General features: G+C 71.9%; 52 protein-coding genes and 1 tRNA gene. 27 read left to right on the forward strand and 26 right to left on the reverse strand.

What is annotated here, in order from left to right; all coding sequences use genetic code 11:
• Positions 1-1,523 (reverse strand): SUKH-4 family immunity protein (locus ABT300_RS13305; RefSeq protein ID WP_502977930.1); only part of this gene is annotated, 1,523 nt, incomplete at its 3' end.
• A gap of 8 nt (positions 1,524-1,531) precedes the next feature.
• The gene (locus ABT300_RS13310) at positions 1,532-2,560 is read right to left on the reverse strand and encodes an SMI1/KNR4 family protein (protein ID WP_351674576.1); all 1,029 of its coding nucleotides are present in this window, start codon (positions 2,558-2,560) and stop codon (positions 1,532-1,534) included.
• A 306-nt stretch (positions 2,561-2,866) separates the two neighbouring features.
• Here ABT300_RS13310 and ABT300_RS13315 point away from each other — a divergent pair, with 306 nt between their 5' ends.
• Positions 2,867-3,403: a YwqJ-related putative deaminase gene (locus ABT300_RS13315; protein ID WP_319276346.1), complete on the forward strand. Its 537-nt coding sequence runs from the start codon at positions 2,867-2,869 to the stop codon at positions 3,401-3,403.
• Between the two features lie 76 nt (positions 3,404-3,479).
• Positions 3,480-3,974, forward strand: a complete 495-nt coding sequence (locus ABT300_RS13320) for an SUKH-3 domain-containing protein (protein ID WP_351674577.1) — start codon at positions 3,480-3,482, stop codon at positions 3,972-3,974.
• An 87-nt stretch (positions 3,975-4,061) separates the two neighbouring features.
• On the opposite strand, the gene ABT300_RS13325 is transcribed toward ABT300_RS13320, so the two are convergent.
• Positions 4,062-5,339 (reverse strand): sensor histidine kinase, encoded by a 1,278-nt coding sequence (locus ABT300_RS13325; protein ID WP_351674579.1) that lies wholly within the window; start codon positions 5,337-5,339, stop codon positions 4,062-4,064.
• Positions 5,340-5,505: 166 nt separating this feature from the next.
• Between ABT300_RS13325 and ABT300_RS13330 the strand changes: the two genes are divergently transcribed.
• From ABT300_RS13330 to ABT300_RS13360, 7 genes are all read left to right on the forward strand, one after another.
• Positions 5,506-6,378, forward strand: coding sequence for a hypothetical protein (locus ABT300_RS13330; RefSeq protein WP_351674581.1), 873 nt, complete (start codon positions 5,506-5,508; stop codon positions 6,376-6,378).
• A gap of 11 nt (positions 6,379-6,389) precedes the next feature.
• Positions 6,390-6,460: transfer RNA gene (locus tag ABT300_RS13335), tRNA-Gln, on the forward strand.
• 128 nt (positions 6,461-6,588) lie between these two features.
• Positions 6,589-8,037, forward strand: coding sequence for a bifunctional UDP-N-acetylglucosamine diphosphorylase/glucosamine-1-phosphate N-acetyltransferase GlmU (gene glmU / locus ABT300_RS13340; RefSeq protein ID WP_351674583.1), 1,449 nt, complete (start codon positions 6,589-6,591; stop codon positions 8,035-8,037).
• A 133-nt stretch (positions 8,038-8,170) separates the two neighbouring features.
• Complete coding sequence (locus ABT300_RS13345; RefSeq protein WP_306951727.1) at positions 8,171-9,145, forward strand: ribose-phosphate diphosphokinase; 975 nt, start codon at positions 8,171-8,173, stop codon at positions 9,143-9,145.
• A 199-nt stretch (positions 9,146-9,344) separates the two neighbouring features.
• The gene (locus tag ABT300_RS13350) at positions 9,345-9,929 is read left to right on the forward strand and encodes a 50S ribosomal protein L25/general stress protein Ctc (RefSeq protein ID WP_351674585.1); all 585 of its coding nucleotides are present in this window, start codon (positions 9,345-9,347) and stop codon (positions 9,927-9,929) included.
• 72 nt (positions 9,930-10,001) lie between these two features.
• Entirely contained in the window at positions 10,002-10,604 is a 603-nt protein-coding gene (gene pth / locus ABT300_RS13355) for an aminoacyl-tRNA hydrolase (RefSeq protein WP_351674587.1), read from the forward strand.
• 251 nt (positions 10,605-10,855) lie between these two features.
• Entirely contained in the window at positions 10,856-11,278 is a 423-nt protein-coding gene (locus tag ABT300_RS13360) for a hypothetical protein (protein WP_452992656.1), read from the forward strand.
• Positions 11,279-11,400: 122 nt separating this feature from the next.
• Here the strand turns inward: ABT300_RS13360 and ppc are convergent, their stop codons facing one another.
• Complete coding sequence (gene ppc, locus ABT300_RS13365; RefSeq protein ID WP_351674589.1) at positions 11,401-14,148, reverse strand: phosphoenolpyruvate carboxylase; 2,748 nt, start codon at positions 14,146-14,148, stop codon at positions 11,401-11,403.
• Between the two features lie 291 nt (positions 14,149-14,439).
• On the opposite strand from ppc, the gene ABT300_RS13370 reads away from it, so the two are divergent.
• Positions 14,440-15,450: an acyl-CoA desaturase gene (locus ABT300_RS13370; protein ID WP_351674591.1), complete on the forward strand. Its 1,011-nt coding sequence runs from the start codon at positions 14,440-14,442 to the stop codon at positions 15,448-15,450.
• Positions 15,447-16,133 (forward strand): TetR family transcriptional regulator, encoded by a 687-nt coding sequence (locus ABT300_RS13375; protein WP_351674593.1) that lies wholly within the window; start codon positions 15,447-15,449, stop codon positions 16,131-16,133. The genes ABT300_RS13370 and ABT300_RS13375 overlap by 4 nt, the downstream gene beginning before the upstream one ends.
• Before the next feature lie 109 nt (positions 16,134-16,242).
• Here the strand turns inward: ABT300_RS13375 and ABT300_RS13380 are convergent, their stop codons facing one another.
• Positions 16,243-16,416, reverse strand: coding sequence for a CsbD family protein (locus tag ABT300_RS13380; protein ID WP_069768604.1), 174 nt, complete (start codon positions 16,414-16,416; stop codon positions 16,243-16,245).
• A 107-nt stretch (positions 16,417-16,523) separates the two neighbouring features.
• Here ABT300_RS13380 and ABT300_RS13385 point away from each other — a divergent pair, with 107 nt between their 5' ends.
• Entirely contained in the window at positions 16,524-16,775 is a 252-nt protein-coding gene (locus ABT300_RS13385) for a type II toxin-antitoxin system Phd/YefM family antitoxin (protein ID WP_351674595.1), read from the forward strand.
• Positions 16,772-17,023, forward strand: a complete 252-nt coding sequence (locus ABT300_RS13390) for a type II toxin-antitoxin system RelE family toxin (protein ID WP_351674597.1) — start codon at positions 16,772-16,774, stop codon at positions 17,021-17,023. Before ABT300_RS13385 ends, ABT300_RS13390 begins: the two co-directional genes overlap by 4 nt.
• Positions 17,024-17,025: 2 nt before the next feature.
• Here the strand turns inward: ABT300_RS13390 and ABT300_RS13395 are convergent, their stop codons facing one another.
• Positions 17,026-17,823, reverse strand: coding sequence for a trans-aconitate 2-methyltransferase (locus tag ABT300_RS13395; protein WP_351674598.1), 798 nt, complete (start codon positions 17,821-17,823; stop codon positions 17,026-17,028).
• 88 nt (positions 17,824-17,911) lie between these two features.
• On the opposite strand from ABT300_RS13395, the gene ABT300_RS13400 reads away from it, so the two are divergent.
• Complete coding sequence (locus tag ABT300_RS13400; protein WP_107443563.1) at positions 17,912-18,409, forward strand: MarR family winged helix-turn-helix transcriptional regulator; 498 nt, start codon at positions 17,912-17,914, stop codon at positions 18,407-18,409.
• On the opposite strand, the gene ABT300_RS13405 is transcribed toward ABT300_RS13400, so the two are convergent.
• Positions 18,368-19,141 carry a LuxR C-terminal-related transcriptional regulator gene (locus ABT300_RS13405; protein WP_351674601.1) on the reverse strand — a complete coding sequence of 258 codons (774 nt, stop codon included), beginning with the start codon at positions 19,139-19,141 and terminating at the stop codon, positions 18,368-18,370. The two genes, ABT300_RS13400 and ABT300_RS13405, sit on opposite strands and share 42 nt — an antisense overlap.
• A 271-nt stretch (positions 19,142-19,412) precedes the next feature.
• On the opposite strand from ABT300_RS13405, the gene ABT300_RS13410 reads away from it, so the two are divergent.
• Positions 19,413-19,880: a GNAT family N-acetyltransferase gene (locus ABT300_RS13410; protein ID WP_351674602.1), complete on the forward strand. Its 468-nt coding sequence runs from the start codon at positions 19,413-19,415 to the stop codon at positions 19,878-19,880.
• 58 nt (positions 19,881-19,938) lie between these two features.
• Here the strand turns inward: ABT300_RS13410 and galK are convergent, their stop codons facing one another.
• Genes galK through galT form a run of 3 tightly spaced genes read right to left on the reverse strand, consistent with a single transcriptional unit; the run spans position 19,939 to position 23,134 of the window.
• Positions 19,939-21,093, reverse strand: coding sequence for a galactokinase (gene galK / locus ABT300_RS13415; RefSeq protein WP_351674604.1), 1,155 nt, complete (start codon positions 21,091-21,093; stop codon positions 19,939-19,941).
• Complete coding sequence (gene galE, locus ABT300_RS13420) at positions 21,093-22,079, reverse strand: UDP-glucose 4-epimerase GalE (protein ID WP_351674606.1); 987 nt, start codon at positions 22,077-22,079, stop codon at positions 21,093-21,095. The genes galK and galE overlap by 1 nt, the downstream gene beginning before the upstream one ends.
• Positions 22,076-23,134, reverse strand: coding sequence for a galactose-1-phosphate uridylyltransferase (gene galT / locus ABT300_RS13425; RefSeq protein ID WP_351674607.1), 1,059 nt, complete (start codon positions 23,132-23,134; stop codon positions 22,076-22,078). The genes galE and galT overlap by 4 nt, the downstream gene beginning before the upstream one ends.
• A 149-nt stretch (positions 23,135-23,283) precedes the next feature.
• On the opposite strand from galT, the gene ABT300_RS13430 reads away from it, so the two are divergent.
• Positions 23,284-24,963, forward strand: coding sequence for a sodium:solute symporter family protein (locus ABT300_RS13430; protein WP_351674609.1), 1,680 nt, complete (start codon positions 23,284-23,286; stop codon positions 24,961-24,963).
• A 34-nt stretch (positions 24,964-24,997) separates the two neighbouring features.
• Positions 24,998-25,378: a hypothetical protein gene (locus ABT300_RS13435; protein ID WP_351674611.1), complete on the forward strand. Its 381-nt coding sequence runs from the start codon at positions 24,998-25,000 to the stop codon at positions 25,376-25,378.
• Positions 25,379-25,496: 118 nt separating this feature from the next.
• Here ABT300_RS13435 and ABT300_RS13440 read toward each other — a convergent pair whose 3' ends face one another.
• The 7 genes from ABT300_RS13440 to ABT300_RS13470 form a co-directional block, all read right to left on the reverse strand.
• Entirely contained in the window at positions 25,497-25,760 is a 264-nt protein-coding gene (locus ABT300_RS13440) for a hypothetical protein (RefSeq protein WP_351674613.1), read from the reverse strand.
• A gap of 128 nt (positions 25,761-25,888) precedes the next feature.
• On the reverse strand, positions 25,889-26,656 hold the full coding sequence (locus ABT300_RS13445) for a GNAT family N-acetyltransferase (protein ID WP_351674614.1): 768 nt from the start codon (positions 26,654-26,656) through the stop codon (positions 25,889-25,891).
• A gap of 300 nt (positions 26,657-26,956) precedes the next feature.
• Complete coding sequence (locus tag ABT300_RS13450; protein WP_351674615.1) at positions 26,957-27,487, reverse strand: hypothetical protein; 531 nt, start codon at positions 27,485-27,487, stop codon at positions 26,957-26,959.
• A 4-nt stretch (positions 27,488-27,491) separates the two neighbouring features.
• Positions 27,492-28,196 (reverse strand): helix-turn-helix transcriptional regulator, encoded by a 705-nt coding sequence (locus ABT300_RS13455; RefSeq protein WP_319276324.1) that lies wholly within the window; start codon positions 28,194-28,196, stop codon positions 27,492-27,494.
• Positions 28,197-28,479: 283 nt separating this feature from the next.
• On the reverse strand, positions 28,480-30,513 hold the full coding sequence (locus ABT300_RS13460; RefSeq protein ID WP_351674617.1) for an outer membrane protein assembly factor BamB family protein: 2,034 nt from the start codon (positions 30,511-30,513) through the stop codon (positions 28,480-28,482).
• 89 nt (positions 30,514-30,602) lie between these two features.
• The gene (locus ABT300_RS13465; RefSeq protein ID WP_351674619.1) at positions 30,603-32,414 is read right to left on the reverse strand and encodes an outer membrane protein assembly factor BamB family protein; all 1,812 of its coding nucleotides are present in this window, start codon (positions 32,412-32,414) and stop codon (positions 30,603-30,605) included.
• Between the two features lie 189 nt (positions 32,415-32,603).
• Complete coding sequence (locus ABT300_RS13470) at positions 32,604-34,412, reverse strand: ABC-F family ATP-binding cassette domain-containing protein (RefSeq protein ID WP_351674621.1); 1,809 nt, start codon at positions 34,410-34,412, stop codon at positions 32,604-32,606.
• A 157-nt stretch (positions 34,413-34,569) separates the two neighbouring features.
• On the opposite strand from ABT300_RS13470, the gene ABT300_RS13475 reads away from it, so the two are divergent.
• Positions 34,570-35,163, forward strand: a complete 594-nt coding sequence (locus ABT300_RS13475) for a Uma2 family endonuclease (RefSeq protein WP_452987350.1) — start codon at positions 34,570-34,572, stop codon at positions 35,161-35,163.
• A 19-nt stretch (positions 35,164-35,182) separates the two neighbouring features.
• Here ABT300_RS13475 and ABT300_RS13480 read toward each other — a convergent pair whose 3' ends face one another.
• From ABT300_RS13480 to rsmI, 6 genes are all read right to left on the reverse strand, one after another.
• Positions 35,183-36,082: a 4-(cytidine 5'-diphospho)-2-C-methyl-D-erythritol kinase gene (locus ABT300_RS13480; RefSeq protein ID WP_351674625.1), complete on the reverse strand. Its 900-nt coding sequence runs from the start codon at positions 36,080-36,082 to the stop codon at positions 35,183-35,185.
• Complete coding sequence (gene rsmA / locus ABT300_RS13485) at positions 36,079-36,954, reverse strand: 16S rRNA (adenine(1518)-N(6)/adenine(1519)-N(6))-dimethyltransferase RsmA (RefSeq protein WP_351674627.1); 876 nt, start codon at positions 36,952-36,954, stop codon at positions 36,079-36,081. The genes ABT300_RS13480 and rsmA overlap by 4 nt, the downstream gene beginning before the upstream one ends.
• 58 nt (positions 36,955-37,012) lie before the next feature.
• Positions 37,013-38,455, reverse strand: a complete 1,443-nt coding sequence (locus ABT300_RS13490) for a resuscitation-promoting factor (RefSeq protein ID WP_351674629.1) — start codon at positions 38,453-38,455, stop codon at positions 37,013-37,015.
• A gap of 112 nt (positions 38,456-38,567) precedes the next feature.
• A complete protein-coding gene (locus tag ABT300_RS13495) occupies positions 38,568-39,461 on the reverse strand; it encodes a TatD family hydrolase (RefSeq protein ID WP_351674631.1) in 894 nt (297 codons plus the stop codon).
• A gap of 46 nt (positions 39,462-39,507) precedes the next feature.
• Positions 39,508-39,939, reverse strand: coding sequence for a hypothetical protein (locus tag ABT300_RS13500; RefSeq protein WP_351674633.1), 432 nt, complete (start codon positions 39,937-39,939; stop codon positions 39,508-39,510).
• A 245-nt stretch (positions 39,940-40,184) separates the two neighbouring features.
• Positions 40,185-41,057, reverse strand: coding sequence for a 16S rRNA (cytidine(1402)-2'-O)-methyltransferase (gene rsmI, locus ABT300_RS13505; RefSeq protein ID WP_351674634.1), 873 nt, complete (start codon positions 41,055-41,057; stop codon positions 40,185-40,187).
• 63 nt (positions 41,058-41,120) lie between these two features.
• On the opposite strand from rsmI, the gene ABT300_RS13510 reads away from it, so the two are divergent.
• The 3 genes from ABT300_RS13510 (at position 41,121) to ABT300_RS13520 (ending at position 46,453) form a co-directional block, all read left to right on the forward strand.
• On the forward strand, positions 41,121-42,872 hold the full coding sequence (locus ABT300_RS13510; protein ID WP_351674635.1) for a dolichyl-phosphate-mannose--protein mannosyltransferase: 1,752 nt from the start codon (positions 41,121-41,123) through the stop codon (positions 42,870-42,872).
• A 126-nt stretch (positions 42,873-42,998) separates the two neighbouring features.
• Positions 42,999-44,633 carry a penicillin-binding transpeptidase domain-containing protein gene (locus ABT300_RS13515; protein WP_351674636.1) on the forward strand — a complete coding sequence of 545 codons (1,635 nt, stop codon included), beginning with the start codon at positions 42,999-43,001 and terminating at the stop codon, positions 44,631-44,633.
• A 143-nt stretch (positions 44,634-44,776) separates the two neighbouring features.
• Positions 44,777-46,453, forward strand: coding sequence for a penicillin-binding transpeptidase domain-containing protein (locus ABT300_RS13520; RefSeq protein WP_351674637.1), 1,677 nt, complete (start codon positions 44,777-44,779; stop codon positions 46,451-46,453).
• 51 nt (positions 46,454-46,504) lie between these two features.
• Here the strand turns inward: ABT300_RS13520 and ABT300_RS13525 are convergent, their stop codons facing one another.
• Positions 46,505-46,876, reverse strand: coding sequence for an SsgA family sporulation/cell division regulator (locus tag ABT300_RS13525; protein ID WP_351674638.1), 372 nt, complete (start codon positions 46,874-46,876; stop codon positions 46,505-46,507).
• Positions 46,877-47,085: 209 nt separating this feature from the next.
• Between ABT300_RS13525 and ABT300_RS13530 the strand changes: the two genes are divergently transcribed.
• From ABT300_RS13530 to ABT300_RS13555, 6 genes are all read left to right on the forward strand, one after another.
• On the forward strand, positions 47,086-48,153 hold the full coding sequence (locus ABT300_RS13530) for an energy-coupling factor ABC transporter permease (protein WP_351674639.1): 1,068 nt from the start codon (positions 47,086-47,088) through the stop codon (positions 48,151-48,153).
• Positions 48,154-48,158: 5 nt separating this feature from the next.
• The gene (gene cbiQ / locus ABT300_RS13535; protein WP_351674640.1) at positions 48,159-48,920 is read left to right on the forward strand and encodes a cobalt ECF transporter T component CbiQ; all 762 of its coding nucleotides are present in this window, start codon (positions 48,159-48,161) and stop codon (positions 48,918-48,920) included.
• Complete coding sequence (locus tag ABT300_RS13540) at positions 48,917-49,711, forward strand: energy-coupling factor ABC transporter ATP-binding protein (protein ID WP_351674641.1); 795 nt, start codon at positions 48,917-48,919, stop codon at positions 49,709-49,711. Before cbiQ ends, ABT300_RS13540 begins: the two co-directional genes overlap by 4 nt.
• Positions 49,708-50,178, forward strand: coding sequence for a MarR family winged helix-turn-helix transcriptional regulator (locus ABT300_RS13545; RefSeq protein WP_351674642.1), 471 nt, complete (start codon positions 49,708-49,710; stop codon positions 50,176-50,178). Before ABT300_RS13540 ends, ABT300_RS13545 begins: the two co-directional genes overlap by 4 nt.
• A gap of 159 nt (positions 50,179-50,337) precedes the next feature.
• Positions 50,338-50,820, forward strand: a complete 483-nt coding sequence (locus ABT300_RS13550; protein WP_452987341.1) for an organic hydroperoxide resistance protein — start codon at positions 50,338-50,340, stop codon at positions 50,818-50,820.
• Between the two features lie 76 nt (positions 50,821-50,896).
• Positions 50,897-52,066: a serine hydrolase domain-containing protein gene (locus tag ABT300_RS13555; protein WP_351674643.1), complete on the forward strand. Its 1,170-nt coding sequence runs from the start codon at positions 50,897-50,899 to the stop codon at positions 52,064-52,066.
• A 100-nt stretch (positions 52,067-52,166) separates the two neighbouring features.
• Here ABT300_RS13555 and ABT300_RS13560 read toward each other — a convergent pair whose 3' ends face one another.
• Together ABT300_RS13560 and ABT300_RS13565 are read right to left on the reverse strand one after the other, a co-directional pair.
• Positions 52,167-52,454 carry a DUF1876 domain-containing protein gene (locus ABT300_RS13560; protein ID WP_319276304.1) on the reverse strand — a complete coding sequence of 96 codons (288 nt, stop codon included), beginning with the start codon at positions 52,452-52,454 and terminating at the stop codon, positions 52,167-52,169.
• Between the two features lie 85 nt (positions 52,455-52,539).
• A partial coding sequence (locus tag ABT300_RS13565; protein ID WP_351674644.1) for an EamA family transporter occupies positions 52,540-52,979 on the reverse strand: 440 nt, incomplete at its 5' end.

A 52,979-nucleotide genomic window follows, 5' to 3' on the forward strand; every position in this document is an offset into this window, starting at 1 on the left:
CCCGGGGCGCCGGGTGCGCCGGGGGCTCCCGGCGGAGGAGCAGCGACGCCCGGACCCGGCTGGCCCGGGTCGGCGAACATGGTCGCGGCGTGAGGCGCCGCACCGGGAGGCGTCCCCCCGGGCGGGTTCGGCGCACCGGGCGGGTTCGGCGCACCATGCGCACCAGCAGGGCCGGAACCCGCCGGACCACCCGGAGCACCGGGGCCACCCGGCGCACCCGGACCACCCGGCTCCAGGGCCGAGATCAGCTGCGTCGGCACATAGCCGCCCGCCGGAGCGCCCGGCGCACCCGGGCCGGACGGCGCAGGCGGCGGCGGAGGCGTACCGACCGGTCGCGCGCCCGGCGCCCCGGGCGCCCCCGGCGGAGGCGGCGGCGCCCCCGCACCGCGGTTGCGGCGCGGCGGAGGCGCGGCCTTGCTGGTCGCCGCGTCGGCGATGTCACCGGCGTTCGACGCGAGCGGCCGCGCCGGGGCGCCCGGTCCGGCCGGAGGCTGCGGAGCAGCCGGGGCGCCCGGGGCGCCCGCACCCTGCGGATAGCCGTACGACGACCCGGCCGGACCCGCAGGCGAAGGCGTCGGACCCGCCGGCGGCGGAGGCGTGCTCCCGGACGCCTGCCCCAGGCCCTGCACCCCGGACGTACCCGACGCACCCGGCTCGCCGAGCACGGGAGCGACCGCCGTCGGCGGAAGCTGGCTGCCACCGGACATCAACGCCGTCTTGGCGTCCGGCGCGGCCGTCGGCGGCACTGCATCGTCGTCGTCGGACCCGCTCAGCGGAGGCGCGAACACCGTCGCTGGCAGCGGCACGGAACGGTCGTCACCGCCGTCGGCGTTGGTGTCCGTCCCGGCCCACGGCGTCGCACCCGCCGGAGCCGGAGCGGGAGCTGGAGCGGGAGCGGGAGCCGGAGCGGGAGCACCGGTCGTCGGCGCCGGGCCCGCGGCCGGACCCGTCGGCACCCCGGCCTGCGTCTCGGGCAGCCGGCTCCCCGGCACACCCCCCTGCGTCCGAGGCAGCGACGGATCACCACCGACACCCGCGCCGAACGAGCCTCCCGACGAGGCCCGACCGTCCGCACCCCCGGACGCCGCCCCGGCCGGTGACGCGGGCCCCGCGTCACCGGACCCCGAACCCGACTCCCGCCGGTCGGGAATCCCCAGCCTGTCCGCCGCCTCCTGCAACCACTCCGGCGGCGACAACAGGAACGACGTCTGATTCAGATCCACCCGCGCCGCAGGCGCCGGCGCCGCGTCCGCCGGCTCATCCGGACGGCCGTACTCCTCCTCGTACCGGCGAATCACCTCGCCCACCGGCACCGAAGGCCACAACGTGGCCTCCCCGCTGTCCCGGGCGATCACCAGCCGCTGCGCACCCCCGTCCGACCGCGGCCCCTCCGCACGGTCCTCGGCCCACACCACGAAACCGAGCCCGAACTCCCGCACCCGCACCTCACGATGCTGATACGCCGGCACATCCCCGTTGACCCACTCCTCGGCGCGCTCCTGCGCCTGCGCGAACGTCACCATCGTCCAGCTCACTCCCCCGCCGAAGACGCCGAAGACGCCGGCACCGCGCGCGCGAACCCGCCGTCCACCATCAGATTCGCCACCGTCGCCAACTCCGGCGGACTGCCCGCCAACCGCGACAGGAAGACGTCGAAGTCCTCACCGCACGGCAACAACAACCGCTCCATCCGCTCCGCGGGCGACCACCCGGGATCCACGTCCCGCACATCGTCGTACGAGCAGAACCACGCCGAACCGGCCCGCTCGCCCCGCACCTTCACGGCCAGCAGCCCGCCCTGCACGAAACCGACGCCCAGATAGTCCTTCGTCAGATGGTCCCGCAGACACTTGTTCACATACACGAGGTCATTGACCGCCGCCTCGTCCCGCACCGTGAAGAACGGCTGATCCACCAGCAGACCCAGCTCCGCGTCCAACGCCGCGCCCACCGGCGCACACCCGCCGGCCGCCTTCAGGAACGACCGGTACGCCCCCGGCAGCCGATACCCCAGGTCCTCCTCCACCCCCTGCACCTGCTGCTCCGACACCGCCACACCCGACTTCGGCAGACCGAAATGCGCCGGACGCGTCTCCTGCAACGGCCGCGTCCCCCGCTTCGCCTGGTCCACCGCCGCCGTCGACACCCCGCCGTGATGCCGCAGCAACGCCTTCACCTCGACCGGAACCAGCTCCAGCCGCCGCGAACCCACCACGTGATGCCACGTCCAGCCGTGCGGAGTCGCCACCGAAGGCACCGTGTCCCACAACTCGTGCCCCGAAGCCGCCGACGCCGCGTTCGCCGACACGTAGTCCGTCAACCGCAACTCGTCCACGCCGAACCCCTCCGGCGGATCCGCGATCTCCGCGGCCGCCCGCGCATACGGCGAGAAGTCCGGATAGCCCCGCTCGTCCACCCGCACACCCCTCGGATGCCGCGCAGCCCGGACCGGATCGGGGAAATGCACGACCTGCCCCGCGTAGGCCGCGTTCGGCGGCGTGCCCTGTCCCCCCACCTGGCGGCCGGGAGGCGCCCCCAGCCCGAGCCGACCTGTCGTCATGGCGGTTGCCCCCTGCGGCACTCTGTACGGCCCACGACAGACGGTTCCGCTTCCGGACCCGGCCCGCCACGACCCGTATCGACTGTCTCCAACGATCTCCGACGCGCGTCAACCACGCGCTCACGGTGCGACAGCCTATGCGGTACGACGACAGCGGTCACCGGCCCTCCACTTCCGTGACCAGCCGTCACCCCGCCGTGACGACCCACCCCGCCCCTGGCGTGTCGCACCGCCCCAGCTTCCGCACCCGCCCCGCCATTTGGCACCCTGTGACCTCCGGGGGGATGCACGGGAGGGGAAACGATCATGAACACCACACAGACGGGCCCACACACCGGCAGGCCGGACGACCTGCACACCACCCACACCGGCGACCCCCGCATCGGCTGGTCCGCCACCACCACGCCCCACGCCCCCACCCTCCGCCACCGCCGCGACGGCATACTCCCCACCGTCGCCGCCGCCCTCTCCGTCCGCGGCGCCACCCTCACCGGCACCGCCGCCCGCGGCGACCAGCCCCCACCCCTGCACCACCTCGTCCAGGACTTCCTCGACACCCTCACCAGCGCCCAACGCGACCGCTCCACCGGCCGCTGCGCCGAAGCCCTCCTCATCTCCCGCCACATCACCGCCGCCGACGCCGCCCGCAGCAGACGCGCCGCCCGCCGCCCCATGACCAACGGCGAAGCCCGAAAAACCCTCAAACAAGCCAAACTCACCACCCGCCACATCCGCGAGGACGGCGACCCCCTCCACGGCGGCTTCGCCACCCCCTGCCGCGCCTGCGCCGCCCTCAGCGCCCACTTCGGCGTCCGCGTCGTCGACCCCGCAACCGACTCCTGAACCACCCCCACCAGCACACCCCCACCAGCACACCCGCACACCCGCACCACCCCGACACACCACGGACGAAGGGCAGATGCACCCCGACCGCACCTCCACCACGCGCTTCCCCGTACCCGTCGACGCCGCCCTGCGCGCCGCCGGCTGGCAACCCGGACGCTGGGACATCAAACAAGCCGAAATCTGGGCCGACACCCTCCGCGAGCACACCTCGCCCGCCGGCCACCGCCACGCCGTCTTCCCCGCCGCCGTCGAAGCCTGGGCCGAATTCGGCGGACTCACCATCACCCCCACCGGACCCGGCCGCCAGATCGCCCCCAGCGCCCTCCACCTCGACCCCCTGCACGGCCTCCACCTCGCCCGCACCCTCGCCGACCTCGGCCGCGCCCTCGACACCGAAGTCGCCCCCCTCGGCGCCGAAGCCGACGACCGCGCCCTCCTCGCCATCGACGCCGAAGGCCGCGTCTACGCCCTCGACCACACCGGCGACTGGTACCTCGGCCCCGACATCGACCAGGCCCTCGGCGCCCTCACCTCCGGCATCGAACCCACCCGCCTCACCGCAGGCTGACCCCGGGCCCTGGCCCCCAGCCCCCGGGGCGCGCCCCCGGCGACCCCTCGGCGCACCCCAGCGCCCCACCGCCCCACCGCCACCCGCCTACGCCGCCGGAATCACCGCCGACACCCGGAAACCCCCCGCATCCGTCGGCCCCGACACGAACACCCCGCCGAGCGCCACCACCCGCTCCTTCATCCCCACCAGCCCATTGCCCCCCGACGGCAACCCAGCCGACGACGCGGCCCCGGCCTCCGGCGGCGCCCCGTTCTCCACCTGCATCGCGATCTCCCCCACCCGATGCGCCAACCGCACGCGCGTCTTCGCACCCCCCGCATGCTTGTGCACGTTCGTCAGCGCCTCCTGCACCACCCGGTACGCCGTCTGCTCCACCTCCGGCGCATAGGCCCGCACCTCACCCTCCACCATCAGATCCACCACCATCCCCGCAGCCGCCGACTGCCCCACCAACTCCTCCAACTCCGCCAGACACGGCCCCTCCCCCTCCTCCACCACCACCGCGGCCACCGTCACCGACGCGGCCGCCGCCCGCTCCACCCCGACCCCGCTGCGCAACACCCCGAGCATCTCCCGCAACTCGGTCAACGCCTGCCGCCCCATGTCACCCACCAGCGCCGCGTTGCGCACCGCCTTCTCCGGGTCCTTGCGCGCCACCGCCTGCAACGCCGCCGCATGCACCACCATCAGACTCACCCGATGAGCCACCACATCGTGCATCTCCCGCGCGATCCGCGTCCGCTCCTCGTTACGCGCCCACTCCGCACGCTCCTCCGCCCGCTCCGCCAGCAACTGCAACTCCCGCTCCAGGCTGTCCGCGCGCTCCCGCAGGCTCTCCATCAACCGCCGCCGCGCCCCCACATACAGCCCCAGCAGCAACGGCGGCGCCGTCAACCCCAGCGACGTCGTGATCGCCGCGAACGGGATGAACCAGTCCCCGATCGTCAGACGCCCCTGGTCCAGACTCTGCCGCACCCGCACGAACGTCACGATCAACGTCCCCAGCAGCTGCATCCCCGCCAACGAGGCGATGATCCGCCGCGGCAGCTCCGACGCCGCCAGCGTGTACAGGCCGACGATGCCCATCAGGTAGCCCATCTGCGCCGGCGTGATCGCGATCGCCACCAGCACCACCGCGATCGGCCACCTGCGCCGCACCACCAGCACCGAACCCGCCAGCAGACCGAACACCACCCCCGCCGCCAGCGGGATCCCCGCATCCCGCGCGAACGGCGCCCCCTCCACCGCACACTCCACCGCCGACACGAGCCCCAGGCCCGAGTCGAACACCGCGCTGCGCCGTCTGGCCCACCACAGCGGCCCTCCCCGGACCGCCGTGTCCTCTGCCCCCGTCATGGTCATGCCTCCAGCCTACGGGCGCACCCCCCGCCTTTTCCGGCGACTTTCCGCGCCCGCCCCACACCACGCACCGTAACCGAACAGCATCGAAACCCACCGGTATCCCTCGAACGACTGAACCACCCGCGTTCGACCCCGGAACCTTCCATTCCGCCCGGACGGTATGCGTATGACACATGCGAACGGCAAGTACGCGGACTTCGAGGGACTGCGGGAACGGGCGGTCGCGCTGCGCCGTGCGGGGCTCAGCCTCCGGCAGATCCGCGACGAGCTGAGGATCTACAACAACGACATCCTCAACCGACTCGTGAAGGGTGAACCGCCTCCCGAGTGGACGAAACGGCCCAATGCTAAAGACGACCTCAGGGCCAGGGCGCGGGAGCTGCGGCTTCAGGGCTGGACCTACGACCGGATCGAGGCTGAGCTGGGCTGCTCAAGGAGCTCGGTCTCCCTCTGGGTCCGCGACCTGCCGAAACCGGAACGCAGGCGGACCCCGGAGGAGGCCTCTTCGATCGCCCGACGCGGCTGGGAGGCGAAACTGCGGCTCCGGGACGAAGAGCGACAGCGCACGAAGGAAGCCGCCCGCCGGGCGGTGGGCGACCTCTCCCCGCGGGAGCTGTTCCTGGTGGGCGTGGGCCTCTACTGGGCCGAGGGCGCGAAGGACAAGCCGTACGAGCGTCGCGAGAGCGTCACCTTCGTCAACAGTGACCCCGGCATGATCGAGGTCTATCTCGCCTGGCTGGACCTGCTGGGCGTCGAGCGCGAACGCCTGCGGTACAGCGTCATGATTCACGAGAACGCGGACGTGGCGGGTGCCGAGAGCTATTGGGCCGAACTCGTCGGCGACGACCGCTCCCGGTTCAACAAGACGACCCTCAAGAAGCACAACCCCAAGACCGTTCGGAAGAACACCGGCGAGTCCTACCGAGGCTGCCTGGCGATCAAAGTCCTGCAGGGCGCCGACTTGTACCGTCGCATCGAGGGCTCCTGGTACGGCATAGTGGAGTCCGCGCGCGAAGCCGATCAACGAAATCGGACATAGCGCGAAAACCATCCCGGATCGTCTAAGGGCAGGACAAACGGTTTTGGTCCGTTGAATGAGGGTTCGAATCCTTCTCCGGGAGCCCACAGCACACAGAAGCCAGGTTCGGGTCCCGCCCCAGCAAGGGTCGGGGCCCGCTCTCATGTCCGCCGGAAAACGCCCCGGTATCCTTCGGATGTCCCCACCTCCCACAGCCGAAGGGCAAACTCCGTGAGCGCCATTCGCCCGGCAGCCGTCGTCGTACTCGCAGCGGGTGAGGGCACCCGTATGAAGTCGGCCATACCGAAGGTCCTGCACGAGCTCTGCGGCCGCAGCCTGGTGGGCCATGTGCTGGCCGCCGCCCGTGAGCTGGACCCCGAGAACCTGGTCGTGGTGGTCGGACACGCACGCGAGAAGGTCACCGCGCACCTCGCCGAGGTCGACGCCGCCGTGCGCACCGCCGTGCAGGAGGAGCAGAACGGCACCGGGCACGCCGTGCGGATGGGGCTCGAGCAGCTGGGCGGCGGTGTGGACGGCACGGTGGTGGTCGTGTGCGGCGACACCCCGCTGCTGACGGGTGCGACGCTGGCGGAGCTGGCGGCGACGCATCACGCGGACGGCAACGCGGTCACCGTGCTGACCGCGGAGGTGCCGGACGCGACGGGGTACGGGCGGATCGTCCGGGACGAGGCCTCGGGCGCGGTGACGGCGATCGTCGAGCACAAGGACGCGGACGACGAGGTGCGGGCGATCCGGGAGATCAATTCCGGGGTGTTCGCGTTCGACGGGCTGCTGCTCGCGGACGCGCTGAAGAAGGTGCGCACGGACAACAGTCAGGGCGAGGAGTACCTGACGGACGTCCTGGGGATCCTGCGGGAGGCGGGTCACCGGGTGGGCGCGTCCGTGGCCGCCGATCACCGTGAGATCGCCGGGATCAACAACCGTGTGCAGCTGAGCGAGGCGCGTCGGATCCTGAACGACCGGCTGCTGACCGCGGCGATGCTGTCGGGTGTGACGGTGATCGACCCGGCGAGCACGTGGGTGGACGTCACGGTGACGTTCGAGCGGGACGCGGTGGTGCATCCGGGCACGCAGCTGCACGGGAGCACGCATGTGGGCGAGGGCGCGGAGGTCGGTCCGAACAGCCGGCTGAAGGACACGGTGGTCGGCGCGGGGGCCCGGGTCGACAACACGGTGTCGAACGACTCGGAGATCGGGCCGGGTGCGTCGGTGGGGCCGTTCGCGTATCTGCGTCCGGGGACGCGTCTGGGGACGAAGAGCAAGATCGGTACGTTCGTGGAGGCGAAGAACGCGTCGCTCGGCGAGGGGACGAAGGTTCCGCACCTGTCGTACGTGGGGGACGCGACGATCGGTGAGTACAGCAACATCGGTGCGGCGAGCGTGTTCGTGAACTACGACGGGGAGAGCAAGCACCACACGACCGTCGGCTCGCACTGCAAGACGGGTTCGGACAATATGTTTGTGGCTCCGGTCACGGTCGGGGACGGCGCGTACACCGCGGCCGGGTCCGTGATCACGAAGGATGTGCCGCCCGGTTCGCTGGCCGTGGCCCGTGGTCAGCAGCGGAATATCGAGGGTTGGGTGGCCCGGAAGCGTCCGGGGAGCGCGGCGGCGAAGGCGGCCGAGGCGGCCTCCCGTCGGGGCGAAGACGAAAGCTGACCGGAAACGGGCGCGTCGAACACGGCGTACCGTGATAAGTGCACACCCGCACCTACCAGCTGAGACGTCCTTGTCGCGCCCAGCGGCGAAGGGTCTCGACATCCAGCTGAGACACCTCTGAGGAGACAGTGCTGTGACCGGGATCAAGACGACCGGCGAGAAGAAGATGATGTTCTTCTCCGGCCGCGCCCACCCCGAGCTTGCCGAGGAGGTCGCCCACCAGCTGGGTGTCGGGGTCGTCCCGACGAAGGCCTTCGATTTCGCCAACGGTGAGATCTACGTCCGCTACCAGGAGTCGGCGCGTGGTGCGGACTGCTTTCTGATCCAGAGCCACACGGCTCCGATCAACAAGTGGATCATGGAGCAGTTGATCATGATCGACGCGCTGAAGCGGGCTTCCGCGCGTTCGATCACCGTCATCGTGCCGTTCTACGGTTATGCGCGTCAGGACAAGAAGCACCGTGGGCGTGAGCCGATCTCGGCGCGGCTGATCGCCGATCTGATGAAGACGGCGGGTGCGCACCGGATCCTGACCGTCGATCTGCACACGGACCAGATCCAGGGGTTCTTCGACGGTCCGGTGGACCACCTGTTCGCGCTGCCGCTGCTGGCGGACTACGTGGGTCAGAAGGTGGACCGCGACAAGCTCACGGTGGTGTCGCCGGACGCGGGCCGGGTGCGGGTGGCGGACCGCTGGTGCGACCGTCTGGGCGCGCCGCTGGCGATCGTGCACAAGCGGCGTGACAAGGACGTGGCGAACCAGGTGACGGTCCACGAGGTCGTGGGCGAGGTCAAGGGCCGGGTCTGCGTCCTGGTGGACGACATGATCGACACGGGTGGCACGATCTGTGCGGCGGCGGACGCGTTGTTCGCGCACGGTGCGGAGGACGTCATAGTGACGGCGACGCACGGTGTGCTGTCGGGTCCGGCGGCGGACCGTCTGAAGAACTCGAAGGTGAGCGAGTTCGTGTTCACCAACACGCTTCCGACGCCGGGCGAGCTGGAGGTCGACAAGATCACGGTGCTGTCGATCGCGCCGACGATCGCGAACGCGGTGCGTGAGGTGTTCGAGGACGGTTCGGTGACGAGCCTGTTCGACGAGCAGTGAGGGTCGCCCTCCGGGGCGGGTTCTAGATCGATTTCGTGTACGGCCTTCCCGCTGCGTAAGCTGTCACAGTTGCTCGGCGAGGGAGGCCGTACGCGTGTGTGCAGCACGTGTGCACGGCGGTCCGTTATCGACGCGCTCTTCGTAGCAGGCCGATGGTTGGCCGGGTGACCACCTTTCCCCCGTTCTACGAGGAGTGAACATGGCTGAGCTGAAGCTTGCCGCCGAGTCCCGGACCGAGTTCGGCAAGGGCGCCGCCCGTCGTATCCGTCGTGCCAACAAGGTTCCGGCCGTGGTGTACGGCCACGGCGCCGAGCCGGTGCACATCACCCTTCCGGGCCACGAGCTCCAGCTCGCGCTGCGCACCCCGAACGTGCTGCTCAGCCTGGAGATTGAGGGCAAGACGCAGCTGGCGATCCCGAAGGCCGTGCAGCGTGACGCGATCAAGGGCTTCCTGGACCACGTCGACCTGCTGCTCGTGAAGCGCGGCGAGAAGGTCAACGTCGAGGTCTTCGTGCACACCGAGGGCGACCTGGCGCCGGGCGCCTACCTGCTCGAGCACGTGCTGAGCACGCTGACGGTCGAGGCCGAGGCGACGCACATCCCGGAGTCGGTCACCGTCTCCATCGAGGGTCTCGAGGCCGGCGCCTCCATCCTGGCGAAGGACATCCCGCTGCCCAAGGGCACGACGCTGGCGATCGACGAGGACGCGGTCGTCCTTCAGGTCCTGGCCGCTCAGGCGGAGGAGGCTCCGGCCGAGGCCGAGGCCGAGGCCACCGAGGCCTGATTTTCCCGGTATCTCGTTTCGTCGGCCGCCGCTCCCCTCGGGGGGCGGCGGTCTGCGCGTATGTGAGGAGACATGCAGGTGACGACCGATGCGAACGCGCCGTGGCTGATCGTGGGTCTCGGCAATCCGGGCCCGGAGTACGCGATGAACCGGCACAACGTGGGTTTCATGGCGGCCGATCTGCTGGCGACGCGGATCGGGGGGCGGTTCAAGCGGGCGGGGAAGGCGCAGGCGCAGGTGGTGGAGGGGCGGATCGGTCCGCCGGGGACGGGGAGCCGGCGGGTGGTGCTGGCGAAGCCGATGTCGTTCATGAACCTGTCGGGCGGTCCGGTGAACGCGCTCCGGGACTTCTACAAGGTGCCGTTGTCGCAGGTCGTCGCGGTGCACGACGAGCTGGACATCGACTACGGCGTGCTGCGGCTGAAGCTGGGCGGCGGGGACAACGGGCACAACGGGCTGAAGTCGATGACGAAGGCGATGGGTGCGGAGTACCACCGGGTGCGGTTCGGGATCGGGCGTCCGCCGGGGCGGATGCAGGTGGCGGACTTCGTGCTGAAGGACTTCTCGTCGGCGGAGCGCAAGGAGCTGGACTACTTCGTGGACCGGGCGGCGGACGCGGTGGAGGCGTTGGTGCTGGAGGGTCTGGAGCGGGCGCAGAGCACGTACAACTCGTGACGTGTCGCCCGTCGAGGTTGACGTTCGTTCAGTGATGGCTGATGATCCCGGCCATGTCTGGCTCTGCAGTCTCGTCGCACCGCCGTGGGGGTCCGTCCCGCAGGCACTCGGCCAAGGGCTCCCCCAAAGGCTCCGCCAAGGGGTCCGCGAAGGCCTCCGCCAAGGCCTCCGTCAACGGCGCCGCCAAGGGGTCGGGCCGGGCTGGGGCCGCCGGGGGATCGGCGGTGCTGCGGTTCGGGCGGTTCGCTGCGATGGGCGTGGTCGCGGTGCTGATCCTGGTGGCGGGGGTGTGGGGTTCCTGGGGCTCGGCGCAGCACGTGATGCTGACGAAGGGGCGGGAGCGGGGCACGGTCGAGGTGACGCGGTGTGCCGGCGGCAGTTGTGCGGGGCCGTACACGCCGTTGTCGGCGGGGTCCCTGGCGCGGGCGCGGGTGGTGCTGGACCAGTCGGTGGCGGTGCGCTCGGGGCGGACGTACACGGTGGTGCTGAAGCCGGGCGGTGATCGTGCGGTGCGTTCGGGGCCGGCGGGGGTGCTGTACGCGTGGGTGCCGTTCGGCGGGGCGTTGTTGTTGGCGTCGGTGGTGGTGGCGGGGGGTCTGGGTCGGGTGCGGGCCGGCTGGGTGCTGGCGGGGTCGGGGGTGGCGTTGTTGACGGCGGCGTTCTTGACGGTGTGAGCGGTGGGGCGGTGCGTGCGGCCGGGACGGTGTGAGCGGGGACGGTGTGAGCGGGGACGGGTGAGGGGCGCCTGCGGGTTCGTGTGGACCCGCGGGCGCCCCTCGTGGTGGTGTGGGGCAGGTCAGCCGGTGTTGCGCAGGCCTGCCGCCACGCCGTTGACGGTGAGGAGGAGGGCGCGGGCCAGGAGCGGGTCGGGTTCGGCGCCGGCGGCCGCCGCGTCGCGCTGGCGCTTGAGCAGGGTGACCTGGAGGTAGGAGATGGGATCCAGGTAGGCGTCGCGGATGGAGAAGGTCTGCCGCAGGGCGGGGGCGGCGTCGAGCAGTTCGCGTTCGCCGGTGATCTTGAGGACTTCGGCGACGGTGAGGGCGTGTTCGGCCTTGATGGCGTCGAAGACGTGGCGGAGCTCGTCGGGGACGAGGGTGTCGACGTAGTGCTGGGCGATGCGCAGGTCGGTCTTGGCGAGGGTCATCTCGACGTTGGAGATGAAGTTGCGGAAGAAGTGCCAGTGTTCGTGCATCTCGTCGAGCACGCCCTCTCCTCCCAGTGTCGCGGTCAGGCCGGCCTCGCGCAGTGCCTTGAGTCCGGAGCCGACGCCGTACCAGCCGGGGACGATCTGGCGGGACTGGGTCCAGCCGAACACCCAGGGGATGGCGCGCAGGCCGTCGAGTGAGACGCCGGAGCCGGGGCGGCGGGAGGGCCGGGAGCCGAGGTGCAGGTCGGCGAGCTGGTCCACCGGCGTCGAGGCGAGGAAGTACGTCGGCAGGTCCGGGTCCTCGACGAGGGTGCGGTAGGCGGCGTGGGCGGCGTCGGAGACGACGTCCATGGCGGCGTCCCAGCGGGCGAGGGCCTCGTCGGACTGGCGGGGGGCGGTGTGCAGGGCGGAGGCCTGCAGGGTGGCGGCGACGGTCAGTTCCAGGTTCTCCCTGGCGAGGGAGGGGATGAGGTACTTGTCGGAGATGACCTCGCCCTGTTCGGTGACCTTGATCTCGCCTTCGAGGGTGCCCCAGGGCTGGGCGAGGATGGCGTTGTGGGAGGGGCCGCCGCCGCGGCCGACGGTGCCGCCGCGGCCGTGGAAGAGGCGCAGGCGGACGCCGTAGCGGTGGGCGACGTCGCGCAGGCGGCGCTGGGCGCGGTGGATCTCCCACTGGCTGGTGGTGATGCCGCCGAACTTGGAGGAGTCGGAGTAGCCGAGCATGACCTCCTGGACGTCTCCGCGCAGTGCCACCAGTCGGCGGTACGACGGGTCGGAGAGCATGTCCTCGAGGATGGTGTCGGCGGCCTTGAGCTCGTCGGTGGTCTCCAGGAGGGGGACGATGCCGATCCTGGCCCAGCCGGCGTGCAGGTCGACGAGTCCGGCCTCGCGGGCGAGGACGGCGGCGGCGAAGACGTCGTCGGCGCCCTGGCACATGGAGATGATGTAGGACTCGATGACCTCGGGTCCGAAGACCTCCAGGGCGCGCTTGACGGTGAGGAAGACGCCGAGGGTCTTCTCGCCGGCGGCGTCGACGGGGGCCGGGGTGGGGGCGAGGGGCCTGCGGGACCTGAGTTCCTTGGCGAGGAGCTTGGTGCGGTACTCGCGGGGCATGTCGGCGTAGCGCCAGGATTCCTCGCCGAGGCGGTCGAAGAGCTGGCCGAGGGCGTGGTGGTGGGCGTCTGCGTGTTCGCGGACGTCCATGGTGGCGAGCTGGAGGCCGAAGGCGGCCAGGGTGCGGATGGTGCGGTTCATGCGGCCGTCGGCGATGAGGCCGCCGCGGTGCGCGCGCAGGGAGGTCTGCAGGAGGGTGAGGTCCTGCAGCAGTTCGCTGGTGCCGAGGTAGTCGCGGCCGGGCTCGTGGGGGGTGCCCTTGGCGAGGCGCTGCTTGGTGTTCTCGAGCTTCTGGCGGATGCAGGTGGCCTTGAGCCGGTAGGGCTCCTCGGCGTTGAGGCGCTTGTAGCGGGGGCTGATCTCGGGGAGTCGTTCGAGGTCGTCGCCGAGGGATTGCAGGAGTTCCTCGGTGGCGCCGGTGTAGCGGATGGAGTTGGAGAGGAAGCCGCGCAGTTCGTCGACGGTCTCCAGGGCGTCGTTGATGCCGTGTTCGTGCTGGAGGATGAGGACGTCCCAGGTGACCTGGGGGGTCACGTTGGGGTTGCCGTCGCGGTCGCCGCCGATCCAGGTGCCGAAGGTGAGGGGGCGCGTGTCGTCGGGGAGCTTCACGCCGACGCGCTCCAGTTCCGCCGTGAGGTCCTCCAGGACGTCGCCCACGGCGCCTGCGTGGAGTTCGTCGAGGTAGTAGACGGCGTTGCGGGCCTCGTCGGCGGGCTCGGGGCGGACGACGCGCAGTTCGTCGGTCTGCCAGACGAGGTCGATGTTCTCGGCGAGGCGGGTGTCGTGGCGCCGGCGGTCGGACTCGATGACGGGGGTCTCCAGAAGCGCGGCGATGCGCCGGAGCTTGTTGAGTACCGACCGGCGCGCGGCTTCGGTGGGGTGCGCCGTGAAGACGGGGCGGACGTTGAGGTTGCGGACCGTCTGCTGGACGTGCTCGGGGTCGGCGTCCTTGAGGCGGTCGGCGGTGCGGGCGAGGAGGCCGCCCTCGGCGGCGCGGCGCTCGCGCAGTTCGCGGCCCCGGTGGACCTGTTCGGTGACGTTGGCCAGGTGGAAGTAGGTGGAGAAGGCGCGGACGAGCTTGGCCGCGGTCTCCAGTTCGATGCCGCGCAGCAGTTCGGCGGCGGCGTCGCCGTCCTCCCGGGTGAGGCGGCGGACCTTCTCGACCAGGTCGAGGAGCTCGGGGCCCTCCTGCCGGACGAGGGTCTCGCCGAGGAGATCGCCGAGCCGGCGGATGTCGGCGCGCAGTTCGGCGCTGGTGGTGGTCTGGTCGTCGGCACTGCTCACAGGTGCGGCTCCTTGCAGTGTTGAAGCTCGTCCAAGAGGGAACTCGGACATCCTCCCCGCGGGCACGCGTCGCATACGGGGTCGGACATCCGGGAAGAAAACTAAGCGGACCGCGCTGTCCGACCGATTCCAAGGATAGGTGTCCACGGGGACGCGCAGGTCGGCGGGCTCTTGCCGCGAGGCGGTGCACTGCCATACTTACGATGCCGTAGGTTACGGGACCGTAGGAAGTACCGGGCGGTTCCGGCGGTACGGCTTCTCCCTCATTCCCATACCCCCCAGGGGACGCGCATGACCACAGGCTCCAACGTGATCGAAGACCCTTCCAAGGCGCCTGACGACAGCGCCGCGCGGCTCGCCACCCTCGGCGGTGAGCAGAAGCGTTCGATCGAGCAGATCACTCTGCTGCTCTTCATCGTCGTCCCGTTCCTGGCCGTGCTGGCGGCGTTGCCGCTGGCCTGGGGATGGGGGGTGAGCTGGCTGGACCTCGGGCTGCTGGTCTTCATGTACTTCCTCGGCTGCCACGGCATCACGATCGGCTTCCACCGCTACTTCACGCACGGCTCGTTCAAGGCGAAGCGGCCGCTGCGGATCGCTCTGGCGATCATGGGTTCGATGGCGGTGGAGGGTCCGCTGGTGCGCTGGGTGGCGGACCATCGCAAGCACCACAAGTTCTCCGACGCGGAGGGCGACCCGCATTCGCCGTGGCGGTTCGGGGAGACCGTCCCGGCGCTGATGAAGGGCCTGTGGTGGGCCCATATCGCCTGGATGTTCGACGAGGAGCAGACCTCGCAGGAGAAGTACGCGCCGGACCTGATCAAGGACCCGGCGATCCGTGCGATCTCGCGCCAGTTCATCGGCTTCACGCTGCTGTCGCTGGCGATCCCGCCGCTGGTGGGAGGGCTGGTGACGATGTCCTGGTGGGGCGCGTTCACGGCGTTCTTCTGGGGCTCTCTGGTGCGGGTGGCGCTGCTGCACCACGTGACGTGGTCGATCAACTCGATCTGTCACGCCGTGGGCAAGCGTCCGTTCAAGTCGCGGGACCGCTCCGGAAACGTGTGGTGGCTGGCGGTCCTGTCCTGCGGCGAGTCCTGGCACAACCTGCACCACGCCGACCCGACGTCGGCGCGGCACGGGGTGATGCGGGGCCAGGTGGACTCCTCGGCCCGGTTCATCCGGTGGTTCGAGATGCTCGGCTGGGCGTACGACGTGCGCTGGCCGTCACGCTCGCGTATCGATTCACGCCGTATCACGGACGGGGACGGCTCCCCACAGGGGAAGGCGGCCGCTGAGGCTGCATGATTGACGGCGTGGCGACCGATCCCAGCAGTACCTCCAGTCCCAGCAGTGATGTGAAGCCGCGGCGCGCACGGCGCACCCGCATGACGGGGGCCGAGCGCCGGCAGCAGTTGCTGGAGATCGGTCGCACCCTGTTCGCGGCGAAGGGCTTCGAGGGCACGTCGGTGGAGGAGATCGCGGCGAAGGCCGGGGTGTCCAAGCCGGTGGTGTACGAGCACTTCGGCGGCAAGGAGGGGCTGTACGCGGTCGTGGTGGACCGGGAGATGCGCCGTCTGCTGGACATGGTGACGTCGTCGTTGACGGCGGGGCATCCGCGGGAGCTTCTCGAGCAGGCGGCGTTCGCGCTGCTCGACTACATCGAGGAGTACACGGACGGTTTCCGCATTCTGGTGCGGGACTCCCCCATCCCCCAGTCGACGGGGTCGTTCGCGTCGCTGATCTCGGACATCGCGACGCAGGTGGAGGACATCCTGGGCCGCGAGTTCAAGAACCGCGGCTTCGATCCGAAGCTGGCGCCTCTCTACGCGCAGGCTCTGGTCGGGATGGTCGCGCTGACCGGTCAGTGGTGGCTGGACGTGCGCCGGCCGAGGAAGGCGGAGGTGGCGGCCCACCTGGTGAACCTGTCCTGGCACGGCCTGGACGGCCTGGAGGCCAAGCCGCGGCTGATCGGGCATCGCAAGAGCTGAGCCGCCGAACGGCACGACCCGCGCATGCGGCGGGCCCCCCGTCCTGAGGACGGGGGGCCCGCCGCATGTGCGTCCGCGACCGTGCGCTGGTGCGTGCGCTGTCTGCGGCTCAGTGCTTGAAGACGTCCTTCGTCTTCTCCTTGGCCTGCCGGGCGTCGCCCTTGGCCTGGTCGGCGCGGCCTTCGGCCTCGAGCCTCTCGTTGCCCACGGCGCGCCCGACCGTCTCCTTCGCCTTGCCCTTGGCCTGTTCCATCTTCGCCTTGGACTTCTGCTCGCCTGCCACTGTCCATCACTCCCAGTCAGGTCTGCGTGTGGTCTCCCCACTGCGAGTGACCCGTCCCGCCTATCGCAAACCTGGCATCAAGATTAACCTTGTGTCATCATGTGCACATGACTGAGATCACGATCAGCGCGGCCCGCGCCCAGCTCGGCAACCTGGTCCGCCGTGCGGCTCACGGCCGCGAGACCATCTCCCTCACCGATCACGGACATGTGGCCGCCCTGCTCGTCTCTCCGCAGGTCATAGAGGATCTCGAAGACGCCTTGGCTGTCGCCGACTACCGGCGACGCAAGGCCGAGGGGACTCTGCAGGCGGGCATCCCCATGTCAGAGGTACGCAAGCAACTGGGACTCGATAGGTGACGTACGAGATCTTCTTCGAGCCCCACGCCCTGGACGCGGCCGCCCGCTTCCTCAAGGACGACCCGGCAGGCCTGACCCGGCTGCTCGACTCCATCGACGAGCTGGCCCACGATCCCCGCCCGGCGGGCTCAGCTCCCTACGGATCTCCCGATCTCCGTCGGCTCCGTGCGGGCGGCTACCGCGTCCTGTACGCGATCGACGACGACGTCGTCCGCATCCTCGTCACTCATCTGGGCCGCACCCCCTGAAGTCAGCCGTCCTTCGTGGCCACGACGAACAGGCGGCGAAAGGGCAGGACGGCGCCGTAGGGCGTGCTCGGGTAGGCCTCGCGGAGCAGGTCGCGGTAGGCGGCGGTGAAGGCGTCGCGGGCGTCGGGGTCGTCGGCGAGGGCGTCGAGGACGGGGCGCAGACCGGTGCCCCTGACCCAGCCGAGGACCGGGTCCTCGCCCCGCAGGACGTGCAGGTAGGTGGTGGTCCAGACGTCGACGGCGCAGCCGAGGCGGGTCAGCCGGTCGAGGTAGACGGCGGGAGCGTGGACGGAGTCCGTGCGGCGCAGGACGTGGCCGAGGCGGTCTTTCCAGCGGGGGGTGTCGCCGAGGTCGCGCATGAGGGCGTGCAGGGGCGCGTCGATGTTGTGCGGGACCTGGAAGGCGAGGGCGCCGCCGGGGGCGAGGCCGTCCAGCCAGCCGGGGAGGGCGTCGAGGTGGCCGGGGACCCATTGGAGGGCGGCGTTCGACACGAGCAGGTCGTAGGTCTCGGTGGGCGTCCAGTCGGCGAGGTCGGCGTGGGCGAAGTCCAGGCGCGGGCCGGCGTGGGCGGCGGCCTCGGCGAGCATCTGCGGGGAGTTGTCGTAGCCGGTGACGCGGGCGGTGGGCCAGCGGTCGGCGAGGACGGCGGTGACGTTGCCGGGGCCGCAGCCGAGGTCGGCGATGCGGGGCGGGTTGCCGGGCAGGTCGGGGACGCGGGCGAGGAGGTCGGCGAAGGGGCGGGCGCGGTGGCCGGCGTGGCGCAGGTACTGGGCGGGGTCCCAGGTGGGGTTGGTCGTCATGCTCGTCAGCGTCCCTCCGCTTTATCTTGATGTCAAGATACTTGATATCAAGAGACTTCATGTCGACAGAACCACTACACTGATCGTCATGGAGGACGAGGTCGATCGGCTGGTCGCAGCGTGGCGCCGGGAGCGCCCGGACCTCGACGTGGAGCCGCTCGAGGTCCTCAGTCGGGTGAGCCGGCTGGCCCGGCACCTGGACCGGGCGCGTCGACTGGCGTTCTCCGAGCACCAGCTCGAGCCCTGGGAGTTCGACGTCCTCACGGCGCTGCGGCGCGCGGGCGCGCCCTACCAGCTCTCGCCGGGGCAGCTGCTGACCCAGACGCTGGTGACGTCGGGCACGATGACCAACCGCATCGACCGGCTCGCGAAAAAGGGCCTGGTGGAGCGGTTGCCGGACCCCAGCGACCGACGCGGGGTGCTGGTCCGCCTCACGGACGACGGCAAGGACCGCGCCGACCAGGCGCTCGCCGGGCTGCTCGACCAGGAGCGGGCGATCCTGGCCGAGCTCTCGCCGTCCCAGCGCGGCGACCTGGCGAGCCTGCTACGCCAGCTGACCGCCCCGTTCGACAACATCCCCGGCTGAGGCCAGGTCCACCGGGCCGACTCCCGCCCGGCGCGCGAGGGCGACCGCGGCGAGGGTGGAGTGCACGCCCAGCTTGCCGAGCACGTTCTGCATATGGGTGCGGACGGTGTGCGGGGACAGGAACAGGCGTTCGGCGACCGCCTTGCGGCCCAGGCCCGCGACCATGCAGCGCAGCACCTCCCGCTCCCTCGGCGTGAGGGACTCCACCAGCCGCTCGCTCTCGGTGCGGTGCTTGCGGGCGGCCGTCAGCTCCCGCAGGACGCCGGTGAGCAGCGCCGCCGGGAGATGCGTCTCGTCGCGCAGCACGCCGCGGATCACCGTCAGCAGCCGCGACAGCGAGCAGTCCTTGGCCACCCAGCCCGACGCGCCGGCCTGGAGGGCGAGGGCCGCACGGCGCGGGTCGTCCTTCTCGGCGAGGACGACGACCCGGATGTGCGGCTGCGCGCCGCGGACGCCCGCGACCAGGGAGATCCCGTCGACGGGGCCGTCGGCCCCCACCTCCTGCACGGGCGCCGCGGACCGTATGGCCGGCAGTTGGCCGCCGAGGTCGGCGTCGACGAGCAGCACGTCGTAGCGGCGGCCCTCGGCGACCGCGCGCTCCAGGCTGCGCAGCGCCGCCGGGCCGCTGCCCGCCGCGGACACCTCGACGTCGGGCTCGGCCGCCAGGGCCGCGGCGAGCGACTCGGCGAAGATACGGTGGTCGTCGACGACCAGTACACGAATGCGAACCACGAAACCCCCTTCCCCGAGCTCCTTGACGGAGCAGGGGATACCCCAAAGGTCCGGAGACGGGAAACGGACGACGGCCGCGGCTGCGACACCCCGGCGAGGAGGCCGGGACCGCTCGGCCACCGCCGCGCAGAGACTGCTACCCCCACCACGAGCGTCGTACCCGACCGTCTCGTCCCCTGATCGACACCGGCCCCCACCGGTGCTGTTCACAGGGTAGGGCTGTGGGCGCAGAGCGGAAGGCAAATGGCGGAACTGGTCGGCCAGCGCGTTTATGGTGTGCCGCATGTTTCGTCTTGAGACAGAAGTCGACAGGACCCGGCGCGATCTTCTCCGTTCGCGGCTGCTGGACACGAACACGGAGCGGTCCCCGGTGCTGCGCGCGCTGCGCGGGGCCCCCGCCGGACGCGAGGCTCCGCTGCACGTGTGGGCCGCGGACCGCGAAGGCGGCCTGGCCGGCGGGCTGGTGGGCCACACCTGGGCGACGTGGCTGCATGTCGCGCAGCTGTGGGTCGACGCCCGGCACCGTGGCGCGGGGCTGGGCTCCCGGCTGCTCGCCGAGGCCGAGCGCGTCGCCCGCGACGAACGGGGCTGCACCCGCGTGCGCCTGGAGACCTGGGACTTCCAGGCGCCGGACTTCTACCGACGGCAGGGCTACGAGGTGGTGTGCGTGATCGAGGACTATCCGCCGGGCGTCACGGAGTTCACGCTGACGAAGCGGCTGACGCAGGAACCCGGCTGAGACGGGACCGGGGTGGGACGGAGGACCGTCGCACCCCGGTGGCGTGAGGCCGAACCGCTCAGCTCAGCCGGCGCGCGCCCGCCGACGGCACCGCCTCGAACACGCGCGGCGCCGCGTACCCGGCGGCCGCGAAGGCCTCCTCGACGGCCTTGGTCAGGGTGTCGACGTCGGCGGCCTCCGCGAGGACGATCGCCGAGCCGCCGAAGCCGCCGCCGGTCATCCGCGCGCCGAGCGCACCGGCCGCGACGGCCGTCTCGACGACCAGGTCCAGCTCGGGGCAGGAGACCTGGAAGTCGTCCCGGAGGGAGGCGTGGCCCTCGGTGAGGACCGGGCCGACGGCCCGGGTGTCGCCCGACTCCAGCAGCCGCACCACGCGTTCGACGCGCTCGTCCTCGGTCACCACGTGCCGGACCAGGCGGCGGACCTCCTCCTCGTCGCCGAGCCGGGCCAGCGCCGCGTCGAGTCCGTCGAACGGGACGTCCCGCAGGGCGTCGACGCCGAGCAGGGCCGCGCCCTTCTCGCAGCCGGCCCGCCGCTTGCCGTACTCGCCGCCGCTGTGCGCGTGCGTGACCTGGGTGTCCACGACCAGCAGGCGCATGCCCTCGGCCGCGAGGTCGAGGGGGATCTGCTTCTGGGAGAGGTCGCGGGTGTCGAGGAACAGCGCGTGGCCGCTCTCGCAGCAGGCGGAGGCGGTCTGGTCCATGATGCCGGTGGGCGCGCCGACGTAGACGTTCTCCGCGCGCTGGCACAGCCGGGCCAGCTTCCAGCCCGGAAGCCCGAGGGCGAACAGGTCGTTCAGCGCGAGCGCGACCACGACCTCCAGGGCCGCCGACGAGGACAGGCCCGCGCCGGTCGGCACCGTGGACGCGAGGTGGACGTCCGCGCCGGCGACGGGGTGGCCCGCGTCGCGCAGCGCCCAGACGACGCCGGCGGGGTAGGAGGCCCAGCCGTCGTCCGATCCGGGCGTCAGGGAGTCCACCTCCAGCTCGACGACGCCGCCCTCGATGTCGGACGAGTGCAGGCGCAGCCGGCCGTCCTCGCGCCGGGAGACCGCGGCGACCGCGGTGTGCGGCAGCGCGAAGGGCATCACGAAGCCGTCGTTGTAGTCGGTGTGCTCGCCGATGAGGTTGACGCGGCCGGGCGCCGCCCAGACGCCGTCGGGCTCCGCGCCGTACAGCTCGACGAAGTCCTCCCGGACCCGCTGCTCCGCCATTACCGCTCCCTCGTCGTGCTGTCGGCGATCTGCTGGGCGAACGCCCAGGCGTCCGCGACGATGCCCGCGAGGTCCGCGCGGGACGGGTTCCAGCCCAGCTGTTCGCGGGCGGCGGCCGCCGAGGCGACCAGGACGGCCGGGTCCCCGCCGCGGCGCGGGGCCACGACCTCGGGGATCGGGTGGCCGGTGACCTTGCGGACCGTCTCGACGACCTCACGGACGGAGAAGCCGTTGCCGTTGCCGAGGTTGCAGATGAGGTGCTCGCCCGGCTTGGCGGCGGCGACGGCGAGGAGATGCGCCTCGGCGAGGTCCGCGACGTGGATGTAGTCGCGCACGCAGGTGCCGTCGGGGGTCGGGTAGTCGTCGCCGTAGACCGAGATGGCCTCGCGGCGGCCCTGGGCGACCTGGAGGACGAGCGGGATGAGGTGCGACTCGGGGTCGTGGCGCTCGCCCTGCGCGCCGTACGCGCCCGCCACGTTGAAGTAGCGCAGCGAGACGGCGCCGAGCCCGTGGGCGGCGGCCTCGCCGCTGATCATGTGGTCGACGGCGAGCTTGGAGGCGCCGTAGGGGTTGGTCGGCCTGGTGGGCGCGGACTCGACGATCGGCACCTGCTCCGGCTCGCCGTAGGTGGCCGCCGTGGAGGAGAAGACGAGCTTGCGCACGCCCGCCTCGCGCATCGCGCCGAGCAGCGCCATGGTGCCGCCGACGTTGTTGTCCCAGTACTTCTCGGGCTTCACGACGGACTCGCCGACCTGCGAGAACGCGGCGAAGTGCAGCACCGCGTCGAAGGAGGCGTCGAGGTGCTCCGCGGCGTCGCGGATGTCGCCCTCGACGAACGCGGCGCCGGCGGGGACGCCCTCGCGGAAGCCGGTGGAGAGGTTGTCCAGGACGACGACCTCGTGTCCGGCCTCCAGCAGGTGCTGGGCGACCACGCCGCCGACGTACCCCGCGCCGCCCGTGACCAGATACTTGCCGCTGCTCGTCAACTCGCTACCTCTCGCAGTCGCTCGGCCGCGCGCTCCGGCGGCACGTCGTTGATGAAGACGTTCATGCCGGACTCGGAGCCCGCGAGGAACTTCAGCTTGCCGGACGTGCGGCGGATGGTGAAAAGCTCCAGGTGCAGCCCGAAGTCGTCCCGGTTGACGCCCTCGAACTCCTCGAGCGTGCCGAACGGCGCCTGGTGCCAGGCGGAGATGTACGGCGTCTGCGACTCACCGTCGCCGAAGATCCGGTCGAAGCGCCTCAAGAGTTCCAGGTACACCTGGGGGAACTCTGTGCGCGCGTCCTCGTCGAGGGCCAGCAGGTCGGGCACCCGGCGCTTGGGGTAGAGGTGCACCTCGTACGGCCAGTGGGCGGCGTACGGCACGAACGCGACCCAGTGTTCACCCTCCAGGACGACCCGGTCCTCGGCGAGTTCACGCTTGAGGACGGCGTCGAAGAGGTTCTCTCCGCCGGTCGCCTCCTTGTGCGCCGCGACCGAGCGCAGCATCAGGGCGGTCCGTGGAGTGGTGAACGGGTAGGCGTAGATCTGCCCGTGCGGGTGACCCAGAGTCACACCGATCTCGGCGCCGCGGTTCTCGAAGCAGAACACCTGTTCCACGGAGGGCAGATGCGACAGCTCGGACGTCCGGTCCGTCCACGCCTCGAGGACCAGTCCCGCCTGCTCCTCGGTGAGGTCGGCGAAGGACGCGTTGTGGTCGGAGGTGAAGCAGACCACCTCGCAGCGGCCGGAGTCGCCGGCGAGGGAGGGGAAGCGGTTCTCGAAGACGACGGCGTCGTACGACGAGTCCGGGATCTCGCTCAGCCGGTCGCCCTCGGAGGGGCAGAGCGGGCACTCGTCGGCCGGCGGGTGGTACGTGCGCCCCTGCCGGTGCGAGGCGACGGCGACGGAATCCCCGAGCAGCGGGTCGCGCCGTACCTCCGAAGTGGTGACCGTGCGCTCGAGCGGACGCTTGTCCACCGCGTCGCGCACCACGTCGTCGCGCCGGTCGTAGTAGATCAGCTCACGACCGTCGGCCAGACGGGTCGAGGTCTTCTTCACCGCGACTCTCCATCCGTACCCCCGGGTCCGCGGACCCGGATCAGTACACCTAGCGAAGCTTCAAACAGAACCGAACACATAAAACCATAAACCCCCACGCGAGTCATCGTCACAACCAAACAAAGAACACCAAGCGAAGCGAGCAGTGCATGCGAACCCCCACCAACCTGGCGGCAGAGCTACGGCTCCCCACGAACTGGCTCGACTACACGATCCTCGGCATCTACTTCGTCGTGGTCCTCGGCATCGGCTTCGCCGCCCGGCGCTCGGTGAAGACCACCCTCGACTTCTTCCTCTCGGGCCGCTCGCTGCCCGCCTGGATCACCGGTCTCGCGTTCATCTCGGCGAACCTGGCCGCCACCGAGATCCTGGGCATGGCCGCGAACAGCGCCCAGTACGGCGCGTACACCGTCCACTGGTACTGGATCGGCGCCATCCCGGCGATGGTGTTCCTCGGCCTGGTGATGATGCCGTTCTACTACGGCAGCAAGGTCCGCTCGGTCCCGGAGATGCTGCTGCTGCGCTTCGACAAGGCGGCCCATCTGCTGAGCTCGATCCTGTTCGCGTTCGCCGCGATCCTGATCGCCGGGGTGAACCTGTACGCGCTGGCCATCGTCGTCGAAGCGCTGCTGGGCTGGCCGCAGTGGGTGGCGATCGTGGTGGCCGGCTTCTTCGTGCTGGCGTACATCACGCTCGGCGGCCTCTCGTCGGCGATCTACAACGAGGTCCTGCAGTTCTTCGTGATCCTGGCGGCCCTCATCCCGCTGTCCGTGCTGGGTCTGAAGAAGGTGGGCGGCTGGGACGGCCTGAGCGACAAGCTGACCGCGACCCACGGGGACGACTTCGTCTCCGCCTGGGGCGGCACCGGCATCGGCAGCGCCAACCCGCTCGGCGCGAACTGGCTGACGATCGTGCTCGGCCTCGGCTTCGTGCTGTCCTTCGGCTACTGGACGACCAACTTCGCGGAGGTGCAGCGCGCCCTGTCGGCGAAGAACCTCTCGGCGGCCCAGCGCACCCCGCTCATCGCGGCCTTCCCGAAGATCTTCATCGTCTTCCTGGTGATGATCCCGGGCCTGGTGGCGGCGGTGCTGGTGCCGAAGATCGGCACCGCCGACTCCGACCTGCAGTACAACGACGCCATCCCGTACCTGATGGAGCAGCTCCTGCCGAACGGCGTGCTGGGCATCGCGGTGACGGGTCTGCTGGCGGCGTTCATGGCCGGCATGGCGGCGAACGTGTCGTCCTTCAACACGGTGTTCACCACCGACATCTGGGCGAAGTACGTGGTGCTGGGCCGGGAGGACGCGTACTACGTGCGCTTCGGCCGGCTGATCACGGCGATCGGCGTGGCGGCCTCGGTGGGCACGGCGTTCCTGGCGTCGACCTTCTCGAACATCATGAGCTACCTGCAGACGCTGTTCAGCTTCTTCAACGTGCCGATGTTCGTGGTCTTCATCGTCGGCATGTTCTGGAAGCGGGCGTCGAAGAAGTCGGGCTTCTGGGGCCTGCTCGCGGGCACCACGGCGGCGATGGTCAACTACTTCGTCCTCTACAAGCAGGACGTCATCGGCATCCCCACCGACCAGGGCGCCAACTTCGTCTCCGCGATCGCGGGCTTCGTGGCGGGCGCGGTCGTGATGGTCGCGGTGTCGCTGTTCACCGCCCCCAAGCCGGACGAGGAGCTGCAGGGCCTGGTCTACGGCACCGTCTCCCCCGGGATGGCCGAGCCGCCCGCGGCGGGCGACGACGCCTGGTACCGCCGGCCCGCGCTGCTGGGCTGGAGCGCGGTGATCCTGGCCGCCCTCTGCTACATCCCGTTCTCGTTCTGAGCCCTCGCGACACCTGCGGAAGGATGGAGACACCATGTCCGAGCAATTCGAACCGTCCGAGCGCGACGACGCCGCCGAGCGGCTGCGGCGGGCGGGCTGGTCCGAGGCCGACGTCCAGCGCGAGGTCACAGCCCTCGAGGAGAAGTCCGCGACCGCGGCCCGGATCTTCGACCTGCGCCGCATCATCGGCGGCCTGTTCGTCGTCTACGGCGTGATCGTCACGATCGCCGGCCTCACGGACGGCGACGCGGAGATCGACAAGGCCCAGGGAATCAACATCAACCTGTGGACCGGCCTCGGGATGCTGGCCCTCGGCCTCTTCTTCCTGGCCTGGCTGAAGCTGCGGCCCGCGGCGCCGGTCACCCCGAAGCTCCCGCCCGAAGCAGTGGAGGGGGAGCCCCCGCGGGCCGGGTAGCGGCAGGCAGGCCGGGCGGCACACGCACGCGCAGGTCGTGCGGCGGGGCGGCCCCGGGATCCCGGCATGCGGAACCCGGAGCCGCCCCACGTCATGGCCGTGGTCGACCGGAGGGGTCCTAGTCCTCCCGGTCGGCGACGTTCACGTTCACGGCGTCGTCGCCGTTGTTGCAGATCTGCTGGGTCGCCGTCTGGTTCGACGAGGAGCCGAGGAGGGGGAGGTTCAGGTTCGGGATGTTGATGAGACCGAACGAGATGTTCTCCACGTGGTTGGCGCACTGCCGGGAGTCCCCGTCGGAGCCGGCGGAGGCGATCCCGGTCCCGGCCATGCCGAGGCCGACGATCATGGCAGCCACGAGAGCGGTCTGGTGAAGCTTGCGCATTGCATTCCCTTTTCGGCTGAGTGGCGTGTTTCGTCAGTCACCGACGACACATGCGGTCACCGAACGAAACGGTACGGTTACACACCGTATGCGTCAATTGTCCGATACGCACCTCAGCCATCGGCGAGTCAGCTCCGTTCGAAGCAGTGAGAGCGGCCGATTGCCGAGAAGCCGCGACGCTCGTACCAGTGACGCGGCCAGTCCGCGGCGTCCGCGGTCAGGAACCGGGTCCCGCAGCCCTCGGCGGCGGCCATGCGCAGGGCCGCGCCGAGGACGGCGTCGCCGTGACCGCGCCGGAGATGGGCCTCCGAGGTGACCAGGTCCTCGATCTGGGCCATGCCGGTCGCCGGGTCCATATAGAGGTCGGCCCAGGCGGCGACCTCGCCGTCCTGCGTGCGGGCGCCGAGGAACCGGACGACCTCGGCCCCGCGGCGACGCGCCTCGCGCCGGTCGACGAGGTGGCGGACGACCTCGTCGCCGGCGTCCGGGAGGAAGCCCCGCCAGCGCCGGGCCAGCGGGACACGGAGCGCGTCGAGGTCCACCTCCCGCGCAGAGCCGCCGCCGTCGGTCGGCGCAGGGCCCGTGTGCAGCATGACCAGCAACGTGGAGTGGGTGTAACCGGCCCGCGCCAGCGGCTCCGCGCACGCGACGGCGACGTCGTCGTCGAGGACGGAGATCAGGCGGAACGGCAGATGTCCCAGCGCCCGCTCGGCGAGGGCGGGCAGCGCCTCGGGATCGACGGCCCCGTCGACCACGACCTGGTTGTCGGCGTGGGAGTGCGCGAAGTCGTCGTCGAGGGCGGCGAACCCGCCCGGGAGGTCGACGACGCGCGCGGCCTGCCGCCGGGCGAAGGACGACAGGAAGGCGTTGATCCGCTGCATTTCCGGGTGGGGCATGGGGAGAGCCTAGGCAGCCGCACATCGGGGCCGCCCCCGAATTACCCGCTGCACGCACCACGTCCGGCCGTCGGGGGCCCGAGGGCCGGGGCCCCGGGTGCCGCAGGCGCGGGCGCCGCAGGCGCGGGCGCCGGCCGGAACAGGCTCAGGCGGTACTCGGTGGGGCGGTCCGACCGGCCGCACAGCGTGTCGATGCGCACCGCCGCCGGGTCGACCGGCGGCTGCGCCGCCCGCAGGCGCTGAAGCACCGCGCGCAGCTCGGACCGGTCCCGCGTCTCGAGCAGCACGTCCCAGCGGCCGTCAGCGCGCTGTGCCGCCGCGCTCCGCTGCCGCCGCCGCTTTCCCCGTCCCGGCATCGCCACGCGCCCCTTTCACCGTCGCGTCGGCGCCGCACCCGGCGATCTCGCCGCTTCGCGCCGCCGCCACCAGGGCGACCGTCAGGATGACCGCCCAGTCGACGACGTGCGTCGACAGCGGGTAGCTCGCCAGGGTGTAGCCGTCCCCGGTCAGCAGGGCGACGTGCAGCGCCGCGACCGGCAGCCCCGCGGTGAGCGCCGCCAGCAGACCGCGCAGCGGGGCCCTCGCCAGCAGGCCGCGCGGGGCGATCGCCAGGGCGGCGCCGATGGCCGTGCCGAGGACGACGCCTGCCGCCATGCTGCCCGCAGCCGCGTACCCGCCCGCCGTCGTCAGCGCCCACGCCGCCCCGTACTGGCCGCCGACCAGGAAGACGAACGCCGCCACCAGGCACAGCAGGCCGAGCGTCCCCGCGGGCCACGCCCCCATGAGGACGCCGAGGCGCGCGCCCCGTCCGATGACCGTGCGTGCTCTCATCCGTCTACTCCGCTTCCGTCGCCCGCTCGCGGGAGGTGTGCGGCAGCGGCCCCGCGCGGTCCAGCAGACCCGTGCGCGCCGCGAGCGCCGCCGCCTCCAGACGGGAGCCCACGCCGAGCTTCATCAGGACCCGCTGGACGTGGGTGCGGGCCGTGGACGGAGCGATGCCCATGCCGGCCGCGATCAGACGGGTGTCCTCGCCGTCGGCGACGCGGACCAGGACCTCCACCTCGCGCGGGGTGAGCATCTGCAGCAGGCGCTGGCCCTCGTCGTCCGGCTGGGCCGCCGGGTTCAGCAGCTCGCCGAACGCGCCCTGCAGCAGCTGCGGCGCCACCGCCGCCTCACCCGCCCGCGCCTTCATGATGGCCCGCTCCACGCCCTCTATGCGCTCGTCGTGGCGTACGTAGCCGGAGGCGCCCGCGGCGAAGGCCGCGGCGATGCCGCGCGGGCTCGGCACCGGTCCGAGGACCAGGACCGCCACCTGCGGACGCTCCCGCTTGATGCGCACGACGGGGTCGAACACGCCCGGTTCGGCCGGCGCCGCCGTGCCCAGCAGGCACACCTCGGGGGCGCGGGTGATCACCAGCTCCGCCGCCCCGGCCGCCGGCGCCGCCGCGGCGAGCACCCGGTGTCCCCGCAGCTTGAGCGCCGAGGCCAGCGCCTCCGCGAGCAGGCGGTGGTCGTCGACCACCATCAGCCGCACTCCCATCGAGCAACCCCCCAGTCCCCCCGTGGACGCCCACAGGGATCCACGCGGACCCACACGCACCCACGCGGATCCACGCGGACGAACAAAGGGCGCCCCCCGGCACCCCTGTCTTCATGCCCCCGGAAGCTACACGCTTGTTCGACGTTGCGCTCCCCCTACCGGCGAGAACTGCCCGGATCGCCGAAATTCCTCTCACGAGGGCGACGTTGACGATAAATGAGCGGACCCCGCCCCCGAGCGGGAGACCTGCTCGGGGGCGGGGCCGTCACGACGGTCCGTACGATCAGCTGCCCGCGGCGCCGAATCCGACCGCGAGGTACTCGGGGTCGCCGCCCGAGGAGGCGTCGTCGTCGACGTACACCTCCGACATGTACAGGCGTCCCTGTGCGAAGAGGACCTCGGAGTACTCCGGGGACAGGCCGGTCTCCAGGTCGTGCACCGCGTCCGTGGCCGCGTTCTCCAGCAGCACGGTCTCCTTGAAGGAGCCGCCGTCGATGCTGACGACCTGTCCGCCCTTGTCGTACGGCGGCCTCTTGTACGCGATCAGGTTGCTGCCGTCCATGCGCAGCGGGTAGATCGTGTAGCCGTCGCCGGCGTCCGCGCGCTGGCCGGTCTGCTTGCCGGTGGCGAGGTCGAAGGCGACGACCTCGTTCGTCCGGCCGTGGCTGCCGCTGCCGTCGTGCTCCTCGGTGGGCACGTAGACGCGGTCGTTGCCGACGGCCAGGCCCGTGCAGGCCTCGATCCTGGTGATGCCCTCGCAGTCGGCCGCGTACTCCGCGCCCGGCACCGAGATGCGGGTGCGCAGCTTGCCGGTCTTGTTGTCGATGGAGAAGAAGTCCGAGATGCCGCTGCCGTCCCCGGCGCTGTCGCCGACGTCGGCGGCCACCACCAGGGGTTCGGTGGAGACGACGGACGCGTAGTCGATGCCGGTGGCCAGCTTGTACTCGGAGAGCACCTTCCCGGAGGCCGGGTCGATGGTCTGGATGTGCAGTTCGGGGTTGTCGTACGCGCCGCACTTGCGCACCGCCACCAGCTTGGGGCCGCCGCCGTAGCCGGCGTCGTAGCAGGTGTCGGCCGGCTTCGGCGACCACAGCACCTTGCCGGAGTCGATGTCGAAGGCGGCGCCGCCCTCCGTGCTGCCCACGGCGACCGTGTTCGCGCTGACCGTGACGTTGTCGAAGTCGATCGCGTAGTCGCCGGAGGTGACCGTCTTCTTCCACAGCTGCTTGCCGGCGGCGAGGTCGATCGCCGCGATCTGGTCACAGCGGGCGGTCTTGGCGGTGCTCGCCTGGAAGACGACCGCCGTGCGGTGGTCGTCGGTGGCGAACTTGCTGGCCTCGCACACCGGGCCCGGCAGGGCGATCGACCAGAGCTTGGCGCCCTTGGCCGGGTCGTAGCCGGTGATCTGGTTGACGCCCGTCTTCACGTACGCCTTGTCGGTCAGCCAGGAACCCCGGACGGCGACGTTCTCGCCCTTCTTGACCACCGGCATCGGCAGCTTGAACAGCACGTCGGAGGTGGGGTCGGTCGGCGCCTTCTCGCTGCCGCCGGAGGTCTTGCCGCCGGCGCCTCCGCCCGTGTCCCCCTTGTCGCCCCCGCCGCCGTTCGCGCCGCCGGAGCTCGCCTCGTCCTTCTTGCCTCCGCTGTCGGAGTTCGCGTACCAGACGCCGCCGCCGACGATCAGCGCGATCGCGACGACCGCCGCGACGATGATCGCCACCTGTGCGTTGATCTTGCCGCCGGAACCGCCCGGGCCGCCGCTCCCGACGACCTGCGGCTGCATGGGCACGGTCGGCTGACCCGGGTAGCCGTAACCGGGCTGACCGGGCTGACCCGGGTAGCCGTAGCCCGGCTGCTGGCCGTAGGGGTTCGTCTGCGGCTGGCCGTAGGGGTGGGGCTGCGGCTGGCCGTAAGGGTGGGGCTGCGGCTGGCCGTACGCGGACGGGCCCGGAGCGGGAGGGCCCGGCTGGGCCGGGTAGCCGTAACCGGGGCCGGCCGGGGGCGCGGCGGGCCCGCCCGGTCCGCCGGGGGCCGGGGCCTGCGGGTAGCCGTAGCCCGGCTGGGGCTGCGGCGGCCCGGACGGAGCCGGCGGCGCGGGCGGGGGCGGGGCCTGCGGCGCCTGACCCGCAGCCGGGGGCTGGACCGGGGCGGGGGGTTGGGCCGGAGGCTGCGGCTGCGGCTGCGGCTGCGGAGCCTTCGACAGGTTCGGCGCGGGCGGCTGCGGCGCGGCGTCCTGCGGGACGGAGTCCTGGGGCGCGGCCTGGGGAGCGGAGTCCTGCGGGGGCTGGTTCGGCGACGGGGGCGGCGGCTGGGTCATGGTGTGGGTACCTCAGGAGAAAGCTCGGGAAGCCCGGAAAGGCGGGGCGGAGAAGGCGACGGCGGAAGCCGGGAGGGCGGTGGCTCGCCTCACTTGCCGTAGGCGAGCATCAGCTTCTCCTTCGTGTCGTCGTTGCCCGTCAGCCGGGTGGTGGAGATGTAGAAGCGCCCGCCGACCCAGTCGACGTCACGGGAGTAGAAGCTGTCCTCGATCTTGACCGTGCTCTCGGGCAGTTGGAGCAGCTTCGCGGGCTTGTGCGCGGACCCCGCCGTGGGGATCGCCACGACCTGACCGGGCGCGTCGTACGACGGCTGGACGTACGCCACGAGGTTCCCGCCGTCGACCCGCACCGGCTTCATGGCCTCGTCCGTCGGGGACTTCACCCGCCACTTCTCCTTGCCGGTGGCCAGGTCGATCGCCACGATCTCGTTGGGACCGGTCTTGGCGTCGGTCGGCAGGTACAGCGTGTCGGCGTCGGACGCCGTGCCCTGGCAGCCGGTGAGGTTGCGCTGCAGGAAGCCGGAGTCGCAGTCGGGGGCGAAGTCCTCGTCGAAGCCGACCTGCGAGCGGTAGGAGCCGTTCGCCTGGAACGTCGAGATGTTCCAGGAGTTCTTGTCCTTGTTGGTGCTGTAGACGACCAGCGGGTCGACGGAGTACGTCTTGCCGACGCTCCAGCCCTTGTCGAACTTCTGGGTCCACTTGACCTTGCCGGTGGCCGGGTCCAGCTCCTGGATCTCGTCGTGCTCGGTGGCCTTGGTCGCGTCGCAGGACGCCACCGAGATGAGCCGGCTGCCGCCCGCGAAGGCCGTCGGGAAGCACGCGTCGCCGTACTTCTGCTTGTCGTACAGCTTCTTGCCCGTGCGGACGTCGTACGCGGTGCCGGACTGCGAGCGGCCCACCATCAGCGTGTTGCCGGCCAGCGACAGTTCGACGCTGATCGCGCTGTCGAACAGCGCGCCGTCCGCGACCACGCCGGTCCAGCCCTTGACGCCGGTGCCTAGGTCGACCTGCTGGAGCTGGTTGCACTTGGCGCGGTCGCTGGTGCCGCTCATGTAGGCGACGACGACCTTGTCGTCGGCCGTCCGCTGCGGGGTGACCGCGCAGATCTTCTGGGGGAACGTGAGGGCGGGCCAGGACGGCCTGCCGTCCGCCACGTTGTACGCGACGACCTGCTTGTAGGCGGCCTTCACGGCCGCCTTCGAGGTGATCCACATGCCGGGGGCGTCGGCGCCGGAGGCGGGCGCGTCGGGCGCCTCCTTGTACCAGAGCACCTTCGCCTCGCCGGACTTGCGGCCCGCGTTGAAGTCCTGGGGGTCCTCGCCGCCGTCGCCGTCGCCGTCGCCGGGGTTGACCGGGGAGGCGCCGGTCGTGGCCTTGTCGTCGCCGCTCGGCGCGGCGACCGGCTTCTTCGGGTCCTTGTCGTCGCCGTTCGTGACCGCGAACACCGCGCCGCCGATCACCAGCAGCGCCACGACCGCGGCTCCGACGACCAGCGCGGGCCGCCCCTTGAAGGGGCTGCGGCCGCCCGCCGGAGCGCCGGGCGCGCCGGGGAACTGGGACTGCTGCGGGTAGCCGTAGCCGGGCTGCGGACCGTAGGGGCCGGCGGCCTGACCGTACGGGCCGGGCTGTCCGTAGGGGCCGGGCTGCGGGGGTTGTCCATAGGGGCCTGGCTGCTGGGGCGGCTGACCGTAGGGGCCGGGCTGCTGCGGGTAGCCGTAGCCGGGCTGCGGGGCCTGGGCCGGCGGGCCCTGGGGCGGCTGCGGCGGCATCTGCGGAGCGCCGAAGCCGCCCTGCGGCGGCTGCTGTTGTGGCGGTTGCTGCGGCGACGGCTGCTGGTGCGGCTGGTCCTGCGGTGCTCCGAAACCGCCGGGCTGCGGCGGCTGACTGGGCGGCTGGGCCATCGGCGTGTTCCCCCTAGTCACTGATTTTTAGCCACGCCTCCGGGCCAGTGACCACCCGGAGCCGTCCTCAGAAGGTTCTCGGACGGCTCTTTCTATCACCCGGCGCCGACGGCTTCCGGGGCCGCTCCGCCCCTGTTCCCAAGGGAGGACCGCCCCGTGATGCCGTCGTTATGCGTCTTCACGCACCCTTCACGCATCCTCGGCGAGATCCAGCCATCGCAGCTCGAGTTCCTCGCGCTCGCCGGCCAACGCGCGCAGTTCGGCGTCCAGTTCGGCCACCTTCGCGAAGTCGGTGGCGTGGGCGGCGATCTGGTCGTGCAGCTTGGCCTCCTTCTCGGAGACCTTGTCCAACTGCCGCTCGATCTTCTGCAGTTCCTTCTTGGCGGCGCGCTGGTCGGCGGCGCTCTTCTCGGGAGCGGCCTTCGCCGCGACGGCGGGGGCGGCGGAGGCGGCCACGGCCTCCTCCATGCGCTGCCGGCGCTCGATGTACTCGTCGATGCCGCGTGGGAGCATCCGCAGCGCGGCGTCGCCGAGGAGGGCGAAGACGCGGTCCGTCGTGCGCTCGACGAAGAACCGGTCGTGGGAGATGACGATCATCGAGCCGGGCCAGCCGTCGAGCAGGTCCTCGAGCTGGGTGAGGGTCTCGATGTCCAGGTCGTTGGTGGGCTCGTCGAGGAAGAGGACGTTGGGCTCGTCCATCAGCAGCCGCAGGATCTGCAGCCGGCGGCGCTCGCCGCCGGACAGGTCGCCGACCGGCGTCCACTGCTTGTCCTTGTTGAAGCCGAACGTCTCGCAGAGCTGTCCGGCGGTCATCTCCCGCCCCTTGCCGAGGTCGACGCGCTCGCGCACCTGCTGCACGGCTTCCAGCACCCGCAGACCGGGGTCGAGTTCGGCGACCTCCTGGGAGAGGTAGGCGAGCTTCACGGTCTTGCCGACGGCGATCCGCCCGGCGGCCGGCTGGGTCTCGCCCTCGGTGCGCGCGGCCTCGGCGAGCGCCCTCAGCAGGGAGGTCTTGCCGGCGCCGTTGACGCCGACCAGGCCGATGCGGTCGCCGGGGCCGAGGTGCCAGGTGATGTGCTTCAGCAGGACCTTGGGGCCGGCCTGCACGGTGACGTCCTCGAGGTCGAAGACCGTACGGCCGAGGCGCGAGGAGGCGAACTTCATCAGCTCGCTGCTGTCGCGCGGCGGCGGCACGTCCGCGATGAGCTCGTTGGCGGCCTCGACGCGGAAACGCGGCTTGGACGTGCGCGCGGGGGCGCCGCGGCGCAGCCAGGCCAGTTCCTTGCGGACCAGGTTCTGCCGCTTGGTCTCCTCCGTCGCGGCGATGCGCTCACGCTCCGCGCGCGCGAAGACGTAGTCGGAGTACCCGCCCTCGTACTCGTGGACGGCGCCGCGCTGCACGTCCCACATGCGGGTGCAGACCTGGTCGAGGAACCAGCGGTCGTGGGTGACGCAGACGAGCGCGGAACGGCGCTCGCGCAGATGCCGGGCGAGCCAGGAGATGCCCTCGACGTCGAGGTGGTTGGTCGGCTCGTCCAGGACGATGAGGTCCTGCTCCTCGATCAGCAGCTTGGCGAGCGCGATGCGGCGGCGCTCGCCGCCGGACAGCGGGCCGATGACGGTGTCCAGGCCCTGCGGGAAGCCGGGCAGGTCGAGCCCGCCGAAGAGCCCGGTGAGGACGTCCCGGACCTTGGCGTTGCCGGCCCACTCGTGGTCGGCCATGTCCCGGATGACCTCGTGGCGGACGGTCGCGGTCGCGTCGAGCGAGTCGTGCTGGGTGAGCACGCCGAGGCGCACCCCGCCGGAGTGCGTGACCCGCCCGGAGTCGGCCTCCTCCAGCTTGGCGAGCATGCGGATCAGCGTGGTCTTCCCGTCGCCGTTGCGGCCGACGACACCGATCCGGTCCCCTTCGGACACGCCGAGCGAGATGCCGTCGAGCAGCGCACGGGTCCCGTACACCTTGCTGACGTTCTCGACATTGACCAGATTGACGGCCATTTCACTCCTGCGCATCGGGGTCGGACAGCCTTTAACCCTACGGCCTGACGGGTGAGGCGCCGGGCGCGACCGGAGGGTCACTCTTTGTGATGACGTGATCGCGATCAGGCCGCTACCGTGGAGGACGGGCAGCAGGATCCCGTCCATGGGAGGAACCATGACCGCCGAGTCCGTCAAGCGCGTCGTCCAGTGGCCGGTGCCGCCGCAGGACGGCTACACCGTGGACGACCTGTTCACGCTGCCTGATCTCCCGCCGCACACCGAGCTGATCGACGGGAGCCTGGTTTTCGTGAGTGCCCAGCGCATCTTCCACGCTGATGCCATCGACATGCTGATGAGCGGCCTGAGGCGCACGGCGCCGCCCGAGCTGAAGATCAAGCGTGAGATGACCGTCGTGATCGACAGCCGCAACGGCCCCGAACCGGACATCTCCGTGGTGCGCGCGGAAGCCGTCGCCGACCGGCGTCAGACCCACTTCAAGGCCGCCGACGTGCTGCTCGCCGTCGAAGTCGTCTCGCCCGACTCCGAGGCGCGCGACCGCGACACGAAACCGCACAAGTACGCGGCGGCGGGCATCCCGCACTTCTGGCTCGTCGACATGGCGGGCCAGGACGACCACCCGGTCGTCCAGGTCTACGAACGCGGCGAGGCCACCGGCACCTACGCGCTGACCGGCATCCACCACGACCACGTCAAGCTCAGCGTGCCGTACGACATCGACATCGACCTGACCTCGATCGACGCCCTGTGAGATCCCGGGCCTGACGGCCTCAGACGACCGTCGCCCCGGGCACCGGCCCGGACGCCGTGCGCACGGCACGGCACGTGCCCGACGCCTGCAGCGCCTGCGCCGTCTTGCGCGCCGACTCCGCGTCCCGGACGAGGAACGCCGTCGTCGGGCCCGAGCCCGAGACCAGCGCGGCCAGCGCTCCCGCCCCGCGCCCCGCGTCCAGGGTGTCGGCGAGTTCCGGGAAGAGCGACAGCGCGGCGGGCTGCAGGTCGTTGGAGACGGTGGCCGCGAGGGCGTCGGGGTCGCCCGCCGCGAGGGCGTCGAGGAGCGCGCTCGAGGCGACCGGTTCGGGGACGTCCGTTCCCCGGGTGAGCCGGTCGAACTCGCGGAACACCGCCGGCGTCGACAGGCCCCGCCCGGCCATCGCGAACACCCAGTGGAAGGCGCCGCCGGTCTCCAGGGCCGTCAGCTTCTCGCCGCGTCCGGTGCCGAGGGCGGCCCCGCCGACCAGGCTGAACGGCACGTCGCTGCCCAACTCGGCGCAGATGTCGAGGAGTTCGTCGCGGGTGGCGCCGGTGCCCCACAGCGTGTCGCAGGCCAGCAGCGCGCCCGCGCCGTCCGCGCTGCCGCCCGCCATGCCCCCGGCGACCGGGATGTCCTTGGCGATGTGCACCTGCACGTCGGGGGTGCGGCCGTACCTCTCGGCGAGGGCGATCGCGGCCCGCGCCGCGAGGTTCGTGCGGTCCAGGGGCACCTGGGCCGCGTCCGGGCCCTCGCAGGTGACGCGGAGCCCGTCGGCCGGGGTCACCGTGACCTCGTCGTACAGGCCGACCGCCAGGAACACGTTGGCCAGGTCGTGGAAGCCGTCCGGGCGGGCCGCGCCCACCGCGAGCTGCACGTTGACCTTGGCGGGCACCCGCACGGTGACGCCGGCGCTCACGCGGCGTCCTGCTGCCGGTGCTCGGCGATCCGGGCGAACTCCTCGACGGTGAGGGCCTCGCCGCGCGCCTGCGGGGACACCCCGGCGGCGACCAGGGCCGTCTCGGCGGCGGCGGCCGACCCCGCCCAGCCGGCGAGCGCGGCCCGCAGGGTCTTGCGGCGCTGGGCGAAGGCCGCGTCGACGACGGCGAAGACCTCGCGCCGGGACGCCGTGGTCCTGATCGGCTCGGACCGCCGCACCAGCGACACCAGCCCGCTGTCCACGTTCGGCGCCGGCCAGAAGACGTTGCGGCCGATGGCTCCGGCCCGCTTGACGTCGGCGTACCAGTTCGCCTTCACGGACGGCACGCCGTACACCTTCGAGCCGGGGCCCGCGGCGAGCCGGTCGGCGACCTCCGACTGGACCATGACCAGGGTGCGTTCGATGCTCGGGAACGTCTCCAGCATGTGCAGCAGCACGGGCACGGCCACGTTGTACGGCAGGTTCGCGACGAGCGCGGTGGGGGCGGGGCCCGGCAGCCCGGTCACATGCATCGCGTCGGAGTGCACCAGCGCGAACCGCTCCGCGCGCTGCGGCATGCGGGCGGTGATCGTCGCGGGCAGCGCGCCGGCCAGGACGTCGTCGATCTCGACGGCCGTGACCCGGTCGGCGACCTCCAGCAGGGCGAGGGTGAGGGAGCCGAGCCCGGGACCGACCTCGACCACCACGTCGTCGGGCCGGACGTCCGCGGTGCGCACGATCCGGCGGACGGTGTTCGCGTCGATCACGAAGTTCTGGCCGCGCTGCTTGGTGGGCCGCACGCCGAGGACGGCCGCCAGCTCACGGATGTCGGCGGGGCCCAGGAGGGCGTCGGAGGGGGGGCTGCTGCTCACGGCACAAGGGTACGGGGCCGCACACCCGCCCCCGCACTCCGGCGGGCGTGGGGCGCTGTCAGCCGTGCAGGCGTCGTCCGCAGTGCGGCCAGGGGCTCGCGCCGCGTCGCACGTACAGCTTCTTCGCGCGGAGCGTCTGCTCGGCCGCCGAGGCGTCCTGGGGCCGTCCGCTGCCGCCGAGGCTCTGCCAGGTGCGGGTGTCGAACTGGTAGAGCCCGCCGTAGGTGCCCGACGGGTCGACGGCGCCGGGCCGGCCGCCCGACTCGCAGGCGGCGAGCGCGCGCCAGTCCAGGCCGTCGGCTCCCCGCACCGACGACGGAAGCGGCTTCGTCCCGACCCTCACCCGCTGCTCGCGCGGCTCGCGCACGATCTCGTCGCGGATCCGCCGGGGCTTTTGCCGCACGCCGTTCACGGAGCGCAGGGCGTAGGTGGTGCGCCGCAGTCCGGGCTGCCCGGCCCGCTCGACCACCTCGGCGCCCTTGAACAGCGAGGGGTCCTCGGTGCGGCGCACGTGGAACGGGATCTGCTCCTCGCGGACCTCCTCGGCGCCGGTGATCCGCAGCACGGTGACGGTCTGGCCGTCACGCGGGAAGCTGCCGGGGTCGACGGAGGTGGTGTCCTCGCCGCGCAGGGTGATCCCGGCGGCCGCGACCGCCTCGCGCACGGTCGCCGCGTTGGTGCGGATGGTGCGGGCCCGGCCGTCGGCCATGACGGTGACGGAGCGCTCGGTGCGCACGTCCAGCGCCAGCCCCGCGCGACCGATGCGCTGGGAGCGCGAGACGGACATGTACGCGCCCTCCGCCCGCACCCCGAGCTGCTGGAGCGCCTCCTCGACGGTGTGCGCGGTCGTCCACCACTCGTGTCGCTGTCCGTCCAGGGTGAGCCGGACGGGCCGCCCGTAGTGCACGGTGATCTCGTCGCCGCTGGCGAGGTCCGTGCCCGGGGCGGGTGCGACCACGTCGTGCTCGCCGACCCGCACGCCCTCGTCCGCGAGGAGTTCGCCCACGTCGTCGGCGAAGGTGTGCAGGGTGCGCGGCTTGCCGTCGACGGTCAGCTCCACCGCCTTGTCGTCGGCGACGAACGCGGTGGTGCCGCCGGCCAGGAACGCGACGACGAGGGCCTGCGGGAGCAGCCTGCGCACCGCGGACTCCGGGCGCTCGGCGTCGCGTGCCCGGCGCCGGCGCTCCGCCCGCCGACCCGTGCCCTGTGCGGGCGGCGGCGGTTCGGGGAGCGGGAGCACCGGCTCGGTCAGCTGCAGCGTCCGCGCGGGCTCGGCCCGGGCCGGCTGCGCGTCGTAGGGCCTGTGCGCGTCGTACGTCTCGTGCGCCCCGTCCGCCGCGCTCTCCTCGTACTCCGCGAACTCCTCGTACGAGGGGCGGTACGTGTCGTCGTACGTCCCGGGCGCCGCGTACACGCCGTACGCGACCGTCTCGGCGTTGTGCAGGTCGACCTGCGTCCCGCCGCCGTAGGTCCCGTACTCGAGGTACTGCGAGTTGCTCACGCCGACACTCCAGGGGTGGGGTCCGGATCGGGCCCCCAGAACCTAGCGGAGCGACGGTCACTCTCCAAAGTGGCGCGGCTACCGAGTGTGGTGTTCGACGCGTGTGTGCGGGTCAGTACCCGAACGCGCGTGCCGTGTTGGCGGCGAGAGCGGCGGCGAGGACGTCCTCGTCGACGCCCCGCACGGCGGCCATGGCGCGCACGGTGACGGGGATGAGGTAGGGGGCGTTCGGGCGTCCGCGGTAGGGCGCCGGCGTCAGGAACGGGGCGTCGGTCTCCACCAGGAGCAGCTCCGCGGGCGCCACGGCGACGGCGTCCCTGAGGTTCTGGGCGTTCTTGAAGGTGACGTTGCCGGCGAAGGACATGAAGTAGCCGGCGCGGGCGCAGATCTCGGCCATCTCGGCGTCGCCGGAGTAGCAGTGGAAGACGGTCCGCTCGGGGGCGCCCTCCTCCTTCAGGACGCGCAGGACGTCGGCGTGGGCGTCGCGGTCGTGGATGACCAGGGCCTTGCCGTGCCGCTTGGCCATCTCGATGTGGGCGCGGAACGAGCTCTCCTGGGCGTCCTTGCCCTCGGGGCCGGTGCGGAAGTGGTCGAGGCCCGTCTCGCCGACGCCCTTGACGTGCGGGAGCGCGGCGAGGCGGTCGATCTCGGCGAGCGCCTCGTCGAGCGCCGCCGGGCCGCCCGGCGTCCGCGCGCCCTGGCGGGATCCCGCTCCCCCAGGATCGCCGTGCACGATGCGCGGCGCCTCGTTCGGGTGCAGGGCGACGGCGGCGTGCACGCTGTCGTGCGCCGCCGCCGTCTCGGCCGCCCACCGGGAGCCGCGTACGTCGCAGCCGACCTGGACGACCGTGGTCACGCCGACCGACGCGGCTTTGGCGAGGGCCTCCGCCACCGTGCCCGACTGCATGTCGAGGTGGGTGTGGGAGTCCGCGACCGGCGCCCCGAGGGGGGCCGGAAGCGGCGGCGCGGCACTCTTGTCGGCGCGGTCGCCGGCGTTCGAAGACATGCCCCGATCCTACGGAAGGGGCTCGCCCTGCCCGGCCGGCTCCCGGCTAGCCGGCCTTGCGGAACGGGTGCAGCAGGTCGGACAGGTGCCAGTGGTGCAGCGGCTGCCCCTCCGCGCTCCCCTCGGGCTGCGCCTCGGGCTGTCCCTCGGCCGCCGTCACCGGCGCCTGGACCGGTCCGGCCGGGGACGCCTTGCGCTGACGGGCGGCGCTCAGCACCGAGGAGACCTGACCGGCCCGCATGATGCGCACGATGTGCCCGTCGCAGTTCTGGCAGGCCGGCCGGCTCAGCGGCGACGGCACGACACGCCCGTTCGCCACGTAGAGGACGAACTCGTGGCCGTCGGCGTCGGTGTGGTGCTCGATCTCGTACGACTGTTCCCAGCCGTGCCCGCAGCGCATGCAGGCGAAGGAGTACGACTCGTTGACGACGGCGCTCGCGCCGCCGCGGAGGCCGGTCTGCCCTGTGATGTCACTCATGACCGCTCCCGTGGTCCGCTGGTGGGACGGTTCACGTCCCGTCGTCCAGTGGACGCCTCCCCCGCGGCGAATGCACTCGACCTGTGCACTGTTGAAGCCGATTTGGGTGTCCCTTGCCCCAGGGCCCGGGGTCCTTTGCCCGCGCATGGGGCGCACGCTCAGACGACATGCGCCCTGCTCAGAGGGGGTGTGAGCCCGTTCACAACACCCCGGCACCAGCCGTCACAGCGGGACCGGGACACCCGTCACAGCGCGCCGGAGTTCTTCGCCGCCACCACCGCGTCGAAGACCTCGCGTTTGGGCAGTCCGGCCTCCGCCGCGACCGCCGCGATGGCCTCCTTGCGGCGTTCGCCCGCTTCCTCGCGCACCCGCACACGCCGGACCAGCTCCGTCGCGTCGAGCTCCTCGGGCCCGCGTTCCGGCGCGCCGGTGACGACGACGGTGATCTCGCCCCGCACGCCCTCGGCCGCCCACCGGGCCAGCTCGCCGAGCGGGCCGCGCTTGACCTCTTCGTACGTCTTGGTCAGTTCACGGCAGACGGCGGCCCGCCGGTCCGCTCCGAACACCTCGGCCATCGCGGCGAGGGTGTCGTCGAGCCGGTGGGGGGCCTCGAAGTAGACGAGCGTGCGGCGCTCGTCGGCGACGTCGCGCAGCCGCGACAGCCGTTCGCCCGCCTTGCGCGGCAGGAACCCCTCGAAGCAGAACCGGTCGACGGGCAGCCCGGACAGGGCCAGCGCGGTGAGCACCGCGGACGGGCCGGGGACGGCGGTGACGCGGACGTCCCGCTCCACGGCGGCGGCGACCAGCCGGTAGCCGGGGTCGGAGACCGAGGGCATCCCGGCGTCGGTGACCAGCAGCACCCGGGCGCCGCCGACGAGTTCCTCGACCAGCTCGGGTGTGCGGGCGGTCTCGTTGCCCTCGAAGTAGGACACCACCCGCCCCTTGGGCGTCACGCCCAGGGCCTGGGTCAGCCGGCGCAGTCGGCGGGTGTCCTCGGCGGCGATGACGTCGGCGCCGGTCAGTTCCTCGGCGAGGCGCGGCGGGGCGTCCGCGACGTCGCCGATCGGCGTGCCGGCGAGGACGAGGACTCCGGGGGCGGTTCGGGGCGTAGCTGTCACGTTTCCATCCTCGCAGGGGGAGAGACACGGGACTCACACAGACGTGTTCCCTACGATGGCGCGGTGACCAGTACCGCGTCCTCCATGGACTCCACGGACTACCGGCAGGACCCGGCGCCGCACGACCGGCGGCCGTCGTGGCAGCAGCGGCTGCGCCGCTTCGGCTGGCCGGCGCAGTCGTCCGCCGACGTCCGGGAGCGCCTGCTGCCGCCGTTCGCGCAGCCCAGCCCGCGGCTGTGGCAGGCGCTCGGCGTCCCGTACGGGTGGGCGGACCGGATCGTGCGCTGGTCGTCCTGGCTCGGTCCGCTGCTGGTCACGCTGTTCGCGGGCGTGCTGCGGTTCTGGCATCTGGGCAGCCCCAGGGCGGTGATATTCGACGAGACGTACTACGCGAAGGACGCGTGGGCGCTCGTCCACCGCGGGTTCGAGGTCAACTGGGACAAGAACGCCAACGACGCCATCCTCTCCTCGGGCGGTCATGTCCCGATCCCGGGGGACGCGGCGTACGTCGTGCATCCGCCGGTCGGGAAGTACGTGATCGGGCTGGGCGAACTGCTCTTCGGGTTCGATCCGTTCGGCTGGCGGTTCATGACGGCGGTGCTCGGCACGCTCAGCGTGCTGATGCTGTGCCGGATCGGCCGCCGCCTCTTCCGCTCCACGTTCCTCGGCTGCCTCGCGGGCGCGCTGATGGCGGTGGACGGACTGCACTTCGTGATGAGCCGGGCGGCCCTGCTCGACGGGGTGCTGATGTTCTTCGTGCTGGCGGCGTTCGGCTGTCTGGTGGCCGACCGGGACTGGGCCCGCGCGCGACTCGCCGCGGCGCTCGAACCGGACGCCGACGGCTGCTGCCGTCCGGACGCGCACCTCGCGGAGACGACCCGCATCGGGTGGCGGCCCTGGCGCTGGGGGGCGGGCCTGATGCTGGGCCTGGCCATCGGCACGAAGTGGAACGGCCTGTACATCATGGTCGCGTTCTGCGTGATGGCGGTGCTGTGGGACGTCGGCTCGCGCAAGGTGGCGGGGGCCCGGCGTCCGTACCTGGCGGTGCTGAAGCGGGACACGGGCTTCGCGTTCCTGGCGACGGTGCCGGTCGCGCTGGTCACGTACCTGGTGTCGTGGACGGGCTGGATCCTGTCCGCCACGGACGGCAAGGGCGGCTACTACCGCAACTGGGCGGCCACCGACGGCAGGGGCGGCAGCTGGACGTGGCTGCTCCCCGACTGGTGGCGCAGCCTGTGGCACTACGAGCACGAGGTGTACGAGTTCCACACCCACCTCACGTCGCCGCACACGTACCAGTCGAACCCGTGGAGCTGGCTCGTCCTCGGCCGTCCGGTCTCCTACTTCTACGAGTCCCCGGCGCCCGGCGCGGACGGCTGTCCGACGGACGCGGGCGAGAAGTGCGCGCGCGAGGTGCTGGCCATCGGCACTCCGCTGCTGTGGTGGACGGCCTGTTTCGCGGTGCTGTTCGTGCTGTGGCGCTGGCTGTTCCGCCGTGACTGGCGCGCGGGCGCGATCGCCTGCGGCATCGCGGCCGGCTACCTGCCGTGGTTCATGTACCAGGAACGCACGATCTTCCTCTTCTACGCCGTCGTCTTCCTGCCCTTCCTGTGTCTGGCCGTGGCCATGATGATCGGCGCGCTCGTCGGTCCCCCGGGCTCCAGCGACACCCGCCGCGTCGCGGGCGCCACGGGCGCGGGCGTCCTGGTCCTCCTGATCGCCTGGAACTTCATCTACTTCTGGCCCCTCTACACCGGCCAGGCCATCCCGATCGACGACTGGCGTTCACGGATGTGGCTGGACACGTGGGTCTAACGATTGCGGAAACTCCCGCCCCGGGTGCGCCGTCAGCGCTTACTGTGAGGCTGAGCGCGCATTTCTGAACGCGTTCAGAAACGACTCGCGAGGGTCGCCACGGGGACGACGGGGAGGACGCGGAACATGCGTAAGGGGGCAAAGGCGGCCATAGTCGGGTCGGTGTTCGCCGTGATGGTGGGCGGGGCCGGGTACGGGGCCTACAACGTGGTGAACGCGCTGAGCGACACCGGCGGCAGCGGCGGGCCGGGAGGCGCGGAGCCGGTGGCCGTCAAGAGCGGACCGCCGAGCGACTCCGAGGTGAAGGACACCAGCGCCGCGTTCTTCGCGGCCTGGGAGAAGGGGCAGGCCGCGGCCGCCGCCGGTCTCACTGACAACGCGGCGAAGGCCGGGCCGCTGCTGACCTCGTACGGTCAGGCCGCGCACATCACGGGCGTGAAGATCACCCCGGGCGAGCGGACGGGCGACAGCGTGCCGTTCGCCGTGAAGGCGACGGTGTCGTTCGGCGGGAAGTCCAAGCCGCTCGCCTACCGGAGCCGGCTGACGGTCGTGCGGGGCGTCACCACCGGCAAGGCGCTGGTCGACTGGCAGCCGTCGGTCGTCCATCCCGCGCTCAAGAACATGGACGACACCCTGGTCACCGGCGACTCGTCGGCGCCGTCGATCGAGGCCGTGGACCGGGACGGCAAGGTGCTGACGAAGGAGAAGTACCCCTCGCTGGGGCCGGTCCTGGACCAGTTGCGCAGCAAGTACGGGGCGAAGGCGGGCGGGACGCCGGGCATCGAGCTGGCGATCCGGCACGCCGCCCCCGACACCGCCGACACCCCGCTGCTGACGCTCGCCGAGGGCAAGGCGGGCAAGCTGCCCACCACCCTCAGCGCGAGCGTGCAGGCGGCGGCGGAGAAAGCGGTCCAGAAGTACCCCCAGTCGTCGGTGGTGGCGGTCAAGCCGAGCACCGGCGAGGTCCTGGCCGTCGCCAACAACCGCACCGACGGCTGGAACGCCGCCTTCCTGGGCGAGGTCGCGCCCGGCTCCACGATGAAGATCGTCAGCGCGGCCACCCTCATCGACAACGGGCTGACGACCGCCAACGGACCCGCGCCCTGCCCGTCCTCGGCCGTCTCCGAGAGCCAGACCTTCAAGAACATCACCGGCATGAAGGCCGACGAGGGCGCGACCCTCTCCAAGAGCTTCGCCGTCTCCTGCAACACGGCCTTCGTGAAGTTCGCCGACTCGGTGAAGGACGACTCGCTGACGAACGAGGCCCGGGACCGGTTCGGCATCGGCCTCGACTGGCAGACCGGCATCCCGTCGTTCGACGGCTCCGTCCCGGTCTCCGCCGGCCCGGACACCGCGGCCGGCCTGATCGGCCAGGGCAAGGTCCAGATGAACCCGCTGAACATGGCCTCGGTGACCGCGACCGCGATCACCGGCGCCTTCCGGCAGCCGGTGATCGTGCCGCTGAGCCTCGACGGGCGCGACCCGGCCCATGCGAAGGGGCTGTCGCCGAGCACCGTCCAGCAGCTGCGCTCCATGATGAACCGGACCGCGACCAGCGGCACCGCCGCCCAGGTCATGGCCGGGCTGAGCGGTCGCATCGGCGCGAAGACCGGCTCCGCCGAGGTCGACGGTCAGGCCCGTTCCGACAGCTGGTTCACCGGCTACCGGGGCGATGTCGCGGCCGCCGCGATGACCCAGGACGGCGGCCACGGGATCGACGCGTCGGGGCCGATCGTCGCGGAGGTGCTGCGGGCCGGCTGAACCGGAACCGAAGTGGCCGACGTCACCTATGACGTCACTCCCCGGCGACGGGACTCTAGGCTGTTGCCGTCGTTGGGGTCGGTGAGGGCAACGAGGGCAGCGGGGCGGGGGGAAGCCCCAGGGGATCCGGAGGATCGCACGCAGTGGGCAAGAGAAGGCGCGTCGAAGAGCAGCGCAGCAAGCGGCGTCCCGCCGTGGCCGGCGGCATGATCGCCGTCGTCGTCGCGGGCGCCGGGTTCGGCGTCTACGCGCTGTACGGCGGGGCGGCGGCCGACGACGGCTCCGCCGCAGCCGCAGGCGGCAGGCAGGCGCCGCGGGTCAGGGCCGATCCGCCGTCCGCGGCCGAGGCCAAGACCGTGGCCGAGCGGTTCCTCACGGCCTGGCAGGGCGGCAAGGTGGCCCAGGCGGCCGCCGCCACGGACGACTCCGCGGCCGCGTCCGCCCTGCTGACCGGTTACGGCAAGGACGCCCATGTCACGGGCGTCGCCCTCAGCGCCGGCGAGGCGAAGGGCGCCACGGTCCCGTTCAAGGTGAAGGGCACGGTGACGTACAAGGACGTCAGCAAGCCGCTGTCGTACGCCAGCGCGCTCACCGTGGTCCGCAATCCGAAGAACGGGAAGGCGCAGGTCGACTGGCACGCCTCGGTCGTCCACCCGGACCTGCAGGACGGCGACCGGCTCGTCACCGGCGCGTCGGGCACCCCGCCGGTCAAGGCCGTCGACCGCGCCGGCGGCGAGCTGACGGTCGCGAAGTACCCCTCCCTGGCGCCGGTGCTGGACGGACTGCGGGAGAAGTACGGCAAGAAGGCCGGCGGCAAGGCGGGCGTCGAGCTCCAGGTCGTCCGGGGCAAGGCGGCCAAGGCGAAGAAGGCCTCCGACAAGACGCTGCTGGAGCTCAGCAAGGGCACGCCGGGCACCGTGAAGACCACGCTGAGCCCGGCCCTCCAGGCGGCCGCCGAACAGCAGGTGGCGAAGACCGCGAAGTCGTCGGTCGTCGTGCTGCGCCCCTCCACGGGCGAGATCCTCGCGGTGGCCAACGCCGGTCACGGCTTCAACACCGCGTTCAACGGCTCGCTGGCGCCCGGCTCCACGATGAAGGTCGTCACGTCGTCGCTGCTCATCGAGAAGGAACTGGCGTCGGCGGACAAGACGCACCCCTGCCCGAAGACGTTCACCTACGGCGGCTGGAAGTTCCACAACGACGACGACTTCGAGATCACCGGCGGCTCGTTCAAGGCGAGTTTCGCCCGCTCCTGCAACACCGCCTTCATCAGCCAGGCGCCGGAGCTGGACGACGACAGCCTGACCAAGCAGGCGCAGCAGGTGTTCGGTCTGTCGATGAACAACTGGTCGATCGGCGTCCCGTCCTTCGACGGCTCGGTGCCGGTGCAGTCGAAGGCGCAGATGGCGGCCTCGCTGATCGGCCAGGGCGGGGTTCGGATGAACCCGCTGAACATGGCGTCGGTCGCCGCGACCGTGAAGTCGGGCTCCTTCCACCAGCCGTACCTGGTCGCCCCGTCCGTGGACCACCGCACGCTGGCGAAGGCGTCCCGCACGATGTCGGCGTCCACGCTGTCCCAGCTGCGGGAGCTGATGAACTACACCGCCGCGGCCGGCACGGCCGCCGAGGCGATGTCCGGCCTCGGCCCGGACTACGGCGCCAAGACGGGCTCGGCGGAGGTCGACAACCAGGACAAGCCCAACGGCTGGTTCACCGCCTACCGGGGCGACCTCGCGGCCGCGGGCGTCGTCCAGGCGGGCGGCCACGGCGGGGACACGGCCGGCCCGATCGTGGCGTCGCTGCTGCGGCTGGGCGGCTGACGGCCGGGAGCGTGTTTCCGTACGCCAGGCGGCTGACGGCCGGGGTCGTGATCAGTACGCCTGGTGGCTGACGGGCCGCTGATGCGCCGCGGCCGTGTAGGTGCGGCGCAGGAACCGCACCAGGGTCTTCGACTCGAACTGGACGACCGAGACGCCGTGCGCGGAATGGAACTCCACGATGGCCTGGACCCGCCCGCACGGCCACACCCGGACCTCTCCGGTGCCGGCCGGGGCGCGCAGGCCCTGTTCGAGGAGGTTGCGGGAGAACGTCCACTCGTGCCGGTCGGGCAGTCCGACGCGCACCGAGCGGGGGTCGCTGTCCGGGTCGTAGCGCAGGACGACGGGAACCGCCGTCCGTTCCTCGTCGACCTGGTCGGCGTCCGTGACGATATGGGCTCGCGCGTACTGTTCGACTACAGACATCGGCCGACCCTCTCACGCAGCGTGACCTGTGCGGAAGCTGTGCGTCCACTCCCCTCCAATGTCCCACATTTTCCGCGACCCGCTCCTTCGAGCAGGCATATCTCATCTGTGCGATGCGTCGCGCCCGGCGGGGGCGCACTGCGACGCGCTTCGATGCACAAGGTCCTCGCTCTTGCGAACCGTTCGCATCAAGCCACTATCATCGTCGGGTGCACGTACCCGACGGATTCATCAACGCCCCGACCTCCGCCGTGACCGCGGTCGTCGCCGCCGGCGCCATCGCCGTGAGCCTGCGCGGTGCGCGTCGTGAGCTCGACGACCGCACGGCGCCGCTGGCCGGCCTCGTCGCGGCCTTCATCTTCGCCGTGCAGATGCTCAACTTCCCCGTCGCGGCGGGGACCAGCGGCCATCTGCTCGGCGGCGCCCTCGCCGCGATACTCGTGGGCCCCTTCACCGGGGTCCTGTGCGTGTCCGTGGTCCTGCTCATGCAGGGCGTCCTCTTCGCCGACGGCGGACTCACCGCCCTCGGCGTGAACGTCACCGACATGGCCGTCGTGACGACGGTCGTCGCGTACGCCGTCTTCCGCGGCCTGGTGAAGGTGCTGCCGCGCAGCCGCCGGTCCGTCACGGCCGCGTCCTTCGTCGCCGCCCTGCTGTCCGTTCCCGCCGCCGCCGTGGCCTTCACGTTCCTGTACTGGATCGGCGGCACCACCGACGTGGCCATCGGCAAGGTCGCCACCGCCATGATCGGCGTGCATGTGCTGATCGGCGTCGGCGAGGCCGTGATCACCGCGCTGACCGTGGGCGCCGTGCTCGCGGTGCGGCCGGATCTGGTCCACGGCGCCCGCGACCTGCGGCAGAAGCTCCGACTGCGGGTCAACGGCGAACTCGTCGACGCCCCGGCGGCCGACGCCGCGCCCGCCGGGTCCGCCGTGCCGGCGGCGGCGCGCACGTCCCGGCGCACGCTGTGGGCGACGGGCCTGGTCGCCTCCCTCGTGCTGGCCGGATTCGTCAGCTTCTACGCCTCCGCGAACCCCGACGGTCTGGAGAAGGTCGCCGCGGACAAGGGCATCGACGCGAAGACCGAGAAGCACGCGACCTCCGACTCCCCGCTCGCCGACTACGGCGTCAAGGACGTGACCAACGCCCGCCTGTCCGGCGGCCTCGCCGGCGTCATCGGCGTCGGCGCGACCGTCGTCGGGGGCAGCGCGGTGTTCTGGGCGGTGCGCAGGCGACGCGGCGCCGACGCGTCGCCCACGGCCGTCGGGAACGTCTGACGGTCATGGGAGCAGGCCACGCCCACCGGCTCTACCTGCACGGGCACTCGCCCGTGCACGGTCTGCCGCCCCACACCAAGCTCGCCGCCGTCCTCGCGTTCGTGGTCGTCGTGGTGTCGACGCCCCGGGAGGCGATGTGGGCGTTCGGCCTGTACGCGCTGCTGCTGGCCGCCGTCGCGCATCGCGCGCGCGTGCCCGCCGGCCTTCTGCTGAAGCGGCTGCTGATCGAGGCGCCGTTCGTCGCGTTCGCCGTGCTGATGCCGTTCGTGGCGGAGGGCGAGCGGACAGACGTCCTCGGGCTGTCCCTCAGCGTCGACGGACTGTGGGGCGCCTGGAACGTGCTGGCGAAGGGCACCCTGGGCGTCGCCGCGTCCGTGCTGCTGGCGTCCACCACCGAACTGCGCGAGCTGCTGCTCGGGCTGCAGCGGCTGAGACTGCCGCCGCTGCTCGTGCAGATCGCCTCCTTCATGATCCGGTACGGCGACGTCATCACGGACGAGATGCGGCGCATGCGGATCGCCCGGGAGTCACGCGGCTTCGAGGCCCGCGAGGTGCGGCACTGGGGGGTGCTCGCGAAGTCGGCGGGCGCGCTCTTCATCCGCTCCTACGAACGCGGCGAACGCGTCCACCTGGCCATGATCAGCCGGGGGTACGCCGGTTCCATGCCGGTGATCGACGAGGTGACCGCGTCCCGGGCCCAGTGGTCGTACGCGCTGACCCTCCCGTGCGCCGCTCTCGTCGTCTGCGTGCTGGGATGGGCCCTATGACCGATGTGACGAGCTCCCCCGACGCGACGGCGCCCTCCAGCGTGCCGGCCTCCCTCGACGTGGCCGGCCTCGCCTTCGCCTACCCCGACGGCCACCAGGCCCTGTTCGGCGTGGACTTCAGCGTCGCGCGCGGGGAGCGGGTCGCGCTGCTCGGGCCGAACGGCGCCGGCAAGACGACCCTCGTGCTGCACCTCAACGGCATCCTGACCGGCGGGACCGGCACGGTGACGGTGGCCGGACTGCCCGTGGACAAGCGGCACATGGCCGAGATCCGGCGCAAGGTCGGCATCGTCTTCCAGGACCCGGACGACCAGCTGTTCATGCCGACCGTCCGCGAGGACGTGGCGTTCGGGCCGGCGGCGGCCGGACTGAAGGGGGCCGCGCTGGAGGCGCGGGTCGACCACGCGCTCACGCAGGTGGGCATGGCGGAGTTCAAGGACCGTCCTCCGCACCACCTCTCCTTCGGCCAGCGGCGTCGGGTGGCCGTCGCGACGGTCCTCGCGATGGAGCCGGAGATCCTCGTCCTGGACGAGCCGTCCTCCAACCTCGACCCCGCCTCGCGCCGCGAACTGGCCGACATCCTGCGGGCGTTGGACGTCACGGTGCTGATGGTCACGCACGATCTGCCGTACGCCCTGGAGCTGTGCCCGCGCGCCCTGGTCCTCAGCGAGGGCGTGATCGCGGCGGACGGCGCGACGGGCGAGCTGCTCGCCGACGACGCCCTGATGCGCGCCCATCGCCTGGAGCTGCCCTTCGGGTTCGACCCGCGCTCCGCGACAATGGGCGCGTGACTGACGAGGAACCCGCCGCCGACCGCTCGCTGCTGCTCCTCGACGAGCAGCTGTGCTTCGCGCTGTACGCGGCCCAGCGTGCGATGACGGCCGCCTACCGCCCGTTGCTGGACGAGCTGGGCCTGACCTACCCGCAGTACCTCGTGCTGCTGGTGCTGTGGGAGCGCGGCGAGACGAGGGTCAAGGACCTGGCGTCGGCGCTGCGGCTGGACTACGGCACGATGTCGCCGCTGCTGAAGCGTCTGGAGGCGGCGGGGCTGGTGCGCCGGGAGCGTGCGGCGCACGACGAGCGCTCGGTGCTGGTGGCGTGCACCGGGCCCGGCGAGAAGCTGAAGGAGCGGGCGGAGCGCGTCCCCGCGTCGCTGCTCGCGTCGACGGGACTGGAGACGGCGGAGGTCGCGCGGCTGCGCGAGGAGCTGTGGGGTCTCGCCGAGCGCGCACACCCGACGACGGACCGCGCCCGCTAAAGGACCGCCTCCGGGGCCGTTCTGTCCGGCCGGCCGCACAGATCCGCGGCCCGCACCGAAGTTACCGCGGGTTACTTCGCCCTGGCCGGGACGCACCTACCTACCGGCCGGTACCTTGTGCACGATGTAATTGGGGAAGATGTTTGGGGAGGGACCTCCGTGACAGAGGGCGCCGCAGTCGGCACGAAAGAGACCGCCGGGACGGCCGGCACCGCCGACACCCGTCCGACGAAGATCATGTACGTCGCCGAGGCCACCGCGCACGGGGGCCGCGACGGGTTCGTGACCAGTCAGGACGGCCAGATCGCGCTGAAGGTGGCGATGCCGCCGCAGCTGGGCGGCGACGGCGACGGCACCAACCCGGAGCAGCTCTTCGCGGCCGGCTACAGCTCCTGCTTCCACAACGCGCTGATCCTGGTCGGCAACCGGGCGGGCTACGACCTGACGGGGTCGACGGTGGCGGCGAAGGTCGGGATCGGCCCGAACAGCACCAAGGGCTACGGGCTCGCGGTGGCGCTCAGCGTCTCGCTGCCCGTCCTGGACCCGGGCCTCGCGGAGAAGTTGGTGGACGCTGCGCACCAGGTGTGCCCGTACTCGAACGCCACGCGCGGCAACATCGATGTAACGATCATTCTCGGCTGACGGGACGACGGAATCGCAGGCTCGCCCCGGGCGTTGCCCGGTCAGTCGAAGGCGATCTGTGAGAGGACGTGCGGGCGTGGACGTGAACGGCGAGGTGGCCGAGGGCTTCGAGCCGGTCCGGGAGGCGTTCGCACGCAACTTCGAGGCGCTCGGCGACCGGGGCGCGGCGGTCGCCGTCTACCGCGACGGCCGCAAGGTGGTCGACCTGTGGGGCGGCACGAAGGACGTCGACGGCACGGCCCCCTGGGAGCGGGGCACGGCCCAGATCGTGCGCTCGGCGACCAAGGGCGTGGTCGCCGCCGCGCTCCTGCTGCTGCACCAGCGCGGCGAGCTGGACCTGGACGCGCCCGTGGGCGCGTACTGGCCCGAGTACAAGACGGCCGGCAAGGAGCGCACCCTCGTACGGCATGTCCTCGCGCACCGCGCGGGCGTGCCGGTCCTCGACCGGCCGCTGACGCCCGCCGAGGCCGCCGACCCCGACCTCGGTGCGGCGGCGGTCGCGGCGCAGGCCCCCGTCTGGGAGCCCGGGACGGACCACGGCTACCACGCGCAGACCTACAGCTGGCTCACCGGCGAGCTGGTGCGGCGGATCACCGGACGGCCGGTCGGCGAGTGGATCGCCGACGAGATCGCCCGGCCCGCCGGCGCCGACCTGTGGCTCGGACTGCCGGCGGCGGAGCGCGGGCGGGCAGGGCGCGTGGGCCAGACGGAGGCGCCGGCGCAGAAGGGCGCGCTGCGGACCCGGCCCAAGCCCGCCGTCATCGCCGCGTACGCCGATCCGGCCTCCCTCACCCGCCGCGCCTTCGCCGCGATCACCCCGCCGCCCGACGAGAACGACGCCGCGTACCGGGCCGCCGCGCTGCCCGCGTCCAACGGCGTCGCGACGGCCGAGGGTCTGGCCCGCTTCTACGCGTCGTTGATCGGCGACGTGGAGGGCGGGGTGCGGCTGCTGCGGCCGGAGACGGTGCGGCTCGCGCGCGGCGAGCAGTCGGCGGGACCGGACCGGGTGCTGGTGGTGAACACCCGGTTCGGCCTCGGCCCGATGCTGCACGGCCCCGCCTCCCCGCTGCTGTCCCCCGACGCCTTCGGTCACCCGGGCCGCGGCGGCGCCCTCGGCCTCGCAGACCCGGAGTCGGGGATCGCCTTCGGCTATGTCACCAACGGTTTCCGGACGAGCGTGACGGCGGACCCGCGAGCGCAGGCCCTGCTCCGGGCACTGCGGACCGCGACCGCGACGACCCCCTGACGGCGCCGACGGCGTGACGGCGGCAGCGGCATCGCGGCGCCGGACGCCGTGTGGCGGATGTCGTGTGGCGGATGCGGGTGGCGCGTGCCGGGCGCCGGGTCTACACGTTGATCGGGTGCGACGTCCGGCCCGAGGCGTCGTCGATCTCGGTGTGCGCCTTGGTCAGCAGCTGCATGGCGATCTCGTTGAGCGCGCGGGCGCCCGCGATCTCCTCGCCGACCCGTGGCTGGTCCGCGTCCACGGTGTGCCGGCTGGCGTGCCCCTGGGACCGCACCTCGGTCCCGTCGGGCAGCCGCACCAGCGCGACCGCGCGCGTGTGCCGGTCGTCCTCCTCGAACTCCAGCTCGACATGCCATCCGACTGTGGTGCGCGTTGCGGTGTGCGTCATGACGGTCACCTCCGAAGCCTGTGGTTCCAGGGTGCGCCTCGGAGCGAGCGGCCGCACCCAGCGGACGGCCCGGGGCCGACGGGCGTCAGCCCTGGTGGAGCATCAGACCGATGCCGGCGACCAGCAGCCCGGCGGCGACGAGACGGGGCACGCCGAACCGCTCCTTGAAGAACAGCGCCCCGATGGCGGCCCCGACCAGCACCGACGACTCGCGCAGCGCTGCGACCGGGGCGAGGTCGGCGCGGGTCTGCGCCCACAGCACGAGGGCGTACGCGAGGACGGAGAGGGCCGAGCCGAGCAGGCCGAGGGCGGCGAAGGGGCGCAGGACCGCGAGGGTCCGGCCGCGCCACCGGTGGACGGCGTACGCCGGGACGACGGCTCCCTGCGCGGCCATCAGCCAGGCGATGTATCCGAGGGAGGAGCCGGAGGCGCGCACGCCGAGGCCGTCGACGACCGTGTACGCCGCGATGGTCGCCCCGGTCGCGAGGGCGGCGCCGATCGCCGCCCGGTCGGGTCGCCGCCCGC

Source organism: Streptomyces sp. NPDC001027, assembly GCF_040299045.1.
Taxonomy (GTDB): Bacteria; Actinomycetota; Actinomycetes; order Streptomycetales; family Streptomycetaceae; genus Streptomyces.

Bases quoted from the DNA above. Each gene is read 5' to 3' on its own strand.
- ABT300_RS13310 (WP_351674576.1), bottom strand. From the start codon at position 2,560: ATGACGACAGGTCGGCTCGGGCTGGGGGCGCCTCCCGGCCGCCAGGTG.
- ABT300_RS13315 (WP_319276346.1), top strand. From the start codon at position 2,867: ATGAACACCACACAGACGGGCCCACACACCGGCAGGCCGGACGACCTG.
- ABT300_RS13320 (WP_351674577.1), top strand. From the start codon at position 3,480: ATGCACCCCGACCGCACCTCCACCACGCGCTTCCCCGTACCCGTCGAC.
- ABT300_RS13325 (WP_351674579.1), bottom strand. From the start codon at position 5,339: ATGACCATGACGGGGGCAGAGGACACGGCGGTCCGGGGAGGGCCGCTG.
- ABT300_RS13330 (WP_351674581.1), top strand. From the start codon at position 5,506: ATGACACATGCGAACGGCAAGTACGCGGACTTCGAGGGACTGCGGGAA.
- ABT300_RS13350 (WP_351674585.1), top strand. From the start codon at position 9,345: ATGGCTGAGCTGAAGCTTGCCGCCGAGTCCCGGACCGAGTTCGGCAAG.
- pth (WP_351674587.1), top strand. From the start codon at position 10,002: ATGCAGGTGACGACCGATGCGAACGCGCCGTGGCTGATCGTGGGTCTC.
- ABT300_RS13360 (WP_452992656.1), top strand. From the start codon at position 10,856: ATGGGCGTGGTCGCGGTGCTGATCCTGGTGGCGGGGGTGTGGGGTTCC.
- ABT300_RS13370 (WP_351674591.1), top strand. From the start codon at position 14,440: ATGACCACAGGCTCCAACGTGATCGAAGACCCTTCCAAGGCGCCTGAC.
- ABT300_RS13375 (WP_351674593.1), top strand. From the start codon at position 15,447: ATGATTGACGGCGTGGCGACCGATCCCAGCAGTACCTCCAGTCCCAGC.
- ABT300_RS13385 (WP_351674595.1), top strand. From the start codon at position 16,524: ATGACTGAGATCACGATCAGCGCGGCCCGCGCCCAGCTCGGCAACCTG.
- ABT300_RS13395 (WP_351674598.1), bottom strand. From the start codon at position 17,823: ATGACGACCAACCCCACCTGGGACCCCGCCCAGTACCTGCGCCACGCC.
- ABT300_RS13400 (WP_107443563.1), top strand. From the start codon at position 17,912: ATGGAGGACGAGGTCGATCGGCTGGTCGCAGCGTGGCGCCGGGAGCGC.
- ABT300_RS13410 (WP_351674602.1), top strand. From the start codon at position 19,413: ATGGTGTGCCGCATGTTTCGTCTTGAGACAGAAGTCGACAGGACCCGG.
- galK (WP_351674604.1), bottom strand. From the start codon at position 21,093: ATGGCGGAGCAGCGGGTCCGGGAGGACTTCGTCGAGCTGTACGGCGCG.
- ABT300_RS13430 (WP_351674609.1), top strand. From the start codon at position 23,284: ATGCGAACCCCCACCAACCTGGCGGCAGAGCTACGGCTCCCCACGAAC.
- ABT300_RS13435 (WP_351674611.1), top strand. From the start codon at position 24,998: ATGTCCGAGCAATTCGAACCGTCCGAGCGCGACGACGCCGCCGAGCGG.
- ABT300_RS13440 (WP_351674613.1), bottom strand. From the start codon at position 25,760: ATGCGCAAGCTTCACCAGACCGCTCTCGTGGCTGCCATGATCGTCGGC.
- ABT300_RS13445 (WP_351674614.1), bottom strand. From the start codon at position 26,656: ATGCCCCACCCGGAAATGCAGCGGATCAACGCCTTCCTGTCGTCCTTC.
- ABT300_RS13450 (WP_351674615.1), bottom strand. From the start codon at position 27,487: ATGAGAGCACGCACGGTCATCGGACGGGGCGCGCGCCTCGGCGTCCTC.
- ABT300_RS13455 (WP_319276324.1), bottom strand. From the start codon at position 28,196: ATGGGAGTGCGGCTGATGGTGGTCGACGACCACCGCCTGCTCGCGGAG.
- ABT300_RS13460 (WP_351674617.1), bottom strand. From the start codon at position 30,513: ATGACCCAGCCGCCGCCCCCGTCGCCGAACCAGCCCCCGCAGGACTCC.
- ABT300_RS13465 (WP_351674619.1), bottom strand. From the start codon at position 32,414: ATGGCCCAGCCGCCCAGTCAGCCGCCGCAGCCCGGCGGTTTCGGAGCA.
- ABT300_RS13470 (WP_351674621.1), bottom strand. From the start codon at position 34,412: ATGGCCGTCAATCTGGTCAATGTCGAGAACGTCAGCAAGGTGTACGGG.
- ABT300_RS13475 (WP_452987350.1), top strand. From the start codon at position 34,570: ATGACCGCCGAGTCCGTCAAGCGCGTCGTCCAGTGGCCGGTGCCGCCG.
- ABT300_RS13495 (WP_351674631.1), bottom strand. From the start codon at position 39,461: ATGTCTTCGAACGCCGGCGACCGCGCCGACAAGAGTGCCGCGCCGCCG.
- ABT300_RS13500 (WP_351674633.1), bottom strand. From the start codon at position 39,939: ATGAGTGACATCACAGGGCAGACCGGCCTCCGCGGCGGCGCGAGCGCC.
- ABT300_RS13515 (WP_351674636.1), top strand. From the start codon at position 42,999: ATGCGTAAGGGGGCAAAGGCGGCCATAGTCGGGTCGGTGTTCGCCGTG.
- ABT300_RS13525 (WP_351674638.1), bottom strand. From the start codon at position 46,876: ATGTCTGTAGTCGAACAGTACGCGCGAGCCCATATCGTCACGGACGCC.
- cbiQ (WP_351674640.1), top strand. From the start codon at position 48,159: ATGGGAGCAGGCCACGCCCACCGGCTCTACCTGCACGGGCACTCGCCC.
- ABT300_RS13540 (WP_351674641.1), top strand. From the start codon at position 48,917: ATGACCGATGTGACGAGCTCCCCCGACGCGACGGCGCCCTCCAGCGTG.
- ABT300_RS13560 (WP_319276304.1), bottom strand. From the start codon at position 52,454: ATGACGCACACCGCAACGCGCACCACAGTCGGATGGCATGTCGAGCTG.